Annotated in this window: 52 protein-coding genes and 2 pseudogenes (2 of these 54 cut by a window edge); 33 read left to right on the top strand and 21 right to left on the bottom strand. The window is 61.2% G+C overall.

The genetic code is table 11. From position 1 onward, the window contains the following. From trbJ to IVB36_RS16770, 7 genes are all read left to right on the top strand, one after another. Positions 1-374: the 3' portion of a P-type conjugative transfer protein TrbJ gene (trbJ, locus tag IVB36_RS16740; protein ID WP_247392257.1), read on the top strand. The gene continues 358 nt to the left of window position 1, outside the view; 374 of the gene's 732 nt are visible here — the last part of the coding sequence; the start codon falls outside the window, past its left edge; the stop codon is at positions 372-374. Further along, on the top strand, positions 374-730 hold the full coding sequence (gene trbK-alt / locus IVB36_RS16745) for a putative entry exclusion protein TrbK-alt (protein WP_247392258.1): 357 nt from the start codon (positions 374-376) through the stop codon (positions 728-730). The genes trbJ and trbK-alt overlap by 1 nt, the downstream gene beginning before the upstream one ends. Beyond that, positions 727-1,956, top strand: a complete 1,230-nt coding sequence (gene trbL, locus IVB36_RS16750) for a P-type conjugative transfer protein TrbL (RefSeq protein WP_247392260.1) — start codon at positions 727-729, stop codon at positions 1,954-1,956. Before trbK-alt ends, trbL begins: the two co-directional genes overlap by 4 nt. A 98-nt stretch (positions 1,957-2,054) precedes the next feature. Next, positions 2,055-2,738: a conjugal transfer protein TrbF gene (gene trbF / locus IVB36_RS16755; protein WP_026232808.1), complete on the top strand. Its 684-nt coding sequence runs from the start codon at positions 2,055-2,057 to the stop codon at positions 2,736-2,738. A 17-nt stretch (positions 2,739-2,755) separates the two neighbouring features. After that, positions 2,756-3,769 carry a P-type conjugative transfer protein TrbG gene (trbG, locus tag IVB36_RS16760; protein WP_247392692.1) on the top strand — a complete coding sequence of 338 codons (1,014 nt, stop codon included), beginning with the start codon at positions 2,756-2,758 and terminating at the stop codon, positions 3,767-3,769. Beyond that, entirely contained in the window at positions 3,766-4,977 is a 1,212-nt protein-coding gene (locus IVB36_RS16765) for a TrbI/VirB10 family protein (protein WP_247392262.1), read from the top strand. Before trbG ends, IVB36_RS16765 begins: the two co-directional genes overlap by 4 nt. A 4-nt stretch (positions 4,978-4,981) precedes the next feature. Beyond that, positions 4,982-5,224, top strand: a complete 243-nt coding sequence (locus IVB36_RS16770) for a DUF2274 domain-containing protein (protein WP_083926381.1) — start codon at positions 4,982-4,984, stop codon at positions 5,222-5,224. Here the strand turns inward: IVB36_RS16770 and IVB36_RS16775 are convergent. The 5 genes from IVB36_RS16775 to IVB36_RS16795 all read right to left on the bottom strand — a co-directional run bounded on the left by IVB36_RS16775 (position 5,176) and on the right by IVB36_RS16795 (position 9,064). Then, a complete protein-coding gene (locus tag IVB36_RS16775; RefSeq protein ID WP_247392263.1) occupies positions 5,176-6,129 on the bottom strand; it encodes a LysR substrate-binding domain-containing protein in 954 nt (317 codons plus the stop codon). The two genes, IVB36_RS16770 and IVB36_RS16775, sit on opposite strands and share 49 nt — an antisense overlap. 54 nt (positions 6,130-6,183) lie before the next feature. Then, the gene (locus IVB36_RS16780; protein ID WP_247392265.1) at positions 6,184-6,813 is read right to left on the bottom strand and encodes an acyl-homoserine-lactone synthase; all 630 of its coding nucleotides are present in this window, start codon (positions 6,811-6,813) and stop codon (positions 6,184-6,186) included. Between the two features lie 44 nt (positions 6,814-6,857). Next, on the bottom strand, positions 6,858-7,562 hold the full coding sequence (locus IVB36_RS16785) for a LuxR family transcriptional regulator (protein WP_247392267.1): 705 nt from the start codon (positions 7,560-7,562) through the stop codon (positions 6,858-6,860). Positions 7,563-7,916: 354 nt separating this feature from the next. Continuing rightward, positions 7,917-8,369 (bottom strand): SRPBCC family protein, encoded by a 453-nt coding sequence (locus IVB36_RS16790; RefSeq protein WP_247392268.1) that lies wholly within the window; start codon positions 8,367-8,369, stop codon positions 7,917-7,919. 350 nt (positions 8,370-8,719) lie between these two features. Further along, positions 8,720-9,064: an antibiotic biosynthesis monooxygenase gene (locus tag IVB36_RS16795; RefSeq protein WP_247392270.1), complete on the bottom strand. Its 345-nt coding sequence runs from the start codon at positions 9,062-9,064 to the stop codon at positions 8,720-8,722. A gap of 356 nt (positions 9,065-9,420) precedes the next feature. Between IVB36_RS16795 and IVB36_RS16800 the strand changes: the two genes are divergently transcribed. From IVB36_RS16800 to IVB36_RS16815, 4 genes are all read left to right on the top strand, one after another. Next, on the top strand, positions 9,421-10,305 hold the full coding sequence (locus IVB36_RS16800) for a helix-turn-helix domain-containing protein (protein ID WP_018454762.1): 885 nt from the start codon (positions 9,421-9,423) through the stop codon (positions 10,303-10,305). A 408-nt stretch (positions 10,306-10,713) separates the two neighbouring features. Then, positions 10,714-11,583, top strand: a complete 870-nt coding sequence (locus IVB36_RS16805) for an NAD(P)H-binding protein (protein WP_346731051.1) — start codon at positions 10,714-10,716, stop codon at positions 11,581-11,583. A 221-nt stretch (positions 11,584-11,804) separates the two neighbouring features. Further along, positions 11,805-12,746, top strand: coding sequence for an alpha/beta hydrolase (locus tag IVB36_RS16810; RefSeq protein ID WP_247392273.1), 942 nt, complete (start codon positions 11,805-11,807; stop codon positions 12,744-12,746). A gap of 13 nt (positions 12,747-12,759) precedes the next feature. Further along, positions 12,760-13,782, top strand: a complete 1,023-nt coding sequence (locus IVB36_RS16815; RefSeq protein ID WP_018454759.1) for a P1 family peptidase — start codon at positions 12,760-12,762, stop codon at positions 13,780-13,782. Between the two features lie 311 nt (positions 13,783-14,093). On the opposite strand, the gene IVB36_RS16820 is transcribed toward IVB36_RS16815, so the two are convergent. The 3 genes from IVB36_RS16820 to tnpB all read right to left on the bottom strand — a co-directional run bounded on the left by IVB36_RS16820 (position 14,094) and on the right by tnpB (position 17,060). Further along, complete coding sequence (locus tag IVB36_RS16820; protein ID WP_088930622.1) at positions 14,094-14,714, bottom strand: TetR/AcrR family transcriptional regulator; 621 nt, start codon at positions 14,712-14,714, stop codon at positions 14,094-14,096. A 381-nt stretch (positions 14,715-15,095) separates the two neighbouring features. Continuing rightward, positions 15,096-16,667 carry an IS66 family transposase gene (locus IVB36_RS16825; RefSeq protein ID WP_247392275.1) on the bottom strand — a complete coding sequence of 524 codons (1,572 nt, stop codon included), beginning with the start codon at positions 16,665-16,667 and terminating at the stop codon, positions 15,096-15,098. Positions 16,668-16,739: 72 nt separating this feature from the next. Continuing rightward, positions 16,740-17,060 (bottom strand): IS66 family insertion sequence element accessory protein TnpB, encoded by a 321-nt coding sequence (gene tnpB / locus IVB36_RS16830; RefSeq protein WP_018459975.1) that lies wholly within the window; start codon positions 17,058-17,060, stop codon positions 16,740-16,742. A 90-nt stretch (positions 17,061-17,150) separates the two neighbouring features. Here tnpB and IVB36_RS40135 point away from each other — a divergent pair, with 90 nt between their 5' ends. Continuing rightward, positions 17,151-17,276 (top strand): hypothetical protein, encoded by a 126-nt coding sequence (locus tag IVB36_RS40135; protein WP_256374454.1) that lies wholly within the window; start codon positions 17,151-17,153, stop codon positions 17,274-17,276. Between the two features lie 23 nt (positions 17,277-17,299). Here IVB36_RS40135 and IVB36_RS16835 read toward each other — a convergent pair. Together IVB36_RS16835 and IVB36_RS16840 are read right to left on the bottom strand one after the other, a co-directional pair. Then, positions 17,300-17,494 (bottom strand): annotated as a pseudogene (locus IVB36_RS16835) (transposase); the annotation flags it as partial. Between the two features lie 508 nt (positions 17,495-18,002). Beyond that, positions 18,003-18,737: a TetR/AcrR family transcriptional regulator gene (locus IVB36_RS16840; protein WP_247392277.1), complete on the bottom strand. Its 735-nt coding sequence runs from the start codon at positions 18,735-18,737 to the stop codon at positions 18,003-18,005. Positions 18,738-18,955: 218 nt separating this feature from the next. Between IVB36_RS16840 and IVB36_RS16845 the strand changes: the two genes are divergently transcribed. The 6 genes and pseudogenes from IVB36_RS16845 (at position 18,956) to IVB36_RS40140 (ending at position 25,242) form a co-directional block, all read left to right on the top strand. Next, positions 18,956-19,906, top strand: a complete 951-nt coding sequence (locus IVB36_RS16845) for a cyclase family protein (protein ID WP_247392278.1) — start codon at positions 18,956-18,958, stop codon at positions 19,904-19,906. Between the two features lie 14 nt (positions 19,907-19,920). Then, positions 19,921-21,228, top strand: coding sequence for a histidinol dehydrogenase (gene hisD, locus IVB36_RS16850; RefSeq protein ID WP_247392280.1), 1,308 nt, complete (start codon positions 19,921-19,923; stop codon positions 21,226-21,228). Between the two features lie 91 nt (positions 21,229-21,319). Next, the gene (locus IVB36_RS16855) at positions 21,320-22,756 is read left to right on the top strand and encodes an MFS transporter (protein WP_247392282.1); all 1,437 of its coding nucleotides are present in this window, start codon (positions 21,320-21,322) and stop codon (positions 22,754-22,756) included. Continuing rightward, entirely contained in the window at positions 22,753-23,520 is a 768-nt protein-coding gene (locus IVB36_RS16860) for an SDR family oxidoreductase (RefSeq protein ID WP_247392283.1), read from the top strand. The genes IVB36_RS16855 and IVB36_RS16860 overlap by 4 nt, the downstream gene beginning before the upstream one ends. A gap of 320 nt (positions 23,521-23,840) precedes the next feature. Further along, positions 23,841-24,601: pseudogene (locus tag IVB36_RS16865) on the top strand (IS5 family transposase). A gap of 506 nt (positions 24,602-25,107) precedes the next feature. Beyond that, positions 25,108-25,242, top strand: coding sequence for a hypothetical protein (locus IVB36_RS40140; protein WP_018454752.1), 135 nt, complete (start codon positions 25,108-25,110; stop codon positions 25,240-25,242). A 220-nt stretch (positions 25,243-25,462) separates the two neighbouring features. Here IVB36_RS40140 and IVB36_RS16870 read toward each other — a convergent pair whose 3' ends face one another. Both IVB36_RS16870 and IVB36_RS16875 read right to left on the bottom strand, forming a co-directional pair. Further along, positions 25,463-25,891 carry a heme-binding protein gene (locus tag IVB36_RS16870; RefSeq protein ID WP_247367384.1) on the bottom strand — a complete coding sequence of 143 codons (429 nt, stop codon included), beginning with the start codon at positions 25,889-25,891 and terminating at the stop codon, positions 25,463-25,465. Further along, complete coding sequence (locus IVB36_RS16875) at positions 25,884-28,895, bottom strand: FAD-binding and (Fe-S)-binding domain-containing protein (RefSeq protein WP_247392285.1); 3,012 nt, start codon at positions 28,893-28,895, stop codon at positions 25,884-25,886. The genes IVB36_RS16870 and IVB36_RS16875 overlap by 8 nt, the downstream gene beginning before the upstream one ends. 212 nt (positions 28,896-29,107) lie before the next feature. Here IVB36_RS16875 and IVB36_RS16880 point away from each other — a divergent pair, with 212 nt between their 5' ends. From IVB36_RS16880 to IVB36_RS16905, 6 genes are all read left to right on the top strand, one after another. Then, positions 29,108-30,307, top strand: coding sequence for an aminotransferase class V-fold PLP-dependent enzyme (locus IVB36_RS16880; protein WP_247367447.1), 1,200 nt, complete (start codon positions 29,108-29,110; stop codon positions 30,305-30,307). A 27-nt stretch (positions 30,308-30,334) separates the two neighbouring features. Further along, on the top strand, positions 30,335-31,132 hold the full coding sequence (locus IVB36_RS16885; protein ID WP_247367445.1) for an enoyl-CoA hydratase/isomerase family protein: 798 nt from the start codon (positions 30,335-30,337) through the stop codon (positions 31,130-31,132). A 106-nt stretch (positions 31,133-31,238) separates the two neighbouring features. Then, positions 31,239-32,246 carry a tripartite tricarboxylate transporter substrate-binding protein gene (locus IVB36_RS16890; RefSeq protein ID WP_247392287.1) on the top strand — a complete coding sequence of 336 codons (1,008 nt, stop codon included), beginning with the start codon at positions 31,239-31,241 and terminating at the stop codon, positions 32,244-32,246. A gap of 187 nt (positions 32,247-32,433) precedes the next feature. Next, entirely contained in the window at positions 32,434-32,976 is a 543-nt protein-coding gene (locus tag IVB36_RS16895; protein ID WP_247392289.1) for a tripartite tricarboxylate transporter TctB family protein, read from the top strand. 12 nt (positions 32,977-32,988) lie between these two features. After that, positions 32,989-34,506, top strand: a complete 1,518-nt coding sequence (locus IVB36_RS16900; protein ID WP_247392297.1) for a tripartite tricarboxylate transporter permease — start codon at positions 32,989-32,991, stop codon at positions 34,504-34,506. A 155-nt stretch (positions 34,507-34,661) separates the two neighbouring features. Then, entirely contained in the window at positions 34,662-35,531 is an 870-nt protein-coding gene (locus IVB36_RS16905; protein WP_247392299.1) for an outer membrane protein, read from the top strand. A gap of 128 nt (positions 35,532-35,659) precedes the next feature. Here IVB36_RS16905 and IVB36_RS16910 read toward each other — a convergent pair whose 3' ends face one another. Together IVB36_RS16910 and IVB36_RS16915 are read right to left on the bottom strand one after the other, a co-directional pair. Then, a complete protein-coding gene (locus tag IVB36_RS16910; protein WP_247392300.1) occupies positions 35,660-36,853 on the bottom strand; it encodes a CoA transferase in 1,194 nt (397 codons plus the stop codon). A 134-nt stretch (positions 36,854-36,987) separates the two neighbouring features. Beyond that, on the bottom strand, positions 36,988-37,302 hold the full coding sequence (locus IVB36_RS16915) for a hypothetical protein (RefSeq protein WP_247392309.1): 315 nt from the start codon (positions 37,300-37,302) through the stop codon (positions 36,988-36,990). Positions 37,303-37,502: 200 nt separating this feature from the next. Here IVB36_RS16915 and IVB36_RS16920 point away from each other — a divergent pair, with 200 nt between their 5' ends. Then, positions 37,503-39,962 (top strand): M10 family metallopeptidase C-terminal domain-containing protein, encoded by a 2,460-nt coding sequence (locus tag IVB36_RS16920; protein ID WP_247392311.1) that lies wholly within the window; start codon positions 37,503-37,505, stop codon positions 39,960-39,962. Positions 39,963-40,000: 38 nt separating this feature from the next. On the opposite strand, the gene IVB36_RS16925 is transcribed toward IVB36_RS16920, so the two are convergent. From IVB36_RS16925 to IVB36_RS16950, 6 genes are all read right to left on the bottom strand, one after another. After that, a complete protein-coding gene (locus tag IVB36_RS16925; protein WP_247392313.1) occupies positions 40,001-41,200 on the bottom strand; it encodes a hypothetical protein in 1,200 nt (399 codons plus the stop codon). Then, on the bottom strand, positions 41,181-43,019 hold the full coding sequence (locus IVB36_RS16930) for a carbamoyltransferase (RefSeq protein ID WP_247392314.1): 1,839 nt from the start codon (positions 43,017-43,019) through the stop codon (positions 41,181-41,183). The genes IVB36_RS16925 and IVB36_RS16930 overlap by 20 nt, the downstream gene beginning before the upstream one ends. An 11-nt stretch (positions 43,020-43,030) precedes the next feature. Continuing rightward, complete coding sequence (locus IVB36_RS16935; RefSeq protein ID WP_164938565.1) at positions 43,031-43,180, bottom strand: DUF5989 family protein; 150 nt, start codon at positions 43,178-43,180, stop codon at positions 43,031-43,033. Positions 43,181-43,189: 9 nt separating this feature from the next. After that, positions 43,190-43,633, bottom strand: coding sequence for an SxtJ family membrane protein (locus IVB36_RS16940; protein WP_346731052.1), 444 nt, complete (start codon positions 43,631-43,633; stop codon positions 43,190-43,192). 69 nt (positions 43,634-43,702) lie between these two features. After that, positions 43,703-45,088 (bottom strand): MBOAT family O-acyltransferase, encoded by a 1,386-nt coding sequence (locus IVB36_RS16945; protein ID WP_247392319.1) that lies wholly within the window; start codon positions 45,086-45,088, stop codon positions 43,703-43,705. Positions 45,089-45,100: 12 nt separating this feature from the next. Further along, a complete protein-coding gene (locus tag IVB36_RS16950; RefSeq protein ID WP_247392328.1) occupies positions 45,101-46,060 on the bottom strand; it encodes an SGNH/GDSL hydrolase family protein in 960 nt (319 codons plus the stop codon). Positions 46,061-46,786: 726 nt separating this feature from the next. Here IVB36_RS16950 and IVB36_RS16955 point away from each other — a divergent pair. From IVB36_RS16955 to IVB36_RS40445, 7 genes are read left to right on the top strand one after another with little or no spacing between them, the layout of a single operon-like run. Next, positions 46,787-48,274 (top strand): oligosaccharide flippase family protein, encoded by a 1,488-nt coding sequence (locus IVB36_RS16955; protein WP_247392329.1) that lies wholly within the window; start codon positions 46,787-46,789, stop codon positions 48,272-48,274. 3 nt (positions 48,275-48,277) lie between these two features. Continuing rightward, positions 48,278-50,116: an asparagine synthase (glutamine-hydrolyzing) gene (gene asnB / locus IVB36_RS16960; protein ID WP_247392330.1), complete on the top strand. Its 1,839-nt coding sequence runs from the start codon at positions 48,278-48,280 to the stop codon at positions 50,114-50,116. A gap of 3 nt (positions 50,117-50,119) precedes the next feature. Next, on the top strand, positions 50,120-51,208 hold the full coding sequence (locus IVB36_RS16965) for a glycosyltransferase (protein ID WP_247392332.1): 1,089 nt from the start codon (positions 50,120-50,122) through the stop codon (positions 51,206-51,208). A 42-nt stretch (positions 51,209-51,250) separates the two neighbouring features. Further along, positions 51,251-51,856 (top strand): acyltransferase, encoded by a 606-nt coding sequence (locus tag IVB36_RS16970; RefSeq protein WP_247392334.1) that lies wholly within the window; start codon positions 51,251-51,253, stop codon positions 51,854-51,856. Then, positions 51,846-52,697 (top strand): class I SAM-dependent methyltransferase, encoded by an 852-nt coding sequence (locus IVB36_RS16975; RefSeq protein ID WP_247392335.1) that lies wholly within the window; start codon positions 51,846-51,848, stop codon positions 52,695-52,697. The genes IVB36_RS16970 and IVB36_RS16975 overlap by 11 nt, the downstream gene beginning before the upstream one ends. A 3-nt stretch (positions 52,698-52,700) precedes the next feature. Continuing rightward, positions 52,701-53,633 carry an SDR family oxidoreductase gene (locus IVB36_RS16980; RefSeq protein ID WP_247392336.1) on the top strand — a complete coding sequence of 311 codons (933 nt, stop codon included), beginning with the start codon at positions 52,701-52,703 and terminating at the stop codon, positions 53,631-53,633. After that, positions 53,626-54,804 carry a glycosyltransferase family 1 protein gene (locus IVB36_RS40445; RefSeq protein ID WP_247392338.1) on the top strand — a complete coding sequence of 393 codons (1,179 nt, stop codon included), beginning with the start codon at positions 53,626-53,628 and terminating at the stop codon, positions 54,802-54,804. The genes IVB36_RS16980 and IVB36_RS40445 overlap by 8 nt, the downstream gene beginning before the upstream one ends. 361 nt (positions 54,805-55,165) lie before the next feature. Here IVB36_RS40445 and IVB36_RS16990 read toward each other — a convergent pair whose 3' ends face one another. Continuing rightward, complete coding sequence (locus tag IVB36_RS16990) at positions 55,166-56,539, bottom strand: hypothetical protein (RefSeq protein WP_247392339.1); 1,374 nt, start codon at positions 56,537-56,539, stop codon at positions 55,166-55,168. Positions 56,540-57,063: 524 nt separating this feature from the next. On the opposite strand from IVB36_RS16990, the gene IVB36_RS16995 reads away from it, so the two are divergent. After that, positions 57,064-57,531 carry the 5' end (the start) of an NAD-dependent 4,6-dehydratase LegB gene (locus IVB36_RS16995; RefSeq protein ID WP_247392342.1) on the top strand. Its footprint extends 531 nt past the window's final position, so 468 of the gene's 999 nt are visible here — the first part of the coding sequence; the start codon lies at positions 57,064-57,066; its stop codon lies beyond the right edge, outside the window.

The raw sequence follows: 57,531 nt of genomic DNA on the forward strand, positions 1-57,531 counted from the left end.
AATCCAGCCAGCTGCTGATCAGCAACGCCCAATCCCGCTGGCAAAACTCGGTCGCCGCGTTGCAGGACGCCCTCCGGGTCCAGGCCGGTGTCGTCGGCAATCTCGACACCAATCGCGTCCAGACATCGGCGCTCGTGACGTCGAGCCAGGGCGCCAGCGGCGCCCTACAGGCGACCCAGGCCGGCAACCAGATCCTCGCACTTCAGGCGCAGCAGCTTGCCGACCTCACCGCCACTGTCGCGGCACAGGGCAGGGCCCAGAGCCTTGAAGCGGCCCAGCGCGCGGCAGCCCAAGACCAGGGGCGCGAACAGCTCCGGCGGTTTCTGGCGCCGGGGCAGGGCTATCAATCCCAGGACGTGCGGATGTTCCACTGATGACTGAGACAGGCTCATTCAAGGCACTATCGTTACTCCTGTCGGTCGGGGTGCTGGCCGTCGCGGGCTGCGCAATTCACCTCCGTGGCGGGGAAGAAACCTCTGCGTCACCAACGGCAGAGCAGACCAAGGACGTCGATCGTTCCGAGCTTGCGCGCTGCCGCACCGTCTCTGCGGAAGATGCAGCGGACTATCAGCATTGCCAGAAGGTCTGGGCCGAAAACCGCCGTCGCTTCTTTGTCAGGCGGGACGGTGCTGCCGCTGCGGTAACCGGCCCGACAGCCGTGCCAAGGGATCAGAGCCGGATGCCGCAAGAATATCCGTCCGTCGGGGTGCCCGGGGAAGCTAAGCCATGACCGGCACCGGCATCATCGACCAGTTCCTCGAGACATTCACCCGCTATATCGACAACGGCTTCGGGCTTTTGGGCGGCGAGGTCGGGTATCTCGCGACAACGCTGGCGGCCATCGACATCACGCTTGCCGCGTTATTCTGGAGTTGGGGCACGGACGAGGACATCATCGCGCGTCTCGTCAAGAAAACGCTATTCGTTGGCATATTTGCGTATCTGATCGGCAACTGGAACAGTCTGGCACGCATCGTTTTTGAGAGCTTTGCCGGGCTTGGTTTGAAAGCGTCCGGTTCAAGCCTCTCCGCATCAGACTTCCTGCGGCCGGGAAAGATCGCCCAAGTCGGGCTCGATGCCGGAAGGCCGATGCTGGATTCGATCTCGAACCTGATGGGCTACATCAGCTTCTTCGAGAATTTCGTGCAGATCGTTGTTCTCCTGTTCGCGTGGGTCGTGGTGCTGCTCGCCTTCTTCATCTTGGCGATCCAGCTCTTCGTCACATTGATCGAGTTCAAGCTTACGACACTGGCCGGCTTTGTGCTCATTCCCTTTGGCTTGTTTGGCAAGACGGCCTTCGCGGCAGAGCGTGTGCTCGGCAACGTCATATCCTGCGGGATCAAGGTCTTGGTCCTGGCCGTTATCGTGGGCATTGGCTCAACCCTGTTCTCACAGTTCACGGCGGGTTTGGGCGACGCGCAGCCTACAATCGAAGATGCGATGACCCTGGTGCTCGCGGCCCTCTCCTTACTGGGCCTCGGAATCTTCGGCCCGGGAATCGCAAACGGCCTTGTATCGGGCGGACCCCAGCTTGGCGCCGGCGCCGCGATCGGGACGAGCCTTGCTGCCGGCGGCGTTGTTGCGGCAGGTGCCGGCCTTGCCGCCGGTGGCGCTGGTCTCGCTGGTGGTGCGCTTGCCGGTGCGGGGCGTGGTGGCGCTGCAATGGTGAGTGGCGCATCGGCGGCGTATCGAAGCGGCGGCCTTGCTGGTGTCGCGGAGGCGGGTGGCTCGGCTGTGATGAGCCCGTTACGTCGAGCCGCGGCCGCATTCACCAGCAGCGGACAACCGAGCGAGCCGGCCGCGAGTACGTCCACCGAGGGGCAGCCCGATTGGGCGCGCCGCATGAAGCGGGCCCAGACCATTCGGCACGGCGCCTCCGCGGCCGGTCATGCTGTTCGCTCTGGTGATCATGGCGGCAGCGGGTCGTCTGTCGATCTCTCCGAAGGAGAGCGCTGACAGCCAGCCACTCGCCGGTTCGCCGGGCGCCAGCAACGGCGTCAAACGGCACACCGCGATACTCGCAACCAACCACTCGATCTCAGGGGCAACTATCCATGTTCAGACGACCTTCCGTTCACTACGGGCGCATGCCCGAGCCGGTCACGCCCTACCAAAAAGCGGCGCAAGTCTGGGACGAACGCATTGGATCTGCGCGCGTGCAGGCCAAGAATTGGCGGTTGATCGCCTTCGGTTGCCTCATGCTCTCGGCCGGCCTGGCCGGGGGACTTGTTTGGCAGTCAGCACAGGGATCGATCACGCCCTGGGTGGTCGAGGTCGATCGCCTGGGCCAAGCCCAACGTGTCGCGCCAGCCAACATCGACTATCAGCCCACCGACGCCCAGATCGCCTACCATTTGGCACGCTTTATCGAGGACGTCAGAGGCTTGCCGGCCGACGGCATCGTTCTGCGCCAGAACTGGCTGCGAGCCTATGATTTTACGACCGATCGTGGCGCGGCTGCTCTCAACGACTTCGCGCGCAACAATGACCCCTTTGCCAAGCTGGGCAAGGCGCAGATCTCCGTCGATGTCTCGAGCGTCATCCGTGCGTCTTCTGAGAGCTTCCGGGTCGCCTGGATCCAACGCATCTACGAGAATGGCTCGCTGAGTGCGACCGAGCGCTGGACCGCGATTCTCACGGTGGCAATCGAGACGCCGCGAGACGTCGAGCGCCTGCGCAAGAATCCCCTTGGTGTCTACGTCCACGCCATCAACTGGTCAAAGGAGCTGGGTCAGTGAACAAGACGACGCGTGACATGTGTTCAAAAGGGCCGATCCAATACCGCAGGTCCAACTCGAGCAGGTGCAAGCTCGCGGCTTTGAGGCGAGCCCTTCTACCAGCTTTGCTGCTTGGCACATCGGCCCTCGCCGGGTGCGCGACCTACATTCCGCCGGAAATCAGCTATGACGCGGAGGTCCCGCCGTTGCCAGCGCCTCCAGCGGCACTCGATGACCGACCTCAGCCCCTTCACCTTCCGCCGCTCTGGAAACCCGTTCTCGGCGGCAAGGCGGGGGCCAAGGAAGAGGCTGAACCCGTGAGCCGGGTTGAGACCGCAAATAGCGCGGCGCGAGTCGAGCCGCGCAAAAGGGGATACTTCAACGCGGCGCAGATTTACGCCTTCAGTCCGGGGGCACTCTATCAGGTCTACGCCGCCCCCGGACAGATCACGGACATCGCGCTGGAAGAGGGAGAGCAATTGACGGGATCCGGACCGATCGCGGCCGGAGATACCGTGCGCTGGGTGGTGGGAGATACTGAGAGCGGGAGCGGGGATACGCGTCGCGTCCACATTCTGGTGAAGCCGACCCGGGCCTCGATCGAGACCAATCTTGTCGTCAATACCGACCGGCGCACCTACCTGATCGAGCTCCGCTCCCGCGAGCGGCCGTACATGCCATCCATTGCCTGGTACTATCCGGAAACGGTTCGCGAGCGATCGCGATCGGCGACGCTAAGACCCGTTCTTCCCGATCCAGCCCAGCGCGTCTTTCGTTACGCGATCGAGGGCGACAGTCCGCCCTGGCGGCCGCTCGCCGCGTATGATGACGGCCGAAAGGTCTATATCGAATTCCCGCAAGGGATCGTCCAGGGCGAGATGCCACCACTCTTTGTCATCGGTCCTGACGGGAAGACCGAGCTCGTCAACTACCGCGCGCACGGCAATGTGCTGATCGTAGACCGGCTGTTTGCAGCCGCAGAACTGCGGCTTGGTGGTGAGCACCAGCAGAAAGTCAGGATTGTCAGGACTGACGGGAGGCCCTCGTCATGAACACGCAGAAGGAAAACAATGCTGACGGGGTCATTCCGCCGCAAACGCCGGAGGAGCAATCCAGGAGCTTCCGCCTGCGCGCCGAACCTCCGCGGGTCACGCGACTGTCCCGCAAAGTTCTCGCCGGCGGCAGCGCTGTCGCCTTGCTTGTCGTCGGCGGAGCCGTGTTGTGGTCACTACAGAGCAATCGCCCACGCAACCAGACGACCGACGAGCTCTATAGCATCGATCATCACAATCTTGCTGATGGTATTGAGGCGCTGCCAAAGGACTACACTGGCGTTTCGCGCCAAACCGTGCCGCAGCTTGGACCGCCACTCCCAGGCGACCTCGGTCGACCCATCCTGGCCGCTCAAGGCCAGTCGCCAACGACCGGCGGAGACCTGGAACAGCAGCGCCGCGATCAAGAGAGCGAGGCGGCCCGTATCAGCCATCTGTTCGCTTCGACCAATGGGCGAGAAGTGCGTCCGCCCGCCGCCGCGGTTATTGGAGGCGAGCGCGTCACGCCGCCGAACGCAACGAGCACCGGCGAGGATGGATCTGCGCAAAACGTGCAGGACCGAAAACTTGCCTTTGTGAGCGCTTCTGTTGACCGCCGCACGGTGAGCCGTGACCGCGTCACCAGGCCCGCTTCACCATACATTGTGCAGGCCGGGACAGTCATTCCAGGAGCGCTGATCACCGGAATCAGGTCAGACCTTCCCGGCCAAGTCACGGCGCAGGTGACTGAGAATTTATATGACACTCCGACCGGCCGCTTTTTGCTCGTGCCGCAAGGAGCGAAGCTGATCGGCAGTTATGACAGCCAGGTTTCGTTCGGCCAGTCGCGAGTGTTGCTGGTCTGGACCCGGCTTATCATGCCGAACGGCCGCTCGATCGTTCTGGAGCGGCAGCCCGGTGCTGACAGGGCTGGCTACGCGGGGCTGGAAGACCAGGTCGACAATCATTGGGGTGAGCTATTCAAGGCGGCCGCGCTGTCGACGTTCTTGGCTGTCGGGACCGAGCAAGGTGCGGGGTCCGACACCAATAGCAACGACAGAGCCATCATCCAGGCCTTGCGGCACGGCGCCTCCGACTCGCTAAACCAAACTGGACAGCAGGTGGTTCGGCGCAGCCTCAATATTCAGCCGACGCTCACGCTCCGTCCGGGATTTCCGGTCCGTGTGATCGTAAATCGCGACCTCATTCTAACGCCATACGAAAGGTAACAATTTGCCCAAGCTCAAAATCGGCGCTCTTCCAGACGACAAACCGGTCAGAATCACTGTTGAGCTTCCAGCGGCCGTGCATCGGGATCTCGTTGCCTATGCGGAGGCACTGGCGCTTGAATCTGAGCAGCGGATCGAGGCCGCCAAGCTAATTGGGCCGATGTTGGCTCGCTTTATGGCCACTGACAGAGGGTTCTCTCAGCTGAGGCGCGGCCGCCGACCTTCAAACGCGGACGCTGACCGGTAGCGCTCGGTTAAAAGCTCCAGAAATCGCTGAAGCGCGGGATTCACATTCCCCTCTCGCCAATGAGCATGAAAGCTTATACAGCTTGAGCCGGCACCGTCCTGTATCTCGCGATAGACCAAGCCGGCAAAGCTAGCGTCGACATCGGACTCCATCACAAGGCTAATTCCGAGCCCTATGCTGATTAAGCTCTTTATGGTTGCCCGGCTCACATCGCGTCTTGTGACCTTCGGCCGATGTTCGTCAGTCAAGAACTTGGAGAGCAAAAGATCCTCGAGTTCGCTGTCCGGATCATGCTCGCTTAGGAGGACCGTTTGGTCGCGGAGATCTGTCCAGCAGATCATCTCACGCGCGGCCAAAGGATGGTCGTGAGGCAGCAGAACGAGAACACGCTCACACCAGATCGGAAGCATCACGCCATCGGACAATGGCTTTTGTCGGGGAACAATCACAATATCGAGAGTACCATTCCTTAGCGCGCTCATGAGGAGGATGCGTGACCGCTCGACAGTCGTAATTTCGATATCGGGCGCGCCGTTTTTGAATTTGACTATGCTCGTTCTCAGATTGCCCGCGGAAATTGACGTGCAAAATCCTATCGACAGATGTCCAGCTTCGCCGCGGCCGCTGGATCGCGCGATAGCCGCGAGGACGCCGACCTGCTCGAGAACCATCCGCGATATGCGCAGGACGCTCCGACCCGCAAAAGTAGGCGCGACCCCTCCGCTTGAACGTTCGAACAATGTCGCTCCTAGCAGGTGCTCGAGCTGGCTGATGGATCGGCTCAAAACAGAGTGGCGGACGGCCAGGAGTTCTGATGCCTGCCGGAAGCTCCCACAATCTGCGGCGGCGATTGCATAGCGCAAGTGACGCAGCTCGATGTGGGCCGATTGCGAAACGCGATCCATGTGTTCTAACTTCCCCCTGTCGACTTGATCGTTGAGGCCTCGGAGAGTGCCCTGCTACGCCGCCGTCACCGCCGGCTCCCAAAGTACCGGCGACCGGAGTTTTCCTGCACTCCGCACGCGAGCCAGGCATTCCAAGGACACCTCGAGGTAACCAGCAACTGCCTGGGTGTTGCCGAATCTTCGTGGTTGGCCGGTTCGGCGTAGGACCCATCCGGCACGACGCAAGATGCGTTCGATGCGCGTGTCTGTAACCGTAACGATGTCTGTCAGATGTCGCGAAAGACCGAACTCGAGCATGCCGGCGATGAGCTCGTAAGTTGCGCTGGTCAAGCCATGCAGCGTCGTACGCGCGGCATCATCAACGTCGAGCGCGAAACGGCTGCTTTCCCAAATTGAAGGACTTCCTTGGAAGGAATTTCCGTCCAGCAAGGCTGGAAAAGCCTCTCGCAACATGGTCGGCCCCATAGACGGTAGCATTCGCACGCAGCCTTCAATGCGGTGGTCTCGCGCTCGCTGGATCAAATAGATCGGATGCAGCGCATCAAATTCATCTACCTCCATATCGCCGCTGATTTCCACGTCCCATTGGAGGCGGTCTTTGAACACTCGATATCGAAGCCGATGCATCTCGGCGAGTTCTTCCGCAAATACTCCATAGAATTCGGGCGTGATGACCTGCATCATGATGTGCCTCCAAAGACTGACGACGGCCTATTGAAGGACAAGCCTCATGATCGCGCATCCTCCTCAAGTAAGGAGGGTGACAGCTTCCAGCTACGTGATTCAAATGCCAGACTTAGCTGAGGCGAGACGAGCGACCGCTTGGATTGTTGATCGAACGCCGAGCTTCGCCCTTGCATTTCGAGATGGAACGCCACCGTATGATGAGAGATCCCCATGATTTGCCCGGTTTCCCAAGCCGATTTCCCTTCACTCGCCCATTGGAGGAATTGGGCTTCCCGCGGCGAGAGGATAATACCATCAATCTCACATGGAGACGCGATCTTACGGCGCGCGTGGGCGTGGAAGTAGATCGCCATAAGCTGTAGAACGTCTACATGCTTATGTATTGAGCGCTCGAACCTTGACCGTCGCTCATCGGCAGCAAAGGTAACGGCCGCGATTGCTCCCCTGCTGTCGTGTATCGGAATCGTGAATCCGCAACGAATGCCGAAGCGAGCCGCTTCGTCGAATAGCTCACGTTCCATATCTGAGTTCGGGGTAGGTCCTACTCCTAAGCCCCAACTGAATGGACTTGGCTGACGGAGCGCTTGAACGATCACTGGATCGATCTTCTCATATTGCTTTTGCAAATAGTGTGAAGTCCACGTCGAAGGATAGCTCGAAATCAGGACCGCATCGGCGCTCGGAGCGCCTTGAATAGAAATATAGGCGAAGCAGCAGAGATCAAGCGCCGCAGCAGTGTGGGCCATCCCTTTTCTCAGGTCCTCTGAATCTCGACTCTCGATGAGACGATCTACAAAAGCTTGAAGAACGACCCGCACCGCATTTGCGCCCGGTTTGAAGGTGAATTGGGTGTGCCGGCGACTGTGCGTTCCCCGAGTAGCCGACAATTAGGTATTGTGTGCCCCCGCCTCGTCCTTGAGGCCTTGATCCGCACCAGTTATTTCAACATAAGCAGCGAGATCACGAATGCAGAGCTAGCTTGCGCCTGCTGCCTTTCCACTTCGAATGCCCGATGCGCGAAAGCACGGATCCGGGAGGGCGAGCTCGTAAAGTTCGAGCGGGGCGATTGGCAGGTCTCATGCATGCGACACCGGTGTTCTTCAACCGAGCGCCGAGACTGGAATCTCAAGCGCGGTGCCATTTTCTAGCAGGCTCTTGAGGCCCGACATGATGGCAGGCCATCCCTTAGAGATGCCGTCGAGCAGCTTGCTGCCAGCGGCAAACCCTTCATGGGTCAGTGTCAGCTTGACCAGCCTGCCATGCTGTTCGAGTGTGAACCCCACTGCCGATGGCTTCTCGTTCCGGTAAGCCTCATTGGTGACGTGCTTGAATGTGTAGGATAGCCGCCGTGGCCGATCGGCCTCGAGGATCTCTCCAGTCTCGGTGATGATGCCGTTCATAACGAGAGCCCAAGGCGAAGCAGTTCTCCAGTCGCTTCGTAGTTCCGCGCCGAACCAATAGAACTTCGCGAGATCGCTCGACGTCAGGGCCTGCCACAGTTTCTCAGGTGTCGTGTCGATGAAGGTCACGTAGACAAATTCCGGCTTACCCATCTCGCTTCTCCAGTTTGCGGCTCAAGCCTGCCGATTCGAGACCCCAGCTCTTGTCAGAGTGCTATAGTCCAGCCCGGCTTTCGGTTCGGCTCGCCGGCAACCGTGAGGCGCCGCCGCCAATTCACATCGGCATTAAGCCGTGTAGTCCAGGTGGCGGCTGCGATTGCTCGCAAAGCGAGCTTTTGGAAACGCAGAATGACAAATCAACTTTCGCGGCCCAAAGCATTCGCTAGGTTTATAAGCGCTGGAATCGTTCCTCGAGAGGTCGGGTCTGTCGGAGAGAGCGACAAAAGCTGAGCGCGCGAGCTGGCATGTTGATGCTCTGCGCAGGCACTCCTCCCTGAGAAGTGTCAGTCGTGTACATGACGACTGTCCACAGGTGCTTGGTTGCGATCAAACATTCCATAATCGCGTATGACCGTGGCCACGCGGAGCCGGTAATCCTTGAAAACGTCGCGTCGGCTACCCGCTTGTACAGCGCGGTGAACTTGAATCCGTCGCCAATTGTCGACAGCTGCTTCGTCCCGCCAGATCGACAGAGCCAGCAGCTTTCCGGGATCTATGACGCTCTGGAACCTCTCGATCGAAATGAATCCGTCCAGCGACTCCAAATGAGTGGAGAGGGCAGCACCCATATCTAGATAGCTCTGCTTCTTTCCAGCAGCCGGCCAAGACTCGAAAATAACAGCGATCATGAATTGTAGCCTTCTGATGATGAGATCGTCCAGCGTCTCTAACCGGGGCGGTACTTAGTGCCACAGCTTCCAGGGTTGGTGCCATTCTGTATTGTAAAATTGCGACAAGCGACTTTGATGCCTTAGCTAATTGCCTCGCCCAAGACTATCCCACTCGAGTGGTGCGTCGCAGGCCAAGATGTCGAGAACCAATCTGCAACTTCACCTGACAAATTCTCAAACAGCATTGCTGCAGTAGATCATAGCGCTATACTGCTAAATTCATACGAAACGGGGTGGATTGTGACTACGTCGAGAGGCGATCGCCGGTAATCTGGAGCCAGCGAAGCATTGAGAGGGTAAGGAGCGAGACGGCCATGAACAAGTTCAATATCGTCCCGATCGCTCCGTTGCGCCCCTACGTCGAACGTTTATGGGGATGGGAAAGTATCGGCCAAGAGGTGGTCGAGCTACCGACCTTGCTGCCCGGCACCGGAGCGGAGATATTCTTTCACTATCGCGCGCCATTTATTCAATGCCGAGATGGCGAGGATCATGCATTCGACGATGCGCACCTGATTTGCGTGCGACGAAGGCCTATTCACTTACGCCCTCAAGGCGACGTCGGCTTTATCGCCGTGCGATTGCGAGCTGGACGAATGCACAGGTTTCTCGATGTGCCCGGCGGGGATCTAATCGACGGAACTCTGTCTGTGGCGGAGCTTTGGAAGAGCGGCGGCCGTCAGCTCTCGCTCGATGTGTCCAATGCTCATTCGAGAGACGCGGCATTGCAATCAATTCAGCACTTCCTACTTGAGCAACTTCAGCACAGGCGCTCGGACGAGGTTGTCGAGAATGCCATCTCGGCGATCTATCAAAATCATGCTGCAGCTTCGATAGATAAACTTGCGTCACGGTGCGGCGTGGCGCGACGAGAACTGGAGCGTCGGTTTAAAGCGCTAACGGCCCAGACACCGGTAGAGTTTCGAAAGCTGAGTCGAGTTCAACATGTTGTGCGCGAGCTATTGCTTGATCCGTCTTCGCGCATGCTGGATGTCGTGCTTTCACATGGCTTCTACGATCAGGCACATTTTATTCACTCCTTTGCTGAACTCAAATTGGGGTCACCTGTGCGGCATCTTGCGCTGGCACGTACAAAGCCGCATTTTTACAATATTTCCTTGCGGGGCGGTGTCAATTTTTCAGCGAAATTGGCGAGAGCGGGAAGAAGCCGCGATGTACTTGCTACTCGCCCGAGATGAGCGCCCGGCGGTCCGAAATGGCGAAGGTTGAGCTTATAAAGCGCAGCTTGGTCGAAATGACTCGCGATGAACCAGGCGCGATCACCTGCAATGTTCATCGGGCTTAGGACGATAGCGGGAGTTTTCTGGTCTACGAGCTTTACAAACATCGTGGTACTTGCGATGCGCATCTTTCGCGCGAGCCAATCAAGCGCTTGATTGCGACGACTCCAGTCGCTGTTTATCGCTCCCCCGCGCATCGGCCGGCCAACAGGGCATCGAAATTCGCAAGGGCGATTTCGTCATCGTCCGCACCGGGCATCAAGAACGCTGCCTATCAAAAATCGCAGGTGGGCCATCCCGGCGGATCCACCAGAAACTGCCCCAGCATGTGAGAGTTACCCTAGCGGATGAAACGGAGGAATGCAGATGTATGTCATCATGGGGGGCACCGGACACGTTGGCTCGGCAACGGCGGACATACTGCTCAATCGGGGGAAGGCGGTTACAATTGTCACCCGATATTCCAGCCGCGTAAGCGGCTGGCGTGCGAAAGGAGCCGAGATTGTTGAGGCGGACGTCAACCACGTTTCGTCGCTCCACGCAGCACTTCGCCGCGGTCGCCGCGCCTTGCTTCTCAACCCGCCTGCCGATCCTACTACAGATACCGACGCTGTTGAGAGATGCACCATAGCCAACATTCTCGCCGCGCTGGCGGGGTCGGGATTAGAAAAAGTCGTCGCGATGTCAACTGCCGGCGCGCAATCAGGCGACCGGATCGGCGATTTGAGCACGCTGTGGCAGCTTGAAGAGGGCCTACGGCAGCAGTCGATCCCAGCTGCGATAAATAGAGGGGCATATTATATGAGCAACTGGGACAGCTTGCTCGACACCGTTTGTCGCACTGGCAAGCTGCCGAGCATGTTTCCCGCTGATCTCCCCATTCCAATGGTTGCCCCGCAGGATCTCGGCCGATTTGCCGCGGATAGATTGTTGTCTGGCACTGATGATGCGGGCGTCCGCTATGTGGAGGGCCCAAAGCGTTATTCATCAGCAGAAGTCGCGGGAGCCTTTTCCAAAGCGCTCGGACGGCCAATAGATGTTGAGGTGACGCCGCGGGTGGAGTGGTATGATGCGTTTCTGCGGCTCGGGTTTTCGGAGGCGGCCGCTTTATCTTACACCAGGATGACGGAAGTGAGCCTCGATAACGGGTTCGACATGCCTGCTGAGGCATTACGAGGCACGACGACCCTCGAGCGCTATATTAATAGTCTCGTAGCACGCTCTGAGACCAGTTGACGTATTGGTGTCATCACGTCGAAGTTGGTCAGCGCGTAACTTCGACGCTTCTGAGCTTTGATGCGCAATTCAGTGCGTTGGGGCCCTCGTCGTGCAGTCGCCGTTCGGCGGCAGCTGGGATCGCAGACTTGGGGGCGTGCCGGGTTCGACGCGGTTGCGTGGCCATTGACATTCCCTCAGGGTAGAGATTACTTAGGATACCCTAAGTAAGGAAAATATCCATGGAGGATTGGTATCCCGAAGCGCTGGCGGCCATTGCCACCCGGCTCGGCGTTGCTTTTACCGATCTCGCGCCGCCGCGATCGCGGCGCCTGCGCACGCCAAGCGGACCGGACATCCAAGCCCTCGATTGGGGCGGTCAGGGACCGTCTGCGGTGCTGCTCCATGGTGGCGCCCTCACGGCACGCACCTGGGATTATGTCGCCCTTGGGCTCCGGGCGGATTTCCGGATCGTGGCGCTCGACCTGCGCGGCCACGGCGCCAGCGATTGGGCGAACGACTATTCGATTGAAAGTTGTGCGACCGACGTAGTGTCCGTGCTCGACGGACTGGCGATCGAACGCACGCACCTCGCCGGCATGTCGTTGGGCGGGATCGTGGCTTGCGAGGTCGCGTTGCGCCACCCGGACCGCACCGCGAGCCTCACGATGGTCGATGTGGTCTCACGGCCGATCTTTGCCGCAACCGCGCGGATGCGCGGCTTCATAAGCGACTTTCGTGGCGCCTCCACGATTAACGAAGTCGTCGAGATGGCGCTTGCCGCCAGTCCGAAGAGCGATCCACAGCGGCTGCAATACCGAATGCGAGCCCTGTTGAAGCGTGGCAGCGACGGCCGCCTGATCTGGAAGAACGACCGCCGCCGTCCAACCGATTTTGCCGCTATCTTGCGTCATCTGGCCGGCTTCGAGGTGCGAGTCCACCAGATGCCCGCGCCGTTTCTGTTGGCCAGGGGCGGCGATAGTCTGATCGTCACCGAAGAGGCTGCACACGATTTCGCGGCGCGATTTCCCAATGGGCGGTGGCTCAACATCCCCGGAGCGGGCCACAACGTGCAGGAAGACAATCCGCGTGAGCTGGCTAACGCCTTGAGGGATTTTTGGGGCAGACGGCTGCGGAGCATGACGCTTGAAGACGTTGAACACTGCACGGCACAGGATGCCTAAGCCAGGAGCTGATATGAGGAATCTAATTACGGACATCGACGGTGTCTTGGTCGGAAACGCGGAGGACGAGCGCGTTGCTTCAGGAGTGAGCGTCGTTCTCTTTGAGCAGCCGGCTGTTGCGTCGATTGCAATACACGGCGGCGCGCCGGGTCTTCGCGACGGCGCCCTCCTCGAACCGGAGATGACGGTCTCATCAGTCGACGCGATTGTGTTGTCCGGAGGCTCGGCGTTCGGTCTGGATGCACCCGGTGGCGTCCAGGCACGCCTGCTCGAACTCGGGCGAGGGCTAGCGGTCGGCCCCGCGCGCGTGCCGATCGTCCCCGGCGCGATTCTTTTCGATCTGGCGAATGGCGGGAACAAGGATTGGGGACGCCGGCCACCCTATTGGGATCTCGGCTACCAGGCGGCGAGCACCGCGGCTGCGACGTTCACCCTCGGCACGGCCGGCGTTGGCTATGGCCTGACCACCTATGACCTCAAAGGTGGACTTGGATCCGCAAGCGCGGTTACGTCCAACGGATTCGGAGTTGGCGCGCTGGTCGGCGTAAACGCGGTTGGACGCGCCACACGCGGCAAGGGACCGCACTTTTGGGCGGCGCCATACGAGCACGAGGCGGAGTTCGGTGGCCTCGGGCAGGGCGGCGAACCCACCCGGGAAGATCTGCAAATGAGAGTTAAGGGAAACGCACCGGCCAACTCGACCATCGGCGTGGTCGTGACCGACGCGGCCCTCACTAAGGCACAGATGAAGCGCGTCGCAATCATGGCCCAGGATGGGTTTGCACTTTCGCTACGGCCGGCTCACGCGCCGATGGACGGGGACATCGTGTTCGCGGCCACGACAGGTCGGTCCGCGCGAACGGCCGACCTCACTGACCTCACCGAAATCGGAATGATGGCCGCCGAGTGCCTCGCGCGTGCCATCGCAAGGGGCATCTATGAAGCAACACCGCTCTCCAACGGAGTGGCGCCGCCAAGCTGGCGCGAGGTCCATGCCGCCTCGGGTCCCCGGAAGTGGCCGACGATAGAACCTTGATGAGGCTTGTGTCAGTCTAGGTTGACGAAGCTCGCGTCCACGCACTTCGCCGTGAACACTCCACGAACCGTTCACGATCGTCTACGCATCAATGTTGAACGTGCACAGGGTGGGGATCGCTCGCGGAGCCTTGTGCAGGCGCAGCCACGGCTCAGCGGGCTCCGGCCGCCGGATCGTGTTGCGAGATCGCAGCAACTTTGGCTCTTTGGTACAAATGTCGGGAAGGTGCTGTGAAAAGCGCGGCGGAAGATCAGTACGGCTTTGGCATTCCCGGCGCCAGGACTTCGAATTTCTGCGAAGCTGGCGATTGGTCACCCCTCCGCAAGATGGCGAGCGATCAGCTTGACTGCAAAGTCGAGAAAGTCGCGCTGGTCAAGGCCAGCCGGATCTTCGGAAACGCTTGCCATCAAGGCTTCGCCGGACATCGCTGCAAGCATATGGGCAGCGCTCAAGAGGGCTATGGAGAACTGGGTGCTGGAGATCCGCGGCGCAGTTCGCTTCGCCTTCCGGGCCGATTCGAGCCGCGCTCTATGAACTCGTTCGACCAGCGGCTTGAGCATGCCCGATCCTTTTGGCCGGTGGCCAGCGACGCTAAGCCAGAGGGCGAGCTTCGCGGCTCGCTCATCAGCATAGGTGCGCTGAAAAAGCCGACCGAGCGCGGCGACGTCAATCTGGTCAGGCGCCCACTTTTGAATGGTAGATTCAATGTCATCCACCAGCCGCCGCCCGATGCGCCGGAGGAGGGCGTCCATCAACGCTTCGCGAGTGCCGAAATGATAGTGCACGGCCGCGTCCGTGATGTTCAGATCAGCTGCAATGCGTTGGATGCGCACGCCTTCAGGACCGTCGTCGTGTAATCGCCGCTCTGCTGCATCGAGAATGGCAAATTTTGCTGCTTCCGGTGTACGACGCTGTCTCTTGGCCATTGACATTCTACACTCGTCAGAATTACTTAGTGTGTCCTAAGTAATGGATTGATGGACGATTGGATCCTGAGTCGTCGGTGACAATAGCCGATCGGGTTGGTATTGCGATTGTCGATCTCAAGGTGCCGCAATCGCAACACGTCAGCGCGAAGGATCGCCTCGATATCCGCGTCCGTTGTTGGGCAGGCGAGGGTCCAGCTGCTATCCCATTGCACTGCGGCTCGCTCTCCACCCGTACGAGGGACGATGTCGCCATTGCGCTGCGAACCGACTTTCGTCCCTTTGCGGTCGCGCATAGAGCGAGCGATTGGGCCAAGACCATCGTAGAAGCAGCGTACGCATCCGGCGAAGACCCCGGCAGGCCGCTTTCGGGAAGGCTGATCGCGCTCAAGCTGCGTGAGCGACGTTTTTGGGCTGCCAATTCCAAGGCAGCAGTTGGTCAATGCGCTTGGCAGAGTGATCAGGTAGGCGGGCCAGCACGTCGGCAAGCCAAGCCTGCGGGTCGACGTCGTTGAGCTTTGCGGTGGCGATGAGGCTGTAGATGGCAGCAGCACGCCGAGTGCCCTCATCGGACCCGGCGAAGGTCCAATTTTTTCGCCCGATGGCGACGGCCCGTAGCTCACGTTCAGCAGCATTGTTCGACATGCAAAGCCGTCCGTCATCAAGGAAGCGGCTAAATGCATCCCAGCGGCTGAGGCAGTAATTGATCGCCTTCGTCGTGTCGTTGTTCCTGGAGAGCTTGGCGCGCTGCTCGCGCAACCACACCTCCAGCTCGTCGATCAGGGGGCGGCTACGCTCCTGGCGCACACGCAGACGCTCCTGCGCGGGAAGTCCGTTGATCTCGCGCTCGATGGCGAACAGGACGTCGACGCGCTTGACCGCCTCGGCCGCGATCGGCGCCTTGCTGAGCCGTGCCAGATCAAAGAACTTGCGCCTGCCGTGCGCCCAGCACGCGGCCTCGACGATCGGGCCGCCTTTGCGATTGGCCTCATAGAGCCTGCCAAAGCCGGCGTAGGCGTCGGCCTGCATCAGTCCGGCATAACCTGCCAGATGCTGCTCCGGATGCGCACCGCCAGGATCGGGCGAGTAGAAGAACACGGCCGCCGGCGGATCTGGGCCGGCAAACGGACGGTCGTCGCGCACGTAGGTCCAGAGCCGTCCGGTCCGGGTCTTGCCCTTGGCCAGGACCGGCACCGTGGTGTCATCGGCGTGGATGCGCTCGGCTGCGAAGACGTGGCTCCGGATCGCATCGACCAGAGGCATCAGGTTTGCGGCGGAGGCACCTACCCAGTCCGCGAGCGTCGAGACGTCGAGGTCGATGCCCTCACGCTGGTAGACGTCGCTCTGACGATGAAGCGGCAGGTGAAGGCCGTACTTGGCGAACAGGACATGAGCCAGCAGCTTGGGTCCTGCACGCCCGCGCGCAATCGGGTGCGAAGGAGCCGGCGGCTGGGTGATCGCTTCGCAGGCCCGGCAGACAAGCTTCTCGCGCACGTGCTGGATCACCTTCCACTGGCGCGGAACGAGCTCCAGCGTCTCGGTCACGTCCTCCCCAATTTTGCGCAATCGGCTGTCGCCGCAGCATGGGCAGCTGGCAGGCACCGGGTAGACAATGCGCTCCCGCTGCAAATGCTCCGGCAGCGGACGACGGGCCGGCTTGCGACGCTCGAACGATGGCACCGTAATCTTGTCGGCTGCCATCTGCGTCGCGCTCTCAGCTTGCGCCGCGTTCTCCTCCAGGTCGGCGAGCTGTAGCTCGAGCTGGTCCAGCAATGCGCCTCGCTCGGAGGACTGTCCGAACTGCTCGTGCCGCAGCTTCTTGATCGTGAGCTTGAGCTTCTCGATCAACAAGGTCCCCGCATGGGCCTCGGCTTCTGCGGCCAACCGGGCCGCTCGCTCGGCGAGCAGCATCGCCTGCAGCGTAGTCACATCATCAGGAAGAGAATCATCGGCGCCCATCGAGACCAGAGAATCACAAGACGCGGTCTCTGTCCGAACTGCTGGTCGCGCCGGCGATTCAAATCACAGCGATCAGCCGGCCGCCTGCGGTCGCCAGGTATGTTGCGGCATCCGCCAGTCGATGCCCTCCAGCAGGTAGCCAAGCTGGGCTGGGGTAATTGTCACGACGCCATCAGCCGGCGATGGCCACAGGAAGCGGCCGCGCTCCAGCCGCTTGGCATAAAGCGACATGCCCAGTCCATCGTGCCAAAGGATCTTGATCAGCTTGCCGCTTTTGCCACGGAACACATAGAGGTCGCCGCCGTGTGGGTCTCGCTTAAAGGCTTCCTGCACCAGTAAGCCCAGCGAGTTCATGCCCCGACGCATATCGGTGTGGCCGGTCGCAATCCACACCCGCACGCCTGACGCAATAGGGATCACCGTAGGCGTCCATCTGCCAGCGCCGCCACCGCGGCCTTTAGCGTCGCCGCGTCGACCGTACCCATGATCCGCATCCGAGCCCCGGCAGCAAACTCGATCTCGATCGACCCGCCGCTGCTGGCCGGCGTGACCGGACAGGGCGCCGGACCTGATTCCGCCACCACCATCGCCGGTACGAAGCCAGGTTGATGGGCGGCATCCTTCGGCTCAGGCCGAAACGACCGTCGCCATCGCAGGAGCAGTGAGCGCGAAACGCCATATCGCCGCGCCGTCGCAGCGACCTGGCGCGGCGCTTGTAAGCTCTCGAGGACGATTTTGAGCTTCTCATCCTCGGACCAGCGCCGCCGCCGGCCTGTGTCCACTACTTCGAGCCGTTCGACTTGGGCACTGCGCCTATCACTGTCCATAAGGACAGTTCTCAACAACAAGCCTCATTCGGCAAGGCGGCCTTCACCGGACGCATACGAAGCAGCTACGTCAACGAGCTCATTTCCGTCTCGGGGATGTCGTTGGGCGGAAGTCGGGGGCTGTGAATTCGCGCCTCGCTACTTGGGTCGCGTCGAAAGCCGGGTGAAGGGTCGACGTGACCTCGTGGCCTGTCTTCGGGGCAACGGAGCGGATGCGCACCGCCATGTCCAAGTTTCGTGGCGCACCGACCGTGATCGAAGTGGTTTTGACGGCGCTTGCGGTCCCGCTCCAAAGGCCTTCCAGAGCGCCTTCGCTATCGCATTCGCACCACCCGACAGTGTGCGCGTCCTCTCTGCTGGCAAAGGGCGATGGTTCGAATGGTACCTATGACTTGACCGGTGCACTTCCTGTCGAGGTGCTGAGAGCTTTCAGGGGCGAATGCCGGCGAGCATGCCTGAGACTTCAATGAAGATGCGCCTCTTAGCCGGATATGGTTGAGAGGTGCCCCTAAGAGACGACCTCCAAAGCTGATGAGGACAATTTCCGATCGCATGGCCATGATCCAAGGAAGATGTGGACGGTATCCCGGATCAGGCTGTTCTTGTCGACGTGAGGATCAAGCCCATATGCGTGCTTTCTGACCCCGTAGTAGAAAATGCTTCCCTGGAGAGCCCATGCTATCTCCAGATAGCGAGCTTCATTGCTCGAATCGAAGACCACCTCGCGAGCGAAACAGACCTCGATTGCGATGCGGCGTATGACGCGTTCTTCGACGAGCTTTATGTACGAACTCGTAATCCCAACGTTCTTAAGTCCCGCGAACAGGTACATCCGCATCCAACCGCGGTTCATGATGATGTCTGTGTAGCTAATATAGAATTCAATCAATCGAGCTTCGATGGATTGCGTCCTGTCGACCAAAAGCTCGTCCCAGTGGTCGCTCCACACGTCCAGGAACACGCTCCGGTAGACTTCGTCAATCAATTGCTCCTTGCCCTTAAAGTACTTGTACATGAGAGGCTGCGTGGTCCCCAAGTGTTCCGCCAGCTCCCGCGTCGTGGCGCTGAAGCCTGACTCCGCGAAGAACTCGGCTGCCTTCTTTACGATCAATCGACGGCGTTCTTCGAACGGAAGGCGGGTAGTAGTTTGCGACGAGCGGGATGGCGAGCGCGTCCGCTTCGCCGCAGCCTTTTTTCCTTTTAGCTTTCGGGCAAGCGGCTTTTGCTTGTCGCTCTTCTTCATCGTCTTGCCTGCAGCTTCGCGCCTGCTCCGAGCGTGGAACTTCGAATTAGCTTTATACCCATGCGGTTACTTCAGCGCAATAAATCCGCCGGACTCGGTCATCGCTAAGTAATCGACGGATAACGTATAGCAATAGGTTTATAGCGAGAATGCCCTTGAACAAATGCGCCAGCGCCGCTAAGTTATCAAACGATAACAAAGCTTGAGGGAGCGATATCGTGAAGCTGGACAGGGCGGCCATTCTGAAGGCCGCGGACAAGATTTCAAATTGGGGCAGGTGGGGAGCGGACGACCAGATAGGCACTCTCAACAACGTCACGCCGACCGACATCGTCGGCGCTGGGCAGCTGATCCGTAAGGGCAAGGTGTTCTCCCTCGGGCTGTCGTTGAAGGAACCTATTCAGTCGGGTCTCTTCGGTGGCCGATGGAATCCGATCCATACGATGCTCGCGACCGGCACCGATGCGAAGCTCGGAAATCAGGATGAGCCGTTTCCCTACCTGCGGTATGCGGACGACGCGATCAACATGCCGTGTCAGGCGTCAACGCAGTGGGATGCGCTTTGCCACGTCTTCCTCGACGATAAAATGTATAACGGGTACGACGCTTCTCTCGTCGACGTGCGAGGGGCGAAAAAGCTCGGCATCGAGCATGTCCGCGACAAGATGGTCGGCCGCGGCGTTCTTCTGGATGTCGCCCGTTTCAAGAGCGTCGATCATTTGGATGATGGCTACGCGATCACGTCCGAAGACCTGACAGGCTGCGCTGAAGCACAGAAAGTGGCGATCAAGAAGGGTGACTTCGTGATCGTCCGCACCGGTCACCAGGAGCGCTGCCTCGCCAAGAAGGATTGGTCGGGCTACGCCGGAGGGAACGCGCCGGGATTCGGTTTCGAGACCTGTTTCTGGTTCCGTGAGAGGGACGTTGCCGCGATCTGCTCGGACACGTGGGGCTGCGAGGTGCGCCCCAACGAAACCAAGGAAGCCAATCAGCCGTGGCACTGGGTCGTGATTCCCGCGATGGGAATCTCGATGGGGGAGATCTTCTATGTGAAGGACCTGGCAGAGGATTGCGCACAGGACGAGGTCTATGAGTTCTTCTTTTGCGCGCCACCGCTGCACCTTCCTGGCGGGGCAGGCTCTCCGATCAATCCTCAAGCCATCAAGTAACGGGGCAGATCGACATGGCTGAATATCTCAAGCGTGGCCGCGACGCGGCACTCCGGGCCGAGGATGCGGCCAAGGTCCGCGCGTTGGTGGAGGAAATTCTTACCGAAATCGAAAAACGCGGCGACGCTGCAGTCAGGGAGCTCTCCACGAAATTCGACGGCTGGGATCGGGGCTACTATCGCCTTACGGAGGCAGAGATCAAGTGGTGCCTCGGTCAGCTGTCCAAGCGGGACATCGACGACATCAAGTTCGCCCAGGAACAGGTCCGCAACTTCGCGCGGCACCAGAGGGAATCGATGCGCGACGTGGAGGTCGAAACCCTCCCTGGCGTGGTTCTCGGACACAAGAACCTACCGGTCAACTCGGTCGGCTGCTACGTGCCCGGAGGCAAGTATCCTCTGCTGGCGTCGGCCCATATGTCGGTCATCACGGCCAAGGTCGCCGGGGTGAGCCGGATCGTGACGTGCGCGCCACCGTATAAGGGGCGACCCGCGCCCGCGATCGTCGCGGCTCAGCACCTTGCCGGTGCCGACGAGATCTACTGTCTGGGCGGCATCCAGGCCGTCGGCGCGATGGCGATCGGAACGGCCTCCATTGCCCCGGTCGATATGCTCGTCGGCCCCGGCAACGCCTTTGTGGCGGAAGCGAAGCGGCAACTCTTCGGCCGTGTCGGAATCGATCTCTTTGCGGGGCCGACCGAGACCTTGGTCATTGCGGACGACACTGTCGATGGTGAGTTGTGCGCGACCGACCTCCTTGGCCAGGCGGAGCATGGGCCGAATTCTCCAGCCATCCTGCTCACCACATCCCGTAAGCTCGCGCAGGATACGATGAATGAGATAGGCAGGTTGCTCCGGATCCTGCCGACCGCCGACGTCGCATCCAAGGCCTGGGAGGAATACGGCGAGGTTATCGTGTGTGAAAGCGACGAAGAGATGGTCGCCGAAGCGGATCGGATCGCCTCGGAGCACGTCCAGGTCATGACGAGAGATCCCGACTATTTCCTCAACCGCATGACAAACTATGGCGCCCTTTTTCTCGGACCGCGCACCAACGTGGCGTACGGGGACAAGGTGATCGGAACGAACCATACTCTCCCTACACTCAAGGCTGCCCGCTATACCGGCGGCCTCTGGGTCGGCAAGTTCATGAAGACGCTGACATATCAGCGGGTCACGACCGACGCGGCCTCCGCTATGATCGGCGAATATTGCTCGCGCTTGTGCATGCTCGAAGGCTTTGTTGGGCATGCCGAGCAGGCCAATGTGCGTGTTCGCCGCTACGGCGGCCGGAACGTGCCCTACGGCCGGGCTGCGGAGTAGCCGTCAAAGTCGAGGTGCCGGGGGTCGGGCCCCTGGCCCATTCAATCAACTGCAATGGCTTGTTCGCCCTCGAGGCGGGATGGGATGCATTATGCTGTCTGCTCTTGATCTACGCTCGGACCTAACGTTCAATCAGAAGAAGCTGATATTTGCTGGCGCATTCGGACTGGTCCTCGAATTTCTGGACTATTTCCTAATCGGCTTTGTCCTGACTTTCGTTTCGAAGCCATGGAAGCTGACGTTCGGAGCATCCTCGATAATTCTGCTGTCGTCCGGACTAGGTGCGATGGCAGGAGCTGCGTTCTTCGGATGGCTAGCCGATCGGATCGGCCGCCGAAGAGTATTCCTGACGACGCTAGCTCTTTTTTCGCTGGGTACCGGCGCTTTGGTGTTCACGCCCGATAGCGCCGAATACGGTTGGATCTATCTCACTCTGTTCCGCTTCCTCATCGGTTTCGGCGCGGGCGGCCTCTATTGCGTCGATCTGCCTTTGATCCAGGAGTTCGTTCCGGCATCCCGAAGGGGAGAGGTGAGTGGCCTCGTGACGGCAGCCGTTCCGCTCGGCTTCTTGCTTGGCTCTGCGATGGTCGCGTTCGTTGCGCCCACGGTCGGCTGGCGTGGCCTTATGGGCATCTGCGTCGGCCTCGGTGCGGCGGCGCTTCTCTTGCGCGTCTGGATACCGGAATCCCCGCGATGGCTACAGCGTAACGGTCGAGCCTCTGAAGCCCGAAACTCGATCGCGTGGGCACTTGAGGTCGACCCGTCCGAGTTGCCTTCGACAATCGACAGCGCGCCCGAGAATAAACTTGGATTCGGCGCGCTGCTAAGATACCCGCGCAGCGTCGCGTTGTCTTTCCTTTCAAACCTTGGTATGCAGACCGGCTACTACGGGCTCACATTGTGGGCGCCGACGCTGCTCGTGCAGGTCCTCCACGTGCCGCCTACCTCCGCCGCGTTCTACATGATCTTCGTGACCAGCGCCGCCTTGCTCGGGCGAGTCGGCTTCTCTGTCCTATCCGAAAAGATGGGACGGCGCCCCGCGGGACTGATCTCCACGTTCGGCGCAGCGGCAATGCTGCTGGCCGCGGCTCTGTTCGGCGATGCGCTGGCTTCGGTCCTGGTCGCTTTCGTCGGACTGCTGGCGCTCACCTTCCTGTTCGGGGAAGGAGGTTTTGCCGTCGTCGGTCCGTATTCGGCCGAAGTCTGGCCTACAGCGCTCAGAGCGACCGGGATGGGTGCGGCATACGGTTTCGGCGGCTTGGGGAAGGTGATCGGCCCGATGGGCTTGGCGTTCATCGTCGGCGCGTCGTCGGATGTCGTTCCCGCATCTTCCGGCATCTCGTTTTCCACCGCGTTCATCTACTTCGCCTGCTGGTACGCGCTGGCGGGTCTCGCATTCGCGGTTTTCGGAATCGAAACAAAGGGGCGCACGATTGAGGATCTCGAGTGGGAGCTACAGGCGCTCAGCTCGACATCCCCCGAGCGCGCTCCGGTTTCCGCCGCGAATGTGCAAGGACCCAGCTCATGAAATCTCTCCCACAGACACCCTCATTCCGGCTCGATGGCAGGCGCGCCCTAGTCACCGGCGCCGGCAGGGGAATCGGCGAGGCGGCCGCTGTCGCCTTGGCAACTGCGGGAGCGCACGTCACGCTTGCGGCCCGCACCGGCGACGAGCTTGACGTTCTCTGTGGAAGCTTGCGCGCGCAAGGCTTGTCTGCCGATACCATGGTTCTGGATGTCCTGGAGGTGGAGCAGGCGCGTCTGAGGATCGGATCCAGCGAGCCTTTTGACATTTTAGTCAACAATGCCGGCACCAACCGTCCGATGCCCATGATAGCCGTGACAGCCGATGATTTTGACGCCGTCATGGGTCTCAACGTGCGGGCGGCATTCTTCGTCGTACAGGCTGTCGCCAAAAGACTCATGGAGGGGAACCGCCCCGGCTCGATCATCAACATGTCTTCGCAGATGGGGCACGTCGGAGGCGCGCGCCGGTCGATCTACTGTGCAAGCAAATGGGCTATAGAGGGGTTCTCGCGGGCGGCCGCGGTTGAGTTCGCTCCCCATGGCATACGGGTCAACACGCTTTGCCCGACGTTCATCGAGACCCCGATGACGAGACCCTTGTTCGAGGACTCCGAGTTCAAGGCGGACGTCCTTTCGAGGATTAAGCTGGGACGCGTAGGCACGGTCGAGGATTTGATGGGAGCAATCGTGTTTCTCGCCTCCGATGCCTCTGCACTAATGACCGGCTCATCGCTTATCGTCGACGGTGGATGGACGGCGGATTAGTCCGCGATGCGACCGAAGGAAGCTTCGAAGCTCCCTTCCCGCAGGCGGCGGCATGCCCCCAGCACCAGCGCCTGCGCTCAGAGAACAGTGATCAGCCCTTGTAACGGAACTTCACACCGCGGCCCCCTAACGTGGGTTGCTTTGCGACCGCCCGACGACACGAAAGGGATCAAGTAGAACCTTTCATTAGCAAACTCGAGATCGGGGCGGAGCCGTCGGACGGATTGCGAGAAGTTCAGCAAGCTGGCCTACTAGGGTCTGTACCTAATTAGCGAGTTCTGATTCCCTGGTGCCAAGTTGATTCGGCACGGGGGACTTCGATGCGCAAAGGACTGTTCTGGCTCAACGACAAGCAGTGGGCTCAGATAGAGCCGCATCTGCCAACGAACCAGACCGGCCCGGCGCGCGAAGACGATCGACGCATTATCAGCGGTATCATTCACATGCTCCAGTGCGGCGCACGCTGGCGCGATTGCCCGTCCGACTATGCCCCTTACACGACGATCTACAATCGGTTCAATCGCTGGGCTAAGCGCGGACATTGGCAGGCGATCTTTGAAGCGCTCGCCCGCTGCGGCAAGGACCGAGTGGCTTTGTCGATCGACTCCACCTCGATCAAAGCGCATCGCTCGGCGAGCGGCGGAAAAGGGGGGAGTGTGAACAGGCGATCGGCCGCTCGCGCGGTGGGCGGACCACGAAAATCCACGCGCTGAGCGACCCTGATTGCAAACCTTGCGCATTTCATCTCACTCCGGGACAAGCCGCAGACATTGCCGCAGGGCCGGCCCTTTTGAAGCTCGCGCCGCCCATGTCTTCCCTCATTGGGGACAAAGGCTACGATGGCGACGGCTTTCGCGCCGAAATCGTCAATCGCGGCGCGAAACCCGTCATTCCAAACAAATCCAACCGGGTAACCCTCCACAGCTTCAGCAAGCGCCTCTATAAAGGGCGCAATGTTATCGAGCGCTGTTTCTGCCGGCTCAAGGATTTCAGGCGTGTTGCTACTCGCTACGACAAACTTGCCAGAAACTTCTTGGCCGCCGTCCACCTCGCCGCTCTCGTCGCTTATTGGATCAATTGAGTCTGAACCCTAGGCAAGAACGATCGGGGCTACGAAGACGCATCAAGGAGGGGGACAGTCCGGCGGACGTTCACCTGGTCCCGTCCGGCTTCGCGTGCCGCTACAAGCTCCTGCGGAGCGGCGATCGCCAGATCATGGCGTGGCTTGTGCCAGGCGACATTTGCGATCTGCACGTCTCCATCCTCGGCGAGATGGATCATGCGATTGGCACGCTCACGCCTTGCCAGATCGCCTTCCTCCCGAGGCACGTCATCGAGGAACTCACATCGGGGCGGAACGCTCACTCGAGCGCTGTGGTGGGCGACTCTCGTCGACGAGGCCGTCATGCGCGAGTGGCTGGTCGGCATCGGCAGGCGGCCTCCCGACAGACGGATAGCACATCTGTTCTGCGAACTGCACCTGCGTCTCGCGAGCGTGGTGCAGCGAGCGGCGACAGCTCCGATTTTCCGGCCACGCAGTGGAGCTCGGGGACACGCTGGGCCTGTCCAGCGTCCACGTGAATCGGGATGCTGCAGCAGCCCTTGGATGATGGTCTTCTCACGCTGACCGGCAAGCGGCTCACTATCCTGGACCGCCGGCGCCTTGAGCAGTTCGCCGAGTTCGATCCCAACTACCTGCACCTGAGCAAGCGTCGTCGCTAGAGCCATACTAGCCACGAATCGGGAATGTTCGCGCACCGCCGCCCCGTGCGTCCCGGCTAAACTCACCGCTTAGGCCCAAGATCGCATGAAATATCGCAGATTTGCGTCATGTGGGGAAAAGCGGTAGCGGTCTAGTGACTCCAACCCCCGACAAGCAACCCCCGCGGCCCACTCCACAAGGTCTTGGCGAGCGTGCGACCTTCGGGTTCGTGGACGATTACTACCCCGCGTTGGCCTTCAACCCCGCTGCCTGGATGCCGGCCACCGCGCACGCCTCGTCATTGTCGGAGGTGTCGCCGGAGACGCCTACGGCGCCGAGCAGCGTGGTGCCGTCCATGATCAGCACGCCGCCGGGGACCGGCACCAGCGCGCCCTTAGCCATCGTGTTCACGGCGTCGATGAAATAGGCCTGCTCCTGCGCGCGCTGGAATAGGGCGCGTGAACCCATGCCCAATGCGAGCGCGCCATAGGCCTTGCCGTGCGCGATCTCGGCGCGCATCAGGCTGGTGCCGTCCTGCGCCGCGGCGATCTTGAGCACGCCGCGGGCGTCCAGGATGGTGACGGCGAGCGGCTTCAGCTTCAGCTCGGTGGATTTCGCGAAGGCGGCGTCGAGGATCTTGCGGGCGATGTCGAGGGTGAGGTCAGCCATGACTGGTTTCCTTTGCAAGGGGAGGGGTTGTGGATTGGGTCTTGGCACAATCGAGGCTCATCGCCAGCACGCGAGCAACGTGAAGCGCCTCGCGCTGGGCGCCGTCGTGGATCTGGTGCCGGCAGGAGGTGCCGTCGGCAACAACGAGCGTATTCTGGTCTGCGCGCCGCACGGCGGGTAGCAGCGAGAGCTCGGCCATCTCGATCGAGGCATCGTAGGTGTCTGCGCCATAACCGAAGGCGCCGGCCATGCCGCAGCAGCTCAACTCGATGGTCTCGACCTCAAGACGAGGGATGAGGCGCAGCACCTGCTCGACCGGCTTGAACGCGCCGAAGGATTTTTGATGGCAATGGCCGTGCACCAGGGCTTTGTCGGCGACGGTGCCGAGCGGCAGTTGCAGCCGGCCGGCCTCGGCCTCGCGCACCAGGAATTCCTCGAAGGTCAGCGCGTGGGCGCCGACGGCCTTGGCGTCGTCGTCCTTGCGCAGCGAGGCGAGCTCGTCGCGCAGCGTCAAAAGACAGCTCGGCTCGAGACCGACGATCGGCACGCCGCGCGTGGCGAAGGGCGCGAACGCGGCGACCAGACGATCGAGCTCGGATCTGGCTTCGTCGACGAGGCCGGCGGACAGGAAGGTGCGGCCGCAGCACAGCGGACGGCCGCCGCTTGCGGGTTTCGGCAGATGCACGCGATAGCCGCCGGCCGAAAGCACGCGCAGCGCGGCCTCGAGGTTTTCGCGCTCATAGATGCGGTTGAAGGTGTCGGCGAACAGCACGATCTTGCGGCCGGTTTCCGGCCCGACCGCCTCGGCCGGCGGCACGAACACGTCGCTGCGGAAGGCGGGGAGCGCGCGGCGGGCGCTGATGCCGGCAAAGCGCTCGAACAGCTTTCGCAGCAGCGGGCTGCGGTTGCGCAAATTCGCCAGCGGCGCGAAGCGCGACGCGAGGCCGGCATAGCGCGGGAGGTAGCCGACCAGCCGGTCGCGCAAGGTCAGGCCGTGCGAGGCCGTGCGCGCGGCGAGCACCTCGATCTTCATCTTGGCCATGTCGACGCCGGTTGGGCATTCGTGGCGGCAGGCCTTGCAGGACACGCAAAGCTTTAGCGTCTCCATCATCTCGTCGGAGGAGAGCGCGCCCGCGCCAAGCTGGCCGGAGATCGCGAGCCGCAAGGTGTTCGCGCGCCCTCGCGTCACGTCCTTCTCGTTGCGTGTTGCGCGGTAGGACGGACACATCACGCCGCCCTCGAGCTTGCGGCATGCGCCGTTGTTGTTGCACATCTCGACCGCGCCCTGAAAGCCGCCGCCGGCCCCGGGATAAGCCGACCAGTCGAGTTTTGTCTTGAGCTCAGCGACGCGATACTCAGGCTTGAAGCGAAACAGCGAGCGATCGTCCATCCTGGGAGCGTCGACGATCTTGCCGGGATTGAGCACGCCATCGGGATCGAAGCGTTGCTTCACCTCGCGGAAGTCGGCGACGAGACGCTCGCCGAACATCGTTGCGTGGAATTCGGAGCGCACCAGGCCATCGCCGTGCTCGCCGGAATGCGAGCCCTTGTATTCGCGCACCAGTTCGAAGGCTTCCTCGGCGATGGCCCGCATCGCCTTGACGTCCTTCTCCAGCTTCAAATTCAGCACGGGCCGCACATGCAGGCAGCCTTCGGAGGCGTGGGCATACATCGTGCCGCTGGTGCCGTGCTTGGCAAACACCTCGCTCAGCCGCGCGGTGTAGTCGGCGAGATGTGGTAACGGCACGGCGCAGTCTTCGACGAAGGAGACCGGCTTACCCTCCTGCTTCATCGACATCATGACGTTGAGGCCGGCGGCGCGGAAATCGGCGATCCCGCTCTGGAGCGCGGGCTCGGTGATTTCCACCACGCCGCCCCATTTGCGCTTGTCGTTATTCCAGCCGAAGCCGAGATCGCCCATCAACTCGCCGAGTTGCTTCAGGCGTACGAGGTTGTCCGCCTGATTCTCCTCGGCGAACTCGACCACGAGCACCGCATCCGGATCACCTTTGATGGCGGTGGAGATGATGGGCCGGAACATCGCGATGTCACGGCCGAGCGCGAGCATGGTGCGATCAACCAGCTCGACCGCGATCGGCTTCAGCTTGACCAGATGCTGGGCCGCGTCCATCGCCTCGTAAAAACTGCCGAAATGGCAGATGCCGAGCGCCTTGTTGCGGATCACGGGCCACAGCTTCAGCTCGACCTTGGTGGTGAAAGCGAGGGTACCCTCGGAGCCGACGAGAAGGTGGGCCATGTTGTTGCGCGCATTGCGCGGCACCAGCGCATCGAGATTGTAGCCACCGACACGGCGCTGCACCTTTGGAAAGCGTGTGGCGATCTCGTTAGCCTCGCGGGCGCCGAGATCGAGCATGTCGCGGAACAGGGCTTGGGCGCTGTCGTTCGCATCGAGATCGGAGAGATCGTGCGACACTTCGCCGAAGCGGCTCAGCGTGCCGTCGGCAAGCGCGGCCTCCATCGACATCGTGTTGTCGCGCATGGTGCCGTAGCGCAGGCTACGGCCGCCGCAGGAATTGTTGCCGGCCATGCCGCCGATGGTGGCACGCGAGGCCGTGGAGACGTCGACCGGAAACCAGAGGCCGTGCTTCTTCAGCTGGCGGTTGAGGTCGTCGAGCACGATGCCGGGTTCGACCACGCAGGTGCGCCCTTCGACGTCGAGCGACAGAATCCGGTTGAGGTGCTTGGAGAGATCGACAACGAGGCCGTCATTGACGGTCTGGCCGCATTGGGAGGTGCCGCCGCCGCGCGGGGTCACCTTCAGTCCCTCGTCGCGTGCGATCGCCAGCGCCTTGAGGGCCTCGTCCATGGTGCGCGGCACCACCACGCCGTAGGGCATGATCTGGTAGAAGGACGCGTCCGTGGCGTAGCGGCCCCGGCTGAAAGCGTCGAACAGGACGTCGCCGGTGATTTCCCGGGCCAGACGCGCCGCGAGGCCGTCCTTTTTGGCCGATTCCTGTGATTTTCCGGGCACTTCCGCCGCCATGGTCCGCTCTTGCCTGTTCGCTGCCCCCGTCTTGCCTCCGGTCACGGCCCTTGGCAAGGCGAGCCCTGCTTCTTGTGCATTGACGGACCCCGCCGGGCGAGGGACAAGCCCGGCGAATAGTGATATTCGAGCAGCTCGCTCAGCCTCCTTCAGCCAACGGGCTCGAAGTCGAGCTAGGCTCAAGACAGACTCAAAGACCGGGAAGGACGCCGATGACCGTGCATACTGGAAGGCATTTTCTCCAGATTCCAGGACCGACCAACGTGCCCGACCGGGTGCTGCGGGCGATGGATATGCCGACGCTGGACCATCGCGGTCCGGAGTTCGCAGAGCTCGGTTTCGCCGTCCTCGCCGGCATGCAGCGGGTGTTCCGCACCAAGCAGCCCGTGATCATCTTCCCCTCGTCCGGCACCGGCGCCTGGGAAGCTGCGATGGTCAATGTGCTGGCGCCCGGCGACAAGGTGTTGATGTGCGAGACCGGCCAGTTCGCCGTGCTGTGGCGCGGCATCGCCGACAAGTTCAAGCTCGAGGTCGACTTCATCCCGAGCGACTGGCGCCATGGAGCCGATCTCGCCGAGATCGAAAAGCGCCTTGCCGCCGACAAGCAGCACACCATCAAGGCGGTTTGCGTCGTCCACAACGAGACCTCGACCGGCTGCGTGACGCCGCCCCTGGAGGTGCGCAAGCTGCTCGACCGGGTCAAGCATCCGGCGCTGCTGATGGTCGACACCATCTCCGGCCTCGGTTCAATCGAGTACGATCACGATTCATGGGGCATCGACGTCTCGGTCGCCGGCTCGCAGAAGGGCCTGATGCTGCCACCGGGCCTCGGCTTCAACGCCGTCTCGGAGAAGGCGCTCGCGGTGGCCAAGGCCAATCCCGGCATGCGCTCCTATTGGGACTGGCAGGAGGTCATCGGCTTCAACAAGCTCGGCACCTTCCCCTATACGCCGGCGACCAATTTGCTCTACGGCCTGCGCGAGGCGATCAAGATGCTGGAAGAGGAGGGGCTCGAGAACGTCTGGACCCGCCACAAGCGCCACAGCGCGGCGACCCGTGCCGCGATCAAGGTCTGGGGCCTGGAGACGCAGTGCGCCGATCCTGCCGCGCATTCGCCGGCGCTCACCGGCGTCCGCGTGCCTGATGGCCACGATGCCGACGCCTTCCGCAAGGTGGTGCTGGAAAACTTCGACATGTCGCTCGGCACCGGCTTGAACAAGGTCAAGGGCAAGGTGTTCCGCATCGGCCATATCGGCCATTTCAACGACCTGATGCTGATGGGCACGCTCGCCGGCGTCGAGATGGGCCTCGATCTTGCAAAGATCCCGCACCGCAGCGGCGGCGTGTTGGCGGCCATGGACGTCCTGAAGGGACGCGACGCGGTGCCGATGGCCAAGGCTCAGGTGGCCTGAACTGACTTCGACAAAAGAGGGCGCGCGATGAACGCACCGACGACCGCCAACGAAGAGCTGCTCTACTCCGTCACGGACGGCATCGCGCGGATCACCTTCAACCGCCCGCAGGCGCGCAACGCACTGACGTTCGCCATGTACGAGCGCATGGCGGAGATCTGCCAGGAGATCAACGCCGACCGCTCGATCAAGGCCCTGATCCTGACCGGCGCCGGCGACAAGGCGTTTGCCTCCGGCACCGACATTTCTCAATTCCGTGCGTTCAAGACCGCGCAGGATGCGCTCGACTATGAAGCCCGCATCGACCGCGTGCTCGGCACTCTGGAGCAGTGCCGCGTGCCCGTGATCGCGGCGATCGCGGGGGCATGCACCGGCGGCGGAGCCGGAATTGCGGCTTGCTGCGACTTGCGCATCGGGACTGAAACGACGCGCATCGGGTTTCCGATCGCGCGCACGCTCGGCAACTGCCTGTCGATGTCGAACATCAGCCGCGTCGTCTCGCTGGTCGGCCCCGCCCGCACCAAGGATCTGATCTTCAAGGCGCGCCTCGTCGAGGCATCGGAAGCACTGGCCCTCGGCCTCCTCAACGAGATCGTTCCCGACGTCGAGACGCTGCAGCGCCGCGCCGACGAGACCGCCAGGCTCGTGGCGAGCCACGCCCCGCTGACGCTTGAAGCGACCAAGGAGGCAGTGCGCCGTATCCGCCGCACGCTGTCGCGCGAAGAAGGCGAGGATCTGATCCTCAAGGCCTATATGAGCGAAGATTTCCGCGAGGGAATGGACGCCTTCCTCAACAAGCGCACGCCGAACTGGAAGGGCAAGTAGCGCATCTGCGGCTTGGCTTCGTCAGCCGAAAGTCATAGGCAGCGGGATACCCGCGTGCTTGAACTCGCTCGCATTAGTCCGCACAATGCGTCGAGAAGGAAAGCTAATGATCCAGGGGACGAAACTCGTGCGAATTCTAGTGAAAGCTGTTGGCATCGCAGCAGCGCTATCGTTAAGCACGCCGGCCTTTGCCGGCTGGGAGCCGACCAAGCCGGTCGAGATCGTGGTCGCCGCGGGCGCGGGCGGTGCCTCCGACCAGATGGCGCGGATGATGCAGGCCGCCATCCAGAAGAACAGTCTGATGAAGCAGCCGATCGTGGTCTCGCTCAAGGGCGGGGCTTCCGGCGCGGAAGCACTGATGTACATGAAATCCAGCGAGGGCGATCCCAACAAGGTGCTGATCGCCTATTCGGTGATCTACATGCTGCCACTGTCGGCGAAGATCCCGTTCAACTGGCGTGAGCTGACCCCGGTTTCTGTGATCGCACTCGATCAGTTCGTGCTGTGGGACAACAGCGCGGGTCCCAAGACGGTGAAGGAGTTCGTCGCAGCCGCGAAGGCGGCAGCCGCGCCGTTCAAGATGGGCGGCACCGGCTCCAAGCGTGAGGATCATGTGCTGACCGTGTTCCTCGAGCAGAAGACCGGTGCGAAATTCTCCTATCTGCCCTACAAGTCCGGCGGCGAGGCCGCGACCCAGCTCGTCGGCAACCACACCGAATCCAACGTCAACAATCCATCCGAAAATCTCGAGGTCTGGCGCGCGGGCCAGGTGCGTCCGCTCTGCGTGTTCGACAAAGAACGAATCTCCTACACCAGTAAAGTGACGGAGACGCAGTCCTGGGCCGACATCCCGACCTGCAAGGAAGAGGGCGTCGATGTGCAGTATCTGATGTTGCGCGCGATGTTCCTGCCCGGCAAGGTCACGGCGGAACAGCAGGCCTTCTATGTCGAGCTGTTCCACAAGGTGACGCAGACCGCGGAATACAAGGACTACATGGAAAAGCAGGCGCTGAAGCCGATCTTCCTCACCGGCAAGGACATGGTGCAATTCCTCGAGGAGGACGATGCAGTCAACAAGTCGCTGATGACGGAAGCTGGATTCGTCGCGAAGTAGCGGCCTCTTCTCGCTCGCCCCGTTCTTACGGAGGCGCGACGAGCTTCGCTCGCGCTGGGAGGGTTGGGGTGAGGACTCTCTCCGCGACTCCAACTCTCACCCCCCCCCGTCGAGACTTCCCCTCACCCCGACCTCTCCCCGCAAGCGGGAAGAGGGGGAATTGAACTTACTCCGTCCCAAACGGCTCATGCCCCAGACCGATCTTGAAATCGTCGTCGACGATCCGACCGCGCCCGAAGACGACTCGCCTTCCGTCGTCTCCTCCGGCACGATCGAGATATTCGTCTGTCTCTTGCTGCTCGCGCTCGCCGCGACGCTCGGCTACGACAATTGGCGCACCGGCGCCTCCTGGGATTCGACCGGGCCGGAGCCGGGCTATTTCCCGTTCTACCTCTCCGTCATTCTCAGTGGTGCCAGCCTCTACGGCCTGATCGTGGCGCTGGTCGCGCAACGCGGGGCACCCGAAACCTTCGTCACGCGCGCGCAAGCCCGCCGCGTCATGGCGGTGTTCGTGCCGACGCTGCTGTTCTGCCTGGCGACGCAGTTTTTCGGCCTCTATGTAGCGAGCTTCCTTCTGATCGCGAGCTTCATGCGTCTCGTCGGCAAGATCGCGCTGTGGAAGTCGCTGCTCACCGCTGTCGTATTCACGGCGATCATGTTCGTGACCTTCGACGTCGCCTTCGACGTCATCATGCCGAAAGGGCCGCTCGAAGCGGCCTTCGGCCACTAAGGCGAGCCCGCGATGGAAGCTCTCGGCCTGTTGCTTCACGGCTTTGCGGTCTTGCTGACGTGGAAGACGCTCGTGCTGATGATGGTCGGGCTGGTGCTCGGCATCTTCGTCGGCGTCTTGCCCGGACTAGGCGGACCCAACGGCGTCGCGATCCTGTTGCCGCTCACCTTCACGATGGATCCGACCTCGGCGATCGTGATGCTGTCCTGCATCTATTGGGGCGCGCTGTTCGGCGGCGCGATCACCTCGATCCTGTTCAACATCCCGGGCGAGGCCTGGTCGGTCGCGACCACCTTCGACGGCTATCCGATGGCGCAGCAGGGCAGGGCGGCGGAGGCGCTGACGGCGGCGTTCACTTCCTCCTTCATCGGCTCGCTGGTCGCGGTGCTCCTGATCACCTTCCTCGCCCCGATGATCTCGTCCTTTGCGCTGAAGTTCGGCCCGCCGGAATTTTTCGCGGTGTATCTTTTGACCTTCTGCTCCTTCGTGGGTCTCGGGCGCGAGGCCAAGCACAAGACCGTCATCTCAATGTCGCTGGGGCTGTTGCTCGCCGGCATCGGCATGGACACGGTGTCTGGCAATCTGCGCATGACCTTCGGCTCGTCCGAGTTGCTCCGAGGCATCAACTTCCTCGTCGCCGTCATCGGCCTGTTCGGCATCAGCGAGATCCTGCTGACGATGGAGGAGCGCCTCGCGTTGCGCGGACACGCGGCGAGCATTTCGTTGCGCGTCGTGCTGAGTGTGTGGAAGGACCTGCCGAAATACTGGGTGACGCTGCTGCGCTCATCCTTCATCGGCTGCTGGCTCGGCATCACCCCGGGCGGCGCGATCGCGGCATCCTTCATGGGTTACAATCTCGCTAAGCGTTTCTCCAAGAATCCCGAGAGCTTCGGCAAGGGCCGTATCGAGGGCGTGTTCGCGCCGGAGACGGCGGCGCATGCCTCCGGCACCGCGGCGCTGCTGCCGATGCTGGCGCTCGGCATTCCCGGCTCCGGCACCGCCGCGATCCTGCTCGGCGGGTTGATGGTGTGGGGGCTCAATCCGGGACCGCTGCTGTTCGTCGAGCACAAGGATTTCGTCTGGGGCCTGATCGCCTCGATGTATCTCGGCAATGTCGTCGGCCTCGTGCTGGTGCTGACGACGGTGCCGATCTTCGCCTCGATCCTGCGCGTGCCGTTCGCCGCGGTGGCGCCGATGATCGTGGTGTCATGCGCGATCGGCGCCTATGCGATCCAGAACGCGATGTTCGACATCTGGCTGATGCTGGGCTTTGGCGTCGTCGGCTACGTCTTCAAGAAGATCGGCATTCCGCTCGCGCCGTTCACGCTGGCGCTCGTGCTCGGCAACCGCGCCGAGGATGCCTTCCGCCTGTCGATGATCGGCGCCGGCGGCGACCTCAAGGTGTTTTGGTCGAACGGCCTGGTCGGCTCGATCACGACCTTGGCGATCGTGCTGCTGTTTTGGCCTGTGATCGACGGCTTGCTTGCCCGTGTCGGATTGACGCAGCGGTCCAAGCAGGCGCTCCGCTAGGTAGAATATCCCCTGGATTCAGATACATAGGGGTGATGTCGCTCTAGTCTTGGGCGTTGCACGCCCCGATTGTTTCCGGTTGTGCTGGCGCGGCGACAGCCGTTGGGCGCTCCTCCGCGTATATCTTCATCACAAGTTTGTGCGGAGGAATTGCCATGAAGCGGATTGTGATTGGAATGGCGGCGGCGATGTCGCTGTTCGCGACGGGCGCATTGGCGGCCGATCTGGCCGCAAGGCCCTACGTCAAGGCGCCGGTCATGGTCGATCCGGTCTGGAGCTGGACCGGATTCTACGTCGGCGCCAATGGCGGCTACAGCTGGGGCCGCTCGCGCACCGACGTCTCCTACTTCAACTCGGCAACCGGTGCTGCGATCGCGCCGCCGGCCGGCTCCATCACCAATGCGTCGTTCGACATGAACGGTGGCATCGCCGGTGGCCAGGCTGGCTACAACTGGCAGAGCGCCAATTGGGTCTACGGTATCGAGGGAGACCTGCAATGGTCGGGTGAAAAGGGCAGCGCCGGTTTCAATTGCGCCCCCACCGGACCTGCAGGAGGAGCCTGTCTTCCGGGCCTTACCTTCCTTCCCGCCGGCTCCGCTGCCGGCACCTCGCTGTCGATCAACCAACATCTTCAGTGGTTCGGTACGGTCCGCGGCCGCGTCGGCATCTTGGCGACGCCGAAGGTGCTGTTCTACGGCACCGGTGGTCTGGCCTTTGGAGAGATCAAGACCACCGGCACGATGTCCGGCTTCACGCCCGCGGGTGTGGCGGTCGGCTCGGTCGGCTCGAACTCGACGACGCGTGCCGGCTGGACCGCTGGCGTGGGCGTCGAAGGCAAGATCACCCAGAACTGGAGCGCCAAGCTCGAATATCTCTACATCGACCTCGGACGCTTCGGCTCCGGTCCGTTCACGCTGGCACCGCTCTCCGCGATCAGTGCCAACGTCTCGTCGCGCTTCACCGACCACATCCTGCGCGCCGGCATCAACTACCAGTTCGGTGGCCCGGTGGTCGCCCGGTACTAAACAACAGACGCGTCAACAAGAAGCAAAGCCCGGCTCACGCCGGGCTTTGTCGTTTCCGGCCTGGTTATTCGACCCCGCGTTGCCTGTTCATTGCTCCGCGAGTCGCCGGCCCACCTCTAACGAGGCACTCACACCACTTTGGCGTCCCTGAGCTTGGCGATCTCGTCCGCGCCGAAGCCGAACTCCTTTAGCACTTCGTTGGTCTGCTCGCCGAACTCCGGTGGCCGTGCCACCATCCTGCTCGGCGTGCGGGACAGTGTGACTGGCTGGCCGACCAGGCGGATGTCGCGATCCTCGTCATTCGGCACCTCCTGCGCAATGCCGAGATGCTTGACCTGCTCATCTTCGAACATCTGGTCGATGGCGTAGATCGGCCCGCAGGGCACGCCGGCCTCGTTAAGTTCACGGACCCAGGTCTCGGTGGACTTCGTCACGGTACGCTTCTCGATCTCCGCATTGAGCGCGTCGCGATTCTTGGAGCGGGCCGGGGCGGTCAGATAGTCGGGATGGCTGTAGAGTTCCGGCGCGCCGATCGCCTGCGCGCAGCGCTCCCAGATCCGGCCGCCCGTAGTGGCGATGTTGATGTAGCCGTCCGAGGTCTTGAACACGCCGGTCGGAATGCTGGTCGGGTGGTTGTTGCCAGCCTGCTTTGCCACTTCCTTCTCCATCAGCCAGCGTGCGGCCTGGAAGTCGAGCATGAAGATCTGGGCCTGCAGCAGCGAGGTCTGCACCCACTGGCCCTTGCCCGAGACCTCGCGTTCCAGCAGTGCGGTGAGGATGCCCATGGCACAGAAGAGACCGGCGGTGAGGTCGGCGACCGGAATGCCGACCCGCATCGGCCCTTCGCCCGGCGCGCCGGTGATCGACATCAACCCGCCCATACCTTGCGCGATCTGATCGAAGCCCGGCCGCTTGTGGTAGGGCCCGTCCTGGCCGAAGCCCGAGATGCTGCCGTAGACGATGCGCGGATTGATCCTGGCGAGGCCCTCATAATCGATACCGAGCTTCTTCTTCACGTCGGGGCGGAAATTCTCCACCACGACGTCGGCCTTGGCGGCGAGGCGCTTGAACACGGCGAGCCCGCGCTCGTCTTTCAGGTTCAGCGTCATCGCCCGCTTGTTGCGATGCAAGTTCTGGAAGTCGGAGCCCCGCCGCGGCCCGCCCGGCTGCTCGCCGCCGGCATCCTCGGTGAGCGCGTCGATCTTGATCACGTTGGCGCCCCAGTCCGCGAGCTGCCGCACGCAGGTGGGCCCGGACCTGACGCGGGTCAGATCGAGCACGGTAAAGCGTGACAGGGCTTCCGAGGCATGCGGAAAGGGCATCTTGATGGGCTCCGGGACAGATTGCGGGCCTACCATAGTGCTGAAAGACCATGCAGCAAGACATCACGCGGCAGGTCAGGGCCGCGCGGATGCCGCCTGTCGAAATGCAATGCCTGTGGGGCGCCCGCGAAGGATCAGCGCGCCAGCTGTTTCAGCTCGGCACGCGCCTGCTCGGCCAGGGGGTCATCGCCGTGGCGCGCAATGAACAGCTCGAACGCCTCCCGCGTTCCCTTGCGACGGGCGGATTCGTACTCCTCCGCGACCGCAGCCGAGGGGTCGCGAGCCATTGGAACGGAGGGCGCGCGCCCCGCTGTGCCGCCTTGTTTGCCGCTCTCATCCGCATTGGCTTTTCCGACCATGACTGGCAGTCCTCCGAAGGGTAGATGGCCCGGCCCGGCGAGCGCCATCAGAGCGCCGAACAGGCCGGCCGAGAGGGAACGTCGTTTCATGATTTCACTCGCAACACGGCAGCTGGTCGGAACCGGGGCCCTTGTCCTGGACCGTATCACTACGGGATTTCATGGCTAACACGGCCTTATGGAAGGAGTCCGCACCGGCTCGCCAAAATTAAACCAAACGTTTAGCTCTCAAGCTAGAATCATCTGTCCGCGCCCCGAATCGAACGGGGTTTGCCGCTTCGGAGATCCCCTTGGCTACCGCAGTCAATGTCAGTGCCACCAACAACGCCGAGATCGACGGCCTGCTGTCAGGCTACAAATGGTCCGGCACGATCACCTACAGCTTTCCGGACGCTGCAAGCGACTACGCCAGTCCCTACAGCGGCGGCAGCAGTGAGCCGACGACGTCGGGTTTTGCCTCGGCGCCCAGTCAGATGCAGGCGGCCATCAATTACGCTATCGGACTGATCCTCGGCTACACCAACGCCAACATCCAGTATGCCGGGACGAACGGTGCCGACGTCATGGTCGCGCAGTCGCCGGCGGCCAATCCGACGTCCTACGCCTATTACCCCGGCAACTACGCGTCCGGCGGCGACGTGTGGTTCGGAACCGCCTACAATTATTCGCAGGCTGCGCTCGGCAATTATTATTTCACGACTGCGTTGCACGAGCTCGGCCATGCCTTCGGCCTCAAGCACAGTCAGGAAGCGGGCGGCCCCGCCAATGTCGCGGTGCCGAGCGCGCACGACGACAGCGAATACACCGTCATGAGCTATCGCAGCTATGTCGGCGCTTCGACGACGAGCGGCTACACCAACGAAGCCTATGGATATCCGCAGACCTATATGGCCAACGATATCCTCGCGCTGCAGACGATGTACGGCGCGGACTACACGACCCAGGGCGGGACCACCGTCTATACATGGAGCCCGACCACCGGGCAGGAATTCATCAATGGCGTCGGCCAGCCGGCCGACAATGGGGGTGCCGGTGGCTCGGCCAATCGCATCTACGAGACGATCTGGGATGGTGGCGGCGTCGATACCTACGACCTGTCGAACTACGCGACGAACCTGAGCATCAATCTTAATCCAGGTGCGTCGTCCGTGTTCTCGTCGGTTCAACTCGCCAATCTCGGAAACGGCCATTATGCGTCGGGTAACGTCTACAATTCCTATCTCTACAACAACGACGCGCGTTCCTACATCGACAACGCCATCGGCGGCTCCGGCAACGACACGATCATCGGCAATGTCATCGCCAACGCACTGACAGGCGGTTCCGGCAACGATACGCTGACCGGCGGCGGCGGCAACGACACGATTATCGGCGGCGCGGGCACGGATACGGCGGTGTATTCGGGCGGCGAAGCTAGCTACTCCATCTCCTACGATTTGGCCACGCAGACCTTCACCATTGCCGATCAGCGTTCGGGCTCTCCCGACGGCACCGATACTGTCACGGGAGTGGAAAACTTCCAGTTTGCTGACGGCATATTTGCGAGCGCCGCGCTCACCGCGCCGCCCGTCGTTATCGAGCTCGCGGGCGTTACTAGCTTTGTGCAAATCAGCAATCATTACTTTCTCGATCCAACCGCGGGCGGACCGGGACCCGAGGTGATGCTGAATGGAGCGCCGCTATCGGCGGGTCAATTTTCGGGCTGGTCGCCGGTGGGGGCCGAGAAACTCTCAAGCGGCTACGAACTCGCCATGAAGTCGAGCTCTGGCCAGTTCATCATCTGGACATTGGACGACAATGGCAATTACCTGACAAATGCTGCATCGATCTCAGGCACGAGCACAACGCTTGAGAATTACGAGACGAGCTTCCACCAGGATCTCAATGGCGACGGAGTTATTGGTATTCCGGCGGGTGCTCAGTCCGGCACGACGATCGAATCGTTTGGCGTGACCCGCCTGGTGCAGGTGGGAAGCAACTACTTCCTTAATCCGATATCGGGAGGCTTGGGGCCTGAGGTGATAGTAAATGGCTCGCCGCTGTCGGCGGGGCAATTTTCGGGCTGGTCACCCGTGGGGGCCGAGAAACTCTCAAATGGCTACGAACTCGCCATGAAGTCGACCTCCGGCCAGTTCATCACCTGGACACTAGACGGCAGCGGCAATTACGTGACCAATTCTGCGCCAGTCTCTGGCACAAGCGCAGCCCTCGAGAATTACGAGCCGAGCTTCCAGCAGGACCTGAACGGTGACGGAGTTGTCGGTGTTCCAGCTCAGACCGGCACGACCATCGAAGCTTACGGCGCCACGAGTCTGGTGCAGGTTGGCAGCAACTACTTCCTCAATCCGGTCGCGGGTGGCTCGGGCCCGGAGGTGATGCTCAACGACGCGCCGCTTGCCGCGGGACAGTTTTCGGGGTGGTCCCCAGTCGCTGGTGAAAAGACCTCAAGCGGTTTTATGTTTGCGATGCATACAAGCGCATCCGATCAGTTCATCATCTGGACGCTGGACAGCAACGGCAACTACGTGACCAATACCGCGGCGATGGCAGGCTCGAGCGCGGCGTTGAAGAGCTATGAATCAAACTTCCAGCAGGATCTGAACGGTGACGGGGTGATCTCGCCGGCCTCCTCCGCGCCTGCCGCGGCCAGCGTGGCGCACGACACCTCGGTCCAATACACTTCGGCCCACGACACCGCAGATTTCATACATACCATTCTCGGCCAGCACTCGGGCTTCTTATTGTCGTGATGGCCATGGACGCAAACCGCCGTCGCGAGTAAGCGCAGTCAGTTCCCGGCCAGCGTGCCGGACCGGGAGAGTGCGTCGAACAGGAATTCAGCGATCCGCTGATTTGCCAACTCGTTAGTGTGCGCAAAATCAAGATAGATCGGTTCGGTGACGTCGTTGAGCAGATTAGTTGCGTCAAATGCGACGACACCGGCGGATGTCAGGGATCCGGTGAGCGATTTGAATTCGTCGTGAGCGGCCCGTAGCGCCGGTTCAGTCCCTTCCATCGTGAGAAAGTGGTTCTGAACCAGGGGAAGCTCGACGTGGCGGAGTGGCCGCGTAAACAGGTCGGGCTGCAGGATGTGGATGAAGCTTGCGCCCTTCGAATGGACATAGGCGTTGGTTTCGAGAAGACCTTTGAGCAGCTTCTCCTTCGATTCGGCGGCCAGCGATTTGATTTGATCCGGATGCTTCAGGTGTTCCGGAAGATAATTCGTCGACTTTGCATAGAGCCAGTTAAAGAAACGGCTGTATCTCGCCAGGCGTTCGATGCCGGGTCTGTTGCGGGCAATGAAGTTGTCGAGCTGTTTGCGATTCTCACCGACGATCCATCCGTCGAAATTCGCGTAGAAGACGCCCTGCATCGCATCGCCCGTGCCATCGTAGAACAAGACGATTTCTCGAGGGGCGATCGTCAGGGTCTTCAGGCGCTCCAGCTGTTGGGCCACGTTGACGCCGGATGCGCCAAAATTGAGGACCTGAATTTTTGCGATTCCATGGTCCTTGAGAATGGCCTGGAGCCGGCTTGCGATCGTGAAATCGTCAGGCACCTCGGCGTTGTAGATGGTCGAGCTTCCGATCAGGAGAATTCGGCGCTCGGCCGTCTCGGGAGAGCCAACGGTCCGCCTGATGCCCTCACTTACGTTGAACCAACGGCCGCTGTAGTCGCCGGGATATATGATCCTGGTGCCTTTCGGATTGATCCAATTCTGATGCGAGCGTGACTCCCCGATGAAGTCCTTCGAGAAAAACGGGGAGTTCTTGTAGGCGGGAGGGCGCGAGCCCCGGTAGTCCCACACGCTCGGCGGAACGTACGGAAATATAAGCCGCGCGATGCCTTCGATGCTCAATCCCAAAACCGCGAAGACGACGAGCCATACCGCGAGCAGCCGCGCTCCGGAATACAGTGCGCGTTTGGCGGTGCCGACGACGCTCCGGGTCGCGCCGTCCTTGCCCGCTTCAGTCGAGGTCGAAAGCATGTTCGTAATTCAGCTTGAGGGAGGGGTCCTGATCTTCCTTCTTCAAGAAGGCATTACCGACCACCAGGACCTCGATTTCCGATCCCATGAAGCATCGAAAAGCGTCAGTCGGCGTGCAGACGATCGGCTCACCTCGAACGTTGAAGCTCGTATTCACCAGCATTGGGCAGGCTGTCAAATCCTTGAAGCGGGAGATCAGCGCGTGGTACGGCGCATTGGTTTCGCGATGGACGGTCTGGATGCGTGCGGAATAGTCGACGTGAGTCACCGCCGGAACATCCGATCTCGGCACATTGAGCTTGTCGATGCCGAACAACGAAGCTTCGCTCGGAGTCATTTGCCGCCGGCGCGAATTCACGACGTCGGCGACCAGAAGCATATAGGGCGAGTCGCCATCGAGCTCGAACCAATCGGCCACGTCTTCCCGGAGCACCGACGGAGCAAATGGGCGGAAGCTCTCGCGATACTTCACCTTCAGATTGAGCAATTTCTGCATGGTCGGGGATCGCGGGTCGCCAAGTATCGATCTCGCGCCGAGGGCGCGGGGCCCGAATTCCATCCGGCCCTGCATCCAGCCCACGGCTTTCCCTTCGGCAAGAGCCTCAGCCGTCGCGTTGATGATCTCCTCATCGGTGAGGGATGAGAAGCGGGCCTGGGCACTCTTCAGTTGCTGTTCGATTTCGCCTTGAGTAAACTCCGGCCCAAGATAGGCGCCGCTCATGCCGTCCTGTCCGTTGGGCATGACTCGACGCGGCTGTCCCATGTTCAGGTGATAGGCGGCCAGAGCGGTTCCCACCGCACCGCCGGCATCCCCGGCCGCGGGCTGGATCCAGATGTCTTCGAAAATGCCTTCCTTGAGCAGTTTGCCGTTGGCGACGCAATTGAGCGCAACACCTCCGGCAAGACAGAGATTTTTAGCGCCGGTCTCCGTCCGGATGGACCGCGCGATCTTGAGCACGATGTCCTCAGTGACGGCCTGGATCGATGCCGCCATATCCATGTGAAACTGCGTGAGCAGCTGTTCGGCCGTTCTTGCCGGCTGACCGAATTGATCGGCAAAGCGATCATTCGTCATCGTGAGCCCGGTGCAATAGTCGAAGTACTTCTGATCGAGCCAGAAGCTGCCATCCCGCTTAACATCGACGATGCGATCGAGGATCTGCTGCGCGTATTTCGGAACGCCGTAGGGCGCAAGGCCCATGACCTTGTACTCGCCAGAGTTGACCTTGAAGCCGAGATAGTAGGTAAAGGCCGAATAGAGCAGGCCGAGTGAATGCGGAAAGTGCAGCTCTTTCTGGATGGAAAGATCGTTCCCGCTGCCGATCGCCAGAGAGGACGTTGTCCACTCCCCGACGCCGTCCATGGTCAGCACTGCGGCATCGACGAAAGGAGATGGAAAGAAGGCGGACGCGGCGTGGGCGAAATGATGCTCGGAAAAGAGCAGCTTTTTCGGGTCGATGTCCGCATCGGCTATTTTCTTGAACTCGCGGAGAAGAAGGTCCTTCTGAAAAAGCTTTTCACGGAGCCACAGCGGTATGGCTTTTCGAAAGGACGAAAAGCCAGTCGGTGCAAATGAGAGGTAGGTCTCGAGCAGTCGCTCGAATTTCAAAAACGGCTTGTCGTAGAAGGAGATTGCGTCGAGCTCACCCAGCGAGCAGCCGGCGTACCGCAGGCAGTAGTCGATCGCATTCGTAGGAAAAGAAGGGTCGTGCTTGCGCCGTGTAAAGCGCTCCTCTTGGGCCGCCGCAACGATGCGTCCATCCTCGACCAGTGCCGCGGCGCTGTCGTGATAGTAAGCAGATATGCCGAGAATCCGCATCGAGGAGGCGACTAGAACAGGGCGTAAATGAACGGCGCGACGGCGCTCGTCTGACTGAGCACGATCAATCCGCCCAGCAGCGCCATCATCACCAGAACGGGGAGAAGCCAAAACTTCTTGCGCACGCGCAAGAATGCCCAAAACTCAGCGAGAAACGACAAGATGATCTCCTAGAACTGATGATGCATGCTCGCAGCGTCCGGCCCAGGAGGCTGGCGCGCTATCCAGTAGGAGGATTTGCCGGGGTCCTTCTTGACGTGAAGGAAGTCCTTGCCGCACGCGCGAGCCAGAAAACCGATCGGTGCGATGACGAGAAAGAACAAGATGCCGAGCGCGACTGGCGCGACGATCAGCGACAACAGGTGACCGAACTTCATCCACAGCCTGTTGAACGGGCTGAGCCAAGCGGCATTCCGGACGCCGGCGATACCAAAACCCACCGCAAGCACAGCTACGAACATCCAGGCCATCTTGCCCTGATAGGCCAGATGCCCGGCCCAGGCGGCAAAAACGGCAGCGAACACAAGCCCGAAGGATCGATTCGATGGAGTTCCGACCGAAAGACTGCGCGCGCCGAATTCGTGGTGATTGCCGTTCGTCATTTGACCCAGCATGTTCGAGACAATGCAGGCCCTAGATACAGGCGTTTCACGTTGGTGGCAAACGGGAAGCAAATCAACGGCTTAGAAGTCGAAATAGATGAATTTGGCCGAGCTGCCCTGGCTGAGCGCAATGGCCAGTGTGGCGAGCACCAGGAACAGGGCCCACACAATGGATTTTGGAGCGGTCTTCAGAGATAGCCGAATTCTCGCATGGCTATCAAAGCGATGCGCGGCAAGGAACACAAGGATCAGGGCAATCGGATAAGCGTGCTCCGACAGGAAGGCCAAAGGGTCTGGCGAAGCTCCCGTGAAAGGTCCTGCGAGGATTTCCTTGGCCGATCCAAGGTTGGGAGATCGAAAGTAGATCCAAGCGATCGTCACGAAGTTGAACGTGACGAGGATGCCGAGCCAACGAGGCAGCTTCAACGTGGGCCAATAGCGATTGCGCAAATGGTTTGCCGCAAGTCCGCAGCCGTGCAGACCTCCCCAGATGACGAACGTCCAGTTGGCGCCGTGCCAGAGGCCACCCAGGAGCATGGTGATCATGAGGTTGACGATCTGGCGGGCAAATCCGAGCCGGTTGCCGCCGAGCGGGACGTAGAGATAGTCGCGCAGCCAGAACGACAGGGTGATGTGCCACCGGCGCCAGAACTCGACAATCGATCCCGAACTGTAGGGAGATCGGAAGTTCTGCGGCAGGCGAATGCACAGCAGGTAGGCGAGGCCAATCGCCATGTCGGTATAGCCGCTGAAATCGCAGTAGATCTGAATCGAGAAGCCGTAGATCGCGAGCAGATAGTCAAAGCTGCCGTGAGGGCCGGGCGCGTAGACCTCGTCGACATAGGGCGCGATCGCGTCCGCGAAGATCAGCTTTTTGCAGAGGCCCAGCACGAACAGGGCTGCCCCGAGCGTGAAGCGTGCGTCGAACGCCCGCCTCACCTTCGAGAGTTGAGGCAGAAACTCGTTCGGTCGAAGAATCGGCCCGGCGATCAAATGAGGAAAGAACAATACGTAGCCGAGGATCTCGGCGAAGTTGCGGACGGCAGGGAAGCGGCCCCGGTAAGTGTCGACCACGTAAGCCGTGAGAGTGAAGGTGACGAACGACACTCCGAGAGGAAGTGCAAAGCGAAATTTGTCGTCAGAGCCATGCGCGAAGGCCCCGAATACATCGTAGACGAGGAAGTGCGTGTATTTGAACGCAATGAGCGGAGCGAAAAGCAGAATCAAGGTGCCGACGAGGCGCCGCTTTCGAATCTCGGGTGCCTTCGCCCGCTCGAGGGACAACACGCCGCCCCATGCGATCGCGCTGAGCAGGTAAGGCAGCCAGATATATTCGACCTTCCACCAGCCGTAGAAGATCGTGCTCCCGACGATCAGGAGGTAGAGACGATAGCGTGGCGGCGTCGCAAGATGAGCGACGAAATACAAAGCGAAGAAGACGCCGAAAACGGGATCGGAGAACAGCATCTCGTTTCGCGGCTATAGATCGAGAACGGGGAGAACGGCGTCGGCCATCAATTTGTGACCCAATGCGTTGGGATGGGGATCGCCGGGCATCGCCCAGATCTGCTCGGGCGACAGATCGCTGAGCGCCGGCAGCAGATCGACGTATTTGTAGCCGTCAGCCTGCGCGATCCTCTGCATTTTTTCATGAATGAACCCAAACGGATAGTTCTTCAGATTGTGGACGTCAGGCATCATCGCGAAATACAGGCGGATATTGTTCTTCTTTGCGTAGTCCGCGAGCTCGCGAAGTTGACGCTGCATTTCGACAAAGCCTGGCTGATCGTCGCGGTAGACATTCCGGTAATGATCGATGAGCGAGGTTTCGCCGGACCTCTTTAAGATACGGTTGGCAGCGATCCAGATGGTCACCGCAAGTTCGCTGTTCCTCAGGAACCAATTGCCCCCGCCGGGGTCGAGCTGCTCGGCATCGCGAAGGAAATAATGTACCACGATATCCGTCGGCTTCAGTCCTTCGAGCTCCGAGAAGAACCGTTGAACGTATCGTTCGGCATTGTAATTGCCAACACCGCCATTGAGGACGTCGACCTTCTCGCCCTTCTCACGCAGGGCAGTCTGGACGCGCGAGGTGATCGTTTCGTTCTCTGGCACGCCCCAGCCGAGAGTGATGGAGCCGCCCAGGAAGAGGATGCGGCGATCAACCTCGGTACGAGCCGATGAGGGGCCGCCGCGCAACTTCCAGTCGTTGGTCCGGATCTCCACGGATTGGAGAATCGCGGAACCGTTCTTGATATGGTCATGCCCGAGTTCAGGCTGCGGGCTGGGAGCCTTCAGCTCGCGCGCGTAACGCCACATTTCGATATCGTAGTTCTTCATCGAGGTGTTCTTCAGGCGCAGGATGCCTTCGGCGGCGAGCGCAGAAACGAGCAATGAAGAAGCGAACAGGATTGCTGAGAAGACGAAGTGCTTGCGCATGCTGTAGAACCGCTCGAGAATTCGCAGGTTCGCCGATCGTCCGCGACCGGTTTTGCCCGCTGAGAAGTCGATCTACCGAATGAAAGTGGAGGACGGCTTAAACTATCTATCTGCCTTGAAGGGCGCTTTCAATCCACAATCCGGTCGCACTCGTGAACGCTTCCCGCCAAGGAGCTAGCTTTAGATCGGCCAGCCCAAAAAGGATAGGCTTCGCGACCGCGCCTGCTGGTGTGGGGCTCGTCAAGGAAGCGGCTTGAGTCCAGGGCTGCCTTGCCGTTGACTAACAGCGGTGCAACGGACCTTGGTCGCGCTGCGCGGGTTGTGGAAGGTGCAAAGCCTCGGGGAAATAGACGGCTAACTTCGCGAGAACGGCCAAATCCGCGGCTCCAATGCTTGCCTGCCCGATGATCACAATCGCCTCACCATATTTGTAGCACCTCGAGCAGAGCAGTGCTGCTCGCGGAGGGCGGGCCCCTCGAACGGAGCGACGTGGCATTGATCGCTCCGCGCGAGCGATTCTATAGATAGTATCGGGATGCCATTGCCTAAGCTGTCCAAGCGTCCTATGACGCGCAGGCTTCGCTCCGCAGCCGGGGAAACGCTGGTTCCTTGTCTGGAATCAACAGCCGACCGATCGCGCAAGGCATGACCAATGGTTGAAATGGCGTGAGAAAAGGTTCGTCCGATCTGCTCGGAAACTCGGCTTGGAACGCAACGGCATTTGTCGTGGCAGTGGCCCTCAATCTCGCCATCCTGCCGTTTGCGCTCTTTCGCCTCGGCCCGGGTTCGTTCGGTGTTGCCGGGCTCGTCACAGCGTCGATCGCGCCGGCCCTCGTGTTCAGCAATTCCCTGGCGTTGTCGACCGCGCGGGAGCTGGCGCGGCGATTGGCGCCCTCCGATCTCGAAGATGCGCAGCGTTTGTTTGCAACCGCCGTGGCGCTGGCGGTCGGCTTGGGCGGCGCCATCGCGGTTTTCTTCTGCCTCGCCGGCGCGCCGCTCGCGCGTATCGCTTTCCATCTCAGCGGGCCGCTCGCAGATGATCTTGGGCTTGCCTTTCTGTTGGCGGGCTCTGGCTGGCTGTGCCAGTGCGTATCTGCCGTATTCCTCACCTTGTTCTCGGCGCGCCAGGACTACCGGCGGATCGCCTGCATCAGCATCGTTAGCACGGTCTGCACAACCGTGGCCATGCTGATCCTGATCCCTTCCGCGCCGCAGGCCTCAACGTTTCTCGGCTGCCAGGCCTCCGGCTTTGCGATCAGCCTGTTCTTGACGCTTGCCTGGTCGCACCACTCTTTGGGAGAGTGGCTGGCGCGACCGGCGTTTCATCGCGACGCTCTGCATAGGCTGGTACGCCTGGGGAGCTGGCAATTGGCCGCGCAGGGCGGTGCACTGCTTGCCGCGCAGGCCGACCGGTATCTCCTTGGTGCATTGCTTCTGCCGCAATTCGTCGGATTCTATACCGTAGCGCAGCGGTTACAGGAGGCGATGTACATCGGGGTCCTGAAGGTCGGCGAAACCCTGTTCCCGTTTTTCAGTTCGCTGCACCAGGAGACTGAAGACCGCAAGATCGACCTGCTGCTTCGCTCATCATGGATCCTCAACGTTCTCGCCGCCAGTGCGCTGGGTGGACTAATTCCGGTGGCGGGACCGTTGCTTCATCTCTGGACCGGTGCCGAGGTCGCGGCCGAGGCCCAACAGGTGCTGGTCGTGCTGTGCGTGGCGGGAATCTTGGGATCGAGCGTAAACGTATTCGCGTTCTACCTTCTCGCGCAGGGGCGATCCCGCGACACTGCGTTGATCTCTCTTGTCACCGGCATATTCACGCTTGCCACCAGCGCAATCGCGCTGCCGCTCTTCGGGTGGCAGGCAGCCGGCTGCAGCACTTGCGTGGGCATGATCGCGCAGATCGCCTTGACCGTCTTCCTGCTGAAGCAAAGTTCCAGTCTCGCTGGGATGGGGACGCGCGTCTTTCATCTTGTGTTGATGCCGCTCGGCGTTGGGATCGTGACGGCGCTGCTGCTGCGCTATGGCCTTGACTGCGCTAAGCTCGATCTTGTTGCGGCGTGGTGGTCCGTCGGATCCGTTGCGTCGCTGTCGGCGGCTGCCATCCTTGTCGTTGCGGTCGCCGCGTCGCAGCTTGGTCCCTACGGCGCCCTCTGCCGACGGGATCTCCGCGCGATTGTCGCCCGGTTCGCGCCGTTTGGGGCGGTGTAGTTCATGTGCGGAATCGCAGGCATCGTAAATCTGGGTGGCAATGCGGTCGAACCCGCCGACATCTCGCGGCTGACCCGCCTGATCGCCCATCGCGGTCCGTTCGGCGAGGGGACCTGGTTCAGCGCGGACCGAAGCCTCGCATTCGGCCACCGCCGCCTGGCGATCATCGATCCCGGCGAGGGCGGCTATCAGCCCATGCTGTCCGCGGACGGCCGCCATGTGATCGTGTTCAACGGCGAGATCTACAACTTCCTCGAGCTTCGCCGCGAACTCGAGGCGCAGGGCGCGGTGTTCCGCAGCCAATCCGATACCGAAGTGATCCTGGCCGCCTGGCAGGCCTGGCGGGAGGACATGCTGCCCCGCTTCAACGGCATGTGGGCCCTGGCGATCTTCGACACCAGCACCCGCGAGCTGTTCCTTGCGCGCGACCGCTTCGGTATCAAGCCGCTGCTCTATGCCGCGTCGCCGGAACGATTCATCTTCGCGTCCGAGCAGCGGGCGCTGGTGCGGAGCGGACTGATCGATACTTCCGTTGACATGGAGGTTGCACGCCGGCTGCTGCTCGATGCCTTCGGGATCGAAGGAAGCGAGCGGACTCTGTTTCGGCAGGTTCGCCGCCTGCAGGGCGGCCACTGCATGTGGCTTCGCCAGGGCAAGGTCAGTGTCAAGCGTTGGTGGCGGACCGTGGATCATCTGCCGCCGGTGCCGGCCACCGAAGCCGAGCGTGTCGCGCGCTTTCGCGAGCTGTTCCAGGATGCCGTGGCCCTGCGCATGCGCAGCGATGTGCCGATCGGAACATGCCTATCCGGTGGCTTCGATTCGTCGGCCGTGATTTGCGCCATGGCGGCGCACGAGAAGGACGGCATGGGGCCGCGCGACAGCACGGCATGGCGTCACGCCTTCGTTGCGACGTTCCCCGGCGCCTTGAACGACGAGAGGCCGATGGCCGAGGAGGCCGCCGTCTGGGCCAATGTCGATCCTATTTTTCTCGAAATCGGACAGGCCGATGCGCTGACGGACATCGATCAGATTCTCGACGATCTCGATGACGTCTACATCGCATTGCCCAGCGCCATATGGCTGCTCTATCGGCAATTGACCCAAAACAACGTGACGGTGTCACTCGACGGCCACGGGGCAGACGAGCTGATGGGCGGCTATTTGCAGGAAGGACAAGCGCGCGCGTTTCAAATACGGAACGCGGCAGAGGACCTCGCGTCGCGTTCGAAACTGGCCCGGCGTTGTGTGGATGTCCTGCGTGCGTTGGCCCTCAAGCGCAAGGGCGTGTATTTTCTGCGCGGTGGCCTGCGCAATCTTCCCGCCCCGCTCCCGCTGATAGCGGAGGACGATGTGCTGCCGCGTGAATGGGGTGGCTTGAACAAGCGCCTCTATCGGATGTTTCACAGCACGGTGCTGCCCACCATCCTGCGCAACTTCGACCGCCTTTCAATGGCGCACGGCGTCGAAGTTCGCATGCCCTTCATGGATTGGCGGCTGGTGACCTATACGATGGCGCTTCCCGAAAGCAGCAAGTCGGCAGACGGCTATACCAAGGCTGTTGCCCGGCGGGCGATGGCCAATTTGATGCCGGAGTCCATTCGCATCGCGCGCCGCAAGGTCGGCTTCAATTCACCGATGCCGGAATGGTTGAACGCACCGCTGGCCAGCTGGACGGCCGACCTGCTGGACAGGAATGTGCCGGCGTTTTCGGAACTGGTGGATGAAGCGGATCTGCGCGGGGCGGTCGACCGATTGACGGCGACGAAGTCATGGGACTGGGAGTCGGTCGGGCGGATCTGGCCGTATCTGAACATGAAATGGATGTTGGCGAGGTACGCGTAGACGATGCGTCTGTTCCAGAATAGCGCCCTCTATCCGTCCTATCTGCCGCGGTTGAACCAGCTCGCGGCGGGCACGCAGAGCTTCGCGGAGCGGCGGCGCGTGTTTCTGGACGACCGTTTCGGCGCGTCGCATTTTCTTCAACCGGTGCTCGACGGTTCGCCGGAGGCCTTCTTCACCAACGGTGACGACGAGGTCCTGCAGCGCCGCTGGGCGCGCGAGCAGGGCATGTCGGGCGAGCCCACGCTCGAGGCCATTCTGCTCGCGCAGATCGAGCATCACGCCACCGAGGTATTCTACAATCTCGATCCCGTGCGGTACCAGAGCGCATTCGTTGCCAAGCTGCCGGGCTGCGTGAAGAAGGCGCTGTGCTGGCGTGCCGCGCCGTCGGGAAATGCCGATTTCACGGCCTATCACGCCGTGCTCGGAAATGCTCCCTCGATCCTCGATATCTGGCGCCGCAACGGATGCCGGGTCGAAACATTCTTTCCGGCGCATGATCCGGTGATGGACGAGTATGGTCACGGCGAGCGCCCGATCGACGTCGCCTTCGCCGGCGGCTACTCGCGCCACCATCGCGTGCGTGCCAGGACGCTGGAGCAGGTTGCGCAGCTCGCCGATAGACGCAATATCGTGCTTTGTCTCGATGCATCGCGCCTGACCAGGCTCGCGGAGAGCACGATCGGGCGATTGCTGCCACTGCGACAGCACCGGCGCCCCGATGCCATCGCCGCCATTGCGAGGCCGCCGGTGTTCGGCAGAGCCCTCTACGAACTGATTGGCTCGTCGAAGATCGTGTTCAACGGCGCGATCGACATGGCCGGCACGGATCGCGGCAACATGCGTTGCTTCGAGACGATGGGATGCGGCGCACTGCTTGTCTCCGACGCCGGTAGCTATCCCGCCGGCATGCAGGAGGGGGTGACTATCGAGACCTACAATAGCCCCGAACAGGCCGTCGAGGTCATTTCACGCAGCCTGCAGGACTGGCCCAGATTGGCGGAGATCGCTGCGCTTGGTCGGGCCCGCATCCGGGACATCTACAGCAAGGACGCGCAATGGAAGCAGTTCGGCGACCTCGTCGGACGGGTTTAGCCGTGCTAGAGCGTCCAGAACGACGCGATTTCAGTTGATTGCATGAACCTCGACTTCCTGATCCAGCGGCTCACCGGCCGCAATACCGACTACCTGATCCAGCGCATGATGGGCCGGGCGACTTGCCGTCTCGGCGACGGGGCAGCGCTCGGAGCCAGCGCGAGGATCAGGAACATCCGCGGCGAGTCCGACAGGATCGTCATCGGCGCACAGAGCCGTATCCTCGGCGAACTCATGACCTTCGCCCATGGCGGCGAGATCAAGATCGGGGAATGGTGCTATGTCGGCGAGGGAACGCGCATCTGGTCGGCCGGCTCCATCGAGATCGGAAACCGGGTTCTGATCTCCCATTCGGCAAATGTCTTCGACAGTCTGACCCATCCGATCGGGGCGGCCGCGCGGCACGCGCAGGTCCGGCAGATCTTCACAAGTGGTCATCCGCGCGAACTCTCGCTCGACGAAAGCCCGGTCCGGATCCGCGATGATGCCTGGATTGGCGCTGGAGCCATGGTGCTGCGCGGCGTGACCGTCGGGCCGGGGGCCGTGGTGGCGGCCGGGGCCGTCGTGACCAAGGACGTGCCGGCCTTCTCGATCGTGGCAGGAAATCCGGCTGTGCTGGTCAGGGAGCTCCGGTCCGATGAGCGGTGACGACAAGTTCACGACGTGGGAGGATGCCGTTGTCTGGCTGCGCAATCAGCCGGATCAGGGTCAGCTCGTGCGCGACGCCTTCTACGATGATCCGCTGATCGCCGCCGCCGAGCGCTATTTTCAGAGTTCCGAATGGCAGGCGGTCACGGCGCTCCTGGCCGGGCGCTCCGGCACGGCTCTCGATGTGGGAGCGGGTCGCGGCATTGCCAGCTACGCGCTGGCTCGCAGCGGATTCGAGGTGACTGCACTCGAGCCCGATGGCAGCGCCATCGTCGGCGCTGCGGCAATCCGGGCTCTTGCGGCGAGCACGCAGCTGCCCATCCACGTGGTCGAGGAGTTTTCCGAGCGCCTGCCGTTCGCCGACAACACTTTCGATCTCGTTTTCGCGCGCGCCGTGCTCCATCATACGCGCGACCTTGATGGTGCCTGCCGCGAGATGTTTCGCGTGCTTCGCCCCGGCGGTATGCTGATCGCGGCGCGCGAGCACGTGATCAGCAAGGAAGGCGATCTTCAAAAATTCCTCGATCAGCACCCGCTGCATCACCTCTACAGGGGCGAGCATGCCTACCTGCTCGACCGCTATACCGGCGCGTTGAAGTCGGCCGGGTTCGCCACTGTCGGGACACTGGCTCCGCTGCAGAGCGCGATCAATCTGTTCCCGTATACGATGCAGACGCTGCGATCCGCGGTCGTCGAAAAACTGACGCGGAAGATTCCCGCCGGCCCGCTGTGGCGCGCGGCGTTTGCTTCGCAGCATGTCTTCGAGTCCCTGCTCTCGCTTGCCGAGCGCTTTGACCACCGGCCCGGCCGGCTCTATTCGTTCGTCTGTCACAAGGTCTAGGACATGTCCACGTGGGTTACCGGTGCGAACGGATTCATCGGACGTCATCTCGTTCGCGAGTTGGCGAGCGCCGGGCATGCGGTCCATGGCGTCGGTCACGGTGCGCTCGATCCGGCCCAGGCACAGGCTCTCGGTTTGCAGACTTGGATCAATGGCGAAGTTGACGCGGCCAATCTGAACGCGCTTGCAGCCTCGCACGGGCTGCCGTCGCAAGTCTTCCATTTGGCTGGCGGATCGTCGGTCGGGCTATCGATCGCGCGCCCGTTCGAGGATTTTTCGCGCACCGTGACGAGCACGGCGCGTCTGCTCGAGTGGCTCCGAAGTTTTGCGCCCAGCTGCCGGCTGATCGTGGTGTCCAGCGCGGCGGTCTACGGCGCAGACCATGCCGGTCCGATCGCCGAAAGCGTGGCGCTGGCGCCGATGTCGCCCTACGGCCATCACAAGCTGATGATGGAGCAGCTGTGCCGGAGCTATGCCCAGAGCTTCGGCCTTCGCTGCACTGTCGTGCGGTTGTTTTCGGTCTACGGTCCGGAGCTTCGCAAGCAACTTCTCTGGGACATCTGCTCGCGGCTCAAGGGCGAGGAACAGCCGCTCAAACTCGGGGGCACCGGGGCCGAGATAAGGGACTGGACGGACGTTCGTGACGTCGCCCGCTTGCTGGTGCGCGTGGCGGCGGACGCGTGTCAGGATGATTTTTGGGTGATCAATGGCGGCTCGGGGCGCCGGACGTGCGTGGCCGACATTGCCGACGGCTTGATCCGGAATTGGGGAAGCAATACTGTCGTGCGTTATTCCGGCGTGGCGCGGCCGGGCGACCCAATGAGCCTGCTGGCGGAGGACGGGCGCTTGCGCGAGATGAAATTCGATTGGCGCTTTCCACTGGAGCGCGGTCTCGCCGACTACGTCGAATGGTTCAGGAGCCAGGCTCGTGGCTGAGCGCGCGCCGCTCCGCGTCGCCTTCACCAACATCCCGCACCACCTATGGGCGGGCGGTCACAACTATCAGCGGAATCTATTCGAGGTTCTGAATCGGTACAGTCCGGGGACGGTCACACCGGTGCTGTTCGCCGGAACGAAGGACGATCCCGAGGAAATCGCGGCGCTCGCCAAGATCCCGGCAGTGGATCTCGTTCAATCGGCTGCGTTCGACCGTACCGGGACCGGACCCTTCGGTGCGCTCGCGCTCGGACGGGATGCACCGGCTGTGGCCGAGTTCCGCGCGCGGCGGATCGACATGGTGTTCGAATCAGCCCGCTTCTTTGGCTGGCGCCTACCGTTTCCAACAATCGCGTGGTTTCCGGATTTTCAGCACCGTCTGCTCCCGCATCTCTTTTCCCGGAGAGCATATTTGCGGCGTGATCTTGGCTTTCGGGTTCAGATCGCGTCCGGCCGGCACATCATGCTGAGCAGCGCCAGCGCGCTGAGTGATCTAAGAAGGTTTTATCCGAGCATTTCGAACGGCGTTTCTGTCGTTCGGTTTGCGACGGAGCCTCCTGCCAATCTGCTCACCACGCAGCCGTCCGAAGTGATCGACTATTATAACCTTCCGCAACGGTATTTCTACCTGCCGAACCAGTTCTGGAGGCACAAGAATCACCAGATCGTGGTCGATGCGCTTGGTCTCCTGAAATGCCGGGGGCTCGACGTTGTCGTCGTGGCATCCGGAAGTACGCAGGACACCCGTGAATCCGGACTTTTCGAGCGGACCATGAGTGACGTCCGATCGCGCGGTCTCGAGACGAACTTCAAGCATCTCGGAATGATTCCACTGGATCACGTTTACGCCCTCCTGCGCGCGTCGACGGCACTTATCAATCCATCGCGCTGCGAAGGATGGAGTACGACGGTCGAGGAAGCAAAGTCATTCGGTGTCCCGATGCTTCTGTCTGGCCTTGATGTCCATCGCGAGCAGACGGTTGGTAAGGCGCGGTATTTCGGCGTTGACGATGCTAAGGAGCTGGCCGATCTCATCCGGGATGCCGCCGAGAACGCGCCTGACGCAATTGTTCGGCAGCTGCAGCCGGATCTCGATGAGCGGGTTCGCGCGTTCGTCGCGGATTTCGTCCACCTTGCGACCGAAGTGGCCCGTGGCGCAGGAAGAAGGTAGTCTTCAGCCCACCTAAAAGGGGGCCGTGTTGTTCGGATAAGCGCGCGCCGATGCGGTCGCGGCCAAAACGCCGTCGCTCCTATGACGTTATTGACGATCTGTCGCGAGGACATCGACACCGTCGTGGTGCTAACCACCGAGCGGGGCCGCATCTCAACCGCGATCGCCTTCGGGCGTGACGGCAAGCCTGTCGTGGTTGAAAAGCCAATGGCGCTACGTCTCCGGGTAGCCTTAAATTTTGCGAAGTGATCTGAGAGGCAACGTGCTTCGCGATCCGAGCCTCAAAACCAACGTTGCGGTTCTGGCGATCATGCCTCGGCGCTCGCTCTGGCAGCCGTCTTGAGGATGATCGCACAAGGAGTTAGGTCTCAGATCCGCGAACGCCGCGTGCCAGCGTCTCGTAGGTAGTGGCTGCGATTCCTAGCATTGCAAAAAGCAGGCGATCTTCGCTCAAAATACCGTGTGCAGCACTCAGCATGGCAACGTAGGTCAATCCGCTAATAGCAAATCTTGCACCATCGTTGCTTCGATAATGCGGTATCAGCATATAGAAACTGATCAAAAGGGTTGCGACAACGCAGATGCCGCTTATCCATCCAAACTCAACGAGAGCCTGCAGGTAGCTATTGTGAACTTCCGTTTCTAAGCACGTCATGGAAGCAAAATTGCCGAATCCAAAACCAAAGAGGCCGGCTGAAGGGAGCAACCACAAGGCGTCTCCGATAAGCGCCTCTCTAATCGCGACCGAGTCGCCCATGTTAACGTTGGCCGTGCAACTCGGGGGCGCCTTACCGAGTTCAGCGGTCACGTCTTTCTTTTTGCGTCCGGGATATACTGGTCCCGAAAAGGTTGGCACTTCGATTTGGGCCGGCGCAGCTATTTCGATCGCTGCCATCTGGAACGACGTTACGATTTCGGCTGGCCCGAGCGTCTCAGCTGAGGTTCGGGCGGTTCCATTCGTGAACAGATGACGCGGCGTCAGGCCAAGGACGATCGCAATAAGGAAGACTCCAATGACAACTGCAAAATGCATGCGCTGTTTGGCCTCGGCCAAAACAAGGTTGAGCACAAGCGTCGCGACGATCGCCATGAACGTCGCTCGCACGAGAGAAGCTGAAAATACGAAGGCTGGAAGGAACACAAAAGCTGACAGCAGCAGCGACTTTCGCCTGTCAAGACCTGTCGCTGTGACCCCTACTATCAGAAGCCCGCAAGCCATCAGAAAAAACGTAGCGGCAGCATCATTCACACCTAGGACTAAAGGTCTCACATATGGCCCCCCCCATTGTGTGACCATCGCATAGGCCGTGAGAATGGTACCGAGTGCAACGATCGAAGCTGTTACAAGGATGAATGATTGTTGCATCCGCGGCTGCGTGAAGGCGAAGCAACGAAGGGATGGATACGCGCCAAGTGCGATGAGAAAGAGAGCGGTATCTTTTGTTGATGCCGTGCGGCCGTTGACGAGGAACGACAACGCTGCGGAAAGGAGGAATAAGCAGAAGAGATAATCGGTGACTTGGGGTCTAACAGGCCGAAACGTCAAATATAGTAGGGCCATCGCGCACGTGATTAGATAGCCTCCAGTGACGACGGAGTTTCCTTGGATGCCCATTAGCCCATACGCGATGACGAACATGGCGTTGGCAGCGGTATAGAGCGCAAGGGTTGCACCAATGAAAACATTTCGACCAGAAGGCCCACCGGGACGTGCGCCCAACCTAAGAAAATTCACTTCGAACCTCAGTTGGAAAGTTGCATTCTAGCACCACAGTCGTCTTGTGGTGTCAATATAGAGCCGCCCGGCCCCGATCACGTCTGTCTGTCTAGCATTCGTGCGCGACGGAGCCGGCCCCAATTTCAATGCTGAGGGGTATAGACCGGGATCCATTTCCGAGCGTGCTGCTGCTACTTCTCGTCATTGCGAGTTGAATCGGGGAGCGCAATTGCCGCGTATGACGAGGAACAGCATCCCGGTCGCTGCCGATCTTCGCCGAAACCAGGCTGACGCAGCAGACCGCGTGATCTAATTCCGCGTTAATTTGCACAGCTATCCGCAGGCGACCAACCGTGCCTGAGTGGAGAATTGTCCGAATTGTCAAAGACTTGAGCGGTTGTGCGATTTTGCTGCTTTACAAGGCCCGAGCCAATTGGTTGATCTGATTCATTCAAAGCTGGCCTCCTCCAGCCGGAGTGTTTAGAAGCCTGTTAGAATCGATATGGTAGGTCGGTTGGCCCGGGTAGAGGGGAACTGAAATCTTGCGAAAAGTACTTTTGACGGGGGCGGGCGGATTCATCGGATCGCACCTTGCGGAAGAGCTGGTCCGGCGCAAGGTCGAGGTGCGCGCATTCTTGCACTACAACAGCATGGGCGCGCACGGATGGCTTGATTCCTCGCCACCCGAAATCCGTAAGGAGTTCGACATCTTCGCGGGCAATATTTGCGACCCCAACGGCGTTCGCACAGCGATGAAGGGGTGCGATGCCGTGTTGCATCTCGCAGCGCTGATTGCAATTCCCTATTCGTATCACTCGCCCGACACCTATGTGGAAGCCAACATCCGCGGCACGCTCAATGTGCTGCAGGCGGCGCGCGATCTAGGGGTCGAGAAGGTGATTCACACCTCAACCAGCGAGGTCTACGGCACCGCGCGATTCGTTCCGATTACCGAGGAGCATCCGCTCCAGGGCCAGTCACCTTACTCTGCGACTAAAATCGGCGCCGAT

The sequence above is a fragment of the Bradyrhizobium sp. 35 genome (assembly GCF_023073215.1).
Classification (GTDB): Bacteria; Pseudomonadota; Alphaproteobacteria; order Rhizobiales; family Xanthobacteraceae; genus Bradyrhizobium; species Bradyrhizobium canariense_D.

Coding starts and splice junctions, on each gene's coding strand:
- trbK-alt (WP_247392258.1), top strand. CDS start 374: ATGACTGAGACAGGCTCATTCAAGGCACTATCGTTACTCCTGTCGGTC.
- trbL (WP_247392260.1), top strand. CDS start 727: ATGACCGGCACCGGCATCATCGACCAGTTCCTCGAGACATTCACCCGC.
- trbF (WP_026232808.1), top strand. CDS start 2,055: ATGTTCAGACGACCTTCCGTTCACTACGGGCGCATGCCCGAGCCGGTC.
- trbG (WP_247392692.1), top strand. CDS start 2,756: ATGTGTTCAAAAGGGCCGATCCAATACCGCAGGTCCAACTCGAGCAGG.
- IVB36_RS16765 (WP_247392262.1), top strand. CDS start 3,766: ATGAACACGCAGAAGGAAAACAATGCTGACGGGGTCATTCCGCCGCAA.
- IVB36_RS16775 (WP_247392263.1), bottom strand. CDS start 6,129: ATGGATCGCGTTTCGCAATCGGCCCACATCGAGCTGCGTCACTTGCGC.
- IVB36_RS16780 (WP_247392265.1), bottom strand. CDS start 6,813: ATGATGCAGGTCATCACGCCCGAATTCTATGGAGTATTTGCGGAAGAA.
- IVB36_RS16785 (WP_247392267.1), bottom strand. CDS start 7,562: ATGGCCCACACTGCTGCGGCGCTTGATCTCTGCTGCTTCGCCTATATT.
- IVB36_RS16790 (WP_247392268.1), bottom strand. CDS start 8,369: ATGGGTAAGCCGGAATTTGTCTACGTGACCTTCATCGACACGACACCT.
- IVB36_RS16795 (WP_247392270.1), bottom strand. CDS start 9,064: ATGATCGCTGTTATTTTCGAGTCTTGGCCGGCTGCTGGAAAGAAGCAG.
- IVB36_RS16800 (WP_018454762.1), top strand. CDS start 9,421: ATGAACAAGTTCAATATCGTCCCGATCGCTCCGTTGCGCCCCTACGTC.
- IVB36_RS16805 (WP_346731051.1), top strand. CDS start 10,714: ATGTATGTCATCATGGGGGGCACCGGACACGTTGGCTCGGCAACGGCG.
- IVB36_RS16810 (WP_247392273.1), top strand. CDS start 11,805: ATGGAGGATTGGTATCCCGAAGCGCTGGCGGCCATTGCCACCCGGCTC.
- IVB36_RS16815 (WP_018454759.1), top strand. CDS start 12,760: ATGAGGAATCTAATTACGGACATCGACGGTGTCTTGGTCGGAAACGCG.
- IVB36_RS16820 (WP_088930622.1), bottom strand. CDS start 14,714: ATGTCAATGGCCAAGAGACAGCGTCGTACACCGGAAGCAGCAAAATTT.
- IVB36_RS16825 (WP_247392275.1), bottom strand. CDS start 16,667: ATGGGCGCCGATGATTCTCTTCCTGATGATGTGACTACGCTGCAGGCG.
- IVB36_RS40135 (WP_256374454.1), top strand. CDS start 17,151: ATGATCCGCATCCGAGCCCCGGCAGCAAACTCGATCTCGATCGACCCG.
- IVB36_RS16840 (WP_247392277.1), bottom strand. CDS start 18,737: ATGAAGAAGAGCGACAAGCAAAAGCCGCTTGCCCGAAAGCTAAAAGGA.
- hisD (WP_247392280.1), top strand. CDS start 19,921: ATGGCTGAATATCTCAAGCGTGGCCGCGACGCGGCACTCCGGGCCGAG.
- IVB36_RS16855 (WP_247392282.1), top strand. CDS start 21,320: ATGCTGTCTGCTCTTGATCTACGCTCGGACCTAACGTTCAATCAGAAG.
- IVB36_RS16860 (WP_247392283.1), top strand. CDS start 22,753: ATGAAATCTCTCCCACAGACACCCTCATTCCGGCTCGATGGCAGGCGC.
- IVB36_RS40140 (WP_018454752.1), top strand. CDS start 25,108: ATGCTGCAGCAGCCCTTGGATGATGGTCTTCTCACGCTGACCGGCAAG.
- IVB36_RS16870 (WP_247367384.1), bottom strand. CDS start 25,891: ATGGCTGACCTCACCCTCGACATCGCCCGCAAGATCCTCGACGCCGCC.
- IVB36_RS16875 (WP_247392285.1), bottom strand. CDS start 28,895: ATGGCGGCGGAAGTGCCCGGAAAATCACAGGAATCGGCCAAAAAGGAC.
- IVB36_RS16880 (WP_247367447.1), top strand. CDS start 29,108: ATGACCGTGCATACTGGAAGGCATTTTCTCCAGATTCCAGGACCGACC.
- IVB36_RS16885 (WP_247367445.1), top strand. CDS start 30,335: ATGAACGCACCGACGACCGCCAACGAAGAGCTGCTCTACTCCGTCACG.
- IVB36_RS16890 (WP_247392287.1), top strand. CDS start 31,239: ATGATCCAGGGGACGAAACTCGTGCGAATTCTAGTGAAAGCTGTTGGC.
- IVB36_RS16895 (WP_247392289.1), top strand. CDS start 32,434: ATGCCCCAGACCGATCTTGAAATCGTCGTCGACGATCCGACCGCGCCC.
- IVB36_RS16900 (WP_247392297.1), top strand. CDS start 32,989: ATGGAAGCTCTCGGCCTGTTGCTTCACGGCTTTGCGGTCTTGCTGACG.
- IVB36_RS16905 (WP_247392299.1), top strand. CDS start 34,662: ATGAAGCGGATTGTGATTGGAATGGCGGCGGCGATGTCGCTGTTCGCG.
- IVB36_RS16910 (WP_247392300.1), bottom strand. CDS start 36,853: ATGCCCTTTCCGCATGCCTCGGAAGCCCTGTCACGCTTTACCGTGCTC.
- IVB36_RS16915 (WP_247392309.1), bottom strand. CDS start 37,302: ATGAAACGACGTTCCCTCTCGGCCGGCCTGTTCGGCGCTCTGATGGCG.
- IVB36_RS16925 (WP_247392313.1), bottom strand. CDS start 41,200: ATGCTTTCGACCTCGACTGAAGCGGGCAAGGACGGCGCGACCCGGAGC.
- IVB36_RS16930 (WP_247392314.1), bottom strand. CDS start 43,019: ATGCGGATTCTCGGCATATCTGCTTACTATCACGACAGCGCCGCGGCA.
- IVB36_RS16940 (WP_346731052.1), bottom strand. CDS start 43,633: ATGCTGGGTCAAATGACGAACGGCAATCACCACGAATTCGGCGCGCGC.
- IVB36_RS16945 (WP_247392319.1), bottom strand. CDS start 45,088: ATGCTGTTCTCCGATCCCGTTTTCGGCGTCTTCTTCGCTTTGTATTTC.
- IVB36_RS16950 (WP_247392328.1), bottom strand. CDS start 46,060: ATGCGCAAGCACTTCGTCTTCTCAGCAATCCTGTTCGCTTCTTCATTG.
- asnB (WP_247392330.1), top strand. CDS start 48,278: ATGTGCGGAATCGCAGGCATCGTAAATCTGGGTGGCAATGCGGTCGAA.
- IVB36_RS16965 (WP_247392332.1), top strand. CDS start 50,120: ATGCGTCTGTTCCAGAATAGCGCCCTCTATCCGTCCTATCTGCCGCGG.
- IVB36_RS16970 (WP_247392334.1), top strand. CDS start 51,251: ATGAACCTCGACTTCCTGATCCAGCGGCTCACCGGCCGCAATACCGAC.
- IVB36_RS16975 (WP_247392335.1), top strand. CDS start 51,846: ATGAGCGGTGACGACAAGTTCACGACGTGGGAGGATGCCGTTGTCTGG.
- IVB36_RS16980 (WP_247392336.1), top strand. CDS start 52,701: ATGTCCACGTGGGTTACCGGTGCGAACGGATTCATCGGACGTCATCTC.